This is a genomic window from Microvirga zambiensis WSM3693 (genome assembly GCF_016735695.1).
Classification (GTDB): Bacteria; Pseudomonadota; Alphaproteobacteria; order Rhizobiales; family Beijerinckiaceae; genus Microvirga; species Microvirga zambiensis.
Genome location: NZ_JAERQD010000025.1, coordinates 1 through 57671, shown reverse-complemented (window position 1 = coordinate 57671; position 57671 = coordinate 1). Strand labels below are relative to the sequence as shown.

At 62.4% G+C, this 57671-nt stretch carries 46 protein-coding genes; 33 read left to right on the top strand and 13 right to left on the bottom strand.

The window, feature by feature from the left end:
- Window positions 1-26 precede the first annotated feature (26 nt).
- Entirely contained in the window at window positions 27-746 is a 720-nt protein-coding gene (locus tag JKL46_RS19045) for an SDR family NAD(P)-dependent oxidoreductase (RefSeq protein ID WP_201835927.1), read from the top strand.
- A gap of 36 nt (window positions 747-782) precedes the next feature.
- Here JKL46_RS19045 and JKL46_RS19040 read toward each other — a convergent pair whose 3' ends face one another.
- From JKL46_RS19040 to JKL46_RS19025, 4 genes are all read right to left on the bottom strand, one after another.
- Complete coding sequence (locus JKL46_RS19040; protein ID WP_201835925.1) at window positions 783-1370, bottom strand: nucleotidyltransferase family protein; 588 nt, start codon at window positions 1368-1370, stop codon at window positions 783-785.
- The gene (locus JKL46_RS19035; RefSeq protein WP_201835923.1) at window positions 1367-2386 is read right to left on the bottom strand and encodes a molybdopterin-binding protein; all 1020 of its coding nucleotides are present in this window, start codon (window positions 2384-2386) and stop codon (window positions 1367-1369) included. The genes JKL46_RS19040 and JKL46_RS19035 overlap by 4 nt, the downstream gene beginning before the upstream one ends.
- The gene (locus JKL46_RS19030) at window positions 2383-3075 is read right to left on the bottom strand and encodes an XdhC family protein (protein ID WP_201835921.1); all 693 of its coding nucleotides are present in this window, start codon (window positions 3073-3075) and stop codon (window positions 2383-2385) included. Before JKL46_RS19030 ends, JKL46_RS19035 begins: the two co-directional genes overlap by 4 nt.
- A 63-nt stretch (window positions 3076-3138) precedes the next feature.
- A complete protein-coding gene (locus tag JKL46_RS19025) occupies window positions 3139-3462 on the bottom strand; it encodes an XdhC family protein (protein ID WP_201835919.1) in 324 nt (107 codons plus the stop codon).
- Between the two features lie 189 nt (window positions 3463-3651).
- Here JKL46_RS19025 and JKL46_RS19020 point away from each other — a divergent pair, with 189 nt between their 5' ends.
- The 10 genes from JKL46_RS19020 (at window position 3652) to JKL46_RS18975 (ending at window position 14378) form a co-directional block, all read left to right on the top strand.
- Window positions 3652-4107 (top strand): iron-sulfur cluster assembly scaffold protein, encoded by a 456-nt coding sequence (locus JKL46_RS19020; RefSeq protein WP_201835917.1) that lies wholly within the window; start codon window positions 3652-3654, stop codon window positions 4105-4107.
- Between the two features lie 89 nt (window positions 4108-4196).
- Window positions 4197-4658, top strand: coding sequence for an SRPBCC family protein (locus JKL46_RS19015; RefSeq protein ID WP_201835915.1), 462 nt, complete (start codon window positions 4197-4199; stop codon window positions 4656-4658).
- A 174-nt stretch (window positions 4659-4832) separates the two neighbouring features.
- A complete protein-coding gene (locus JKL46_RS19010; RefSeq protein ID WP_201835913.1) occupies window positions 4833-5327 on the top strand; it encodes a (2Fe-2S)-binding protein in 495 nt (164 codons plus the stop codon).
- 153 nt (window positions 5328-5480) lie between these two features.
- Window positions 5481-7841, top strand: a complete 2361-nt coding sequence (locus tag JKL46_RS19005) for a xanthine dehydrogenase family protein molybdopterin-binding subunit (RefSeq protein WP_201835911.1) — start codon at window positions 5481-5483, stop codon at window positions 7839-7841.
- 10 nt (window positions 7842-7851) lie between these two features.
- Window positions 7852-8661: an FAD binding domain-containing protein gene (locus JKL46_RS19000; protein ID WP_201835909.1), complete on the top strand. Its 810-nt coding sequence runs from the start codon at window positions 7852-7854 to the stop codon at window positions 8659-8661.
- Window positions 8662-8764: 103 nt separating this feature from the next.
- Entirely contained in the window at window positions 8765-9679 is a 915-nt protein-coding gene (locus JKL46_RS18995; protein ID WP_201835907.1) for an AAA family ATPase, read from the top strand.
- Window positions 9676-10857, top strand: coding sequence for a VWA domain-containing protein (locus tag JKL46_RS18990; RefSeq protein ID WP_201835905.1), 1182 nt, complete (start codon window positions 9676-9678; stop codon window positions 10855-10857). Before JKL46_RS18995 ends, JKL46_RS18990 begins: the two co-directional genes overlap by 4 nt.
- A 221-nt stretch (window positions 10858-11078) precedes the next feature.
- Window positions 11079-11558: a 2Fe-2S iron-sulfur cluster-binding protein gene (locus JKL46_RS18985; RefSeq protein ID WP_201835903.1), complete on the top strand. Its 480-nt coding sequence runs from the start codon at window positions 11079-11081 to the stop codon at window positions 11556-11558.
- A gap of 1 nt (window position 11559) precedes the next feature.
- Window positions 11560-13716, top strand: a complete 2157-nt coding sequence (locus tag JKL46_RS18980) for a xanthine dehydrogenase family protein molybdopterin-binding subunit (RefSeq protein WP_201835901.1) — start codon at window positions 11560-11562, stop codon at window positions 13714-13716.
- 2 nt (window positions 13717-13718) lie between these two features.
- The gene (locus JKL46_RS18975) at window positions 13719-14378 is read left to right on the top strand and encodes an Isoquinoline 1-oxidoreductase subunit (RefSeq protein WP_246529404.1); all 660 of its coding nucleotides are present in this window, start codon (window positions 13719-13721) and stop codon (window positions 14376-14378) included.
- A gap of 17 nt (window positions 14379-14395) precedes the next feature.
- Here JKL46_RS18975 and JKL46_RS18970 read toward each other — a convergent pair whose 3' ends face one another.
- The gene (locus tag JKL46_RS18970) at window positions 14396-16060 is read right to left on the bottom strand and encodes an FAD-dependent oxidoreductase (RefSeq protein ID WP_201835899.1); all 1665 of its coding nucleotides are present in this window, start codon (window positions 16058-16060) and stop codon (window positions 14396-14398) included.
- A 328-nt stretch (window positions 16061-16388) separates the two neighbouring features.
- Between JKL46_RS18970 and JKL46_RS18965 the strand changes: the two genes are divergently transcribed.
- Window positions 16389-19259: an ATP-binding protein gene (locus JKL46_RS18965; protein WP_201835897.1), complete on the top strand. Its 2871-nt coding sequence runs from the start codon at window positions 16389-16391 to the stop codon at window positions 19257-19259.
- Here JKL46_RS18965 and JKL46_RS18960 read toward each other — a convergent pair.
- Both JKL46_RS18960 and JKL46_RS18955 read right to left on the bottom strand, forming a co-directional pair.
- Complete coding sequence (locus JKL46_RS18960; RefSeq protein ID WP_246529403.1) at window positions 19256-20497, bottom strand: MFS transporter; 1242 nt, start codon at window positions 20495-20497, stop codon at window positions 19256-19258. The genes JKL46_RS18965 and JKL46_RS18960 overlap by 4 nt on opposite strands.
- A 260-nt stretch (window positions 20498-20757) precedes the next feature.
- On the bottom strand, window positions 20758-21864 hold the full coding sequence (locus tag JKL46_RS18955; RefSeq protein WP_201835890.1) for an oxidoreductase: 1107 nt from the start codon (window positions 21862-21864) through the stop codon (window positions 20758-20760).
- 281 nt (window positions 21865-22145) lie between these two features.
- Here JKL46_RS18955 and JKL46_RS18950 point away from each other — a divergent pair, with 281 nt between their 5' ends.
- The 7 genes from JKL46_RS18950 to JKL46_RS18920 all read left to right on the top strand — a co-directional run bounded on the left by JKL46_RS18950 (window position 22146) and on the right by JKL46_RS18920 (window position 29855).
- Window positions 22146-22418 (top strand): hypothetical protein, encoded by a 273-nt coding sequence (locus JKL46_RS18950; protein WP_201835888.1) that lies wholly within the window; start codon window positions 22146-22148, stop codon window positions 22416-22418.
- A gap of 192 nt (window positions 22419-22610) precedes the next feature.
- Complete coding sequence (locus JKL46_RS18945; protein WP_201835884.1) at window positions 22611-23489, top strand: DMT family transporter; 879 nt, start codon at window positions 22611-22613, stop codon at window positions 23487-23489.
- Window positions 23490-23750: 261 nt separating this feature from the next.
- Window positions 23751-24812, top strand: coding sequence for a LacI family DNA-binding transcriptional regulator (locus JKL46_RS18940; protein ID WP_201835883.1), 1062 nt, complete (start codon window positions 23751-23753; stop codon window positions 24810-24812).
- Entirely contained in the window at window positions 24809-26674 is a 1866-nt protein-coding gene (locus JKL46_RS18935) for a DUF2264 domain-containing protein (RefSeq protein ID WP_201835882.1), read from the top strand. Before JKL46_RS18940 ends, JKL46_RS18935 begins: the two co-directional genes overlap by 4 nt.
- Window positions 26671-27684 carry an NAD(P)-dependent oxidoreductase gene (locus JKL46_RS18930; protein WP_201835881.1) on the top strand — a complete coding sequence of 338 codons (1014 nt, stop codon included), beginning with the start codon at window positions 26671-26673 and terminating at the stop codon, window positions 27682-27684. Before JKL46_RS18935 ends, JKL46_RS18930 begins: the two co-directional genes overlap by 4 nt.
- Window positions 27681-28475 carry a sugar phosphate isomerase/epimerase family protein gene (locus JKL46_RS18925; protein WP_201835879.1) on the top strand — a complete coding sequence of 265 codons (795 nt, stop codon included), beginning with the start codon at window positions 27681-27683 and terminating at the stop codon, window positions 28473-28475. Before JKL46_RS18930 ends, JKL46_RS18925 begins: the two co-directional genes overlap by 4 nt.
- An 81-nt stretch (window positions 28476-28556) precedes the next feature.
- Window positions 28557-29855: an ABC transporter substrate-binding protein gene (locus tag JKL46_RS18920; RefSeq protein WP_201835877.1), complete on the top strand. Its 1299-nt coding sequence runs from the start codon at window positions 28557-28559 to the stop codon at window positions 29853-29855.
- 146 nt (window positions 29856-30001) lie between these two features.
- On the opposite strand, the gene JKL46_RS18915 is transcribed toward JKL46_RS18920, so the two are convergent.
- The 3 genes from JKL46_RS18915 to JKL46_RS18905 all read right to left on the bottom strand — a co-directional run bounded on the left by JKL46_RS18915 (window position 30002) and on the right by JKL46_RS18905 (window position 34580).
- On the bottom strand, window positions 30002-31354 hold the full coding sequence (locus JKL46_RS18915) for an HlyD family type I secretion periplasmic adaptor subunit (RefSeq protein WP_246529402.1): 1353 nt from the start codon (window positions 31352-31354) through the stop codon (window positions 30002-30004).
- Window positions 31351-33159, bottom strand: a complete 1809-nt coding sequence (locus tag JKL46_RS18910) for a type I secretion system permease/ATPase (protein WP_201835875.1) — start codon at window positions 33157-33159, stop codon at window positions 31351-31353. The genes JKL46_RS18915 and JKL46_RS18910 overlap by 4 nt, the downstream gene beginning before the upstream one ends.
- A 122-nt stretch (window positions 33160-33281) precedes the next feature.
- Complete coding sequence (locus tag JKL46_RS18905; RefSeq protein WP_201835873.1) at window positions 33282-34580, bottom strand: hypothetical protein; 1299 nt, start codon at window positions 34578-34580, stop codon at window positions 33282-33284.
- A 739-nt stretch (window positions 34581-35319) separates the two neighbouring features.
- On the opposite strand from JKL46_RS18905, the gene JKL46_RS18900 reads away from it, so the two are divergent.
- The 4 genes from JKL46_RS18900 (at window position 35320) to preA (ending at window position 40430) form a co-directional block, all read left to right on the top strand.
- Window positions 35320-36120, top strand: coding sequence for a response regulator transcription factor (locus JKL46_RS18900; protein ID WP_201835871.1), 801 nt, complete (start codon window positions 35320-35322; stop codon window positions 36118-36120).
- 729 nt (window positions 36121-36849) lie between these two features.
- Window positions 36850-37500: a hypothetical protein gene (locus JKL46_RS18895; RefSeq protein ID WP_210381401.1), complete on the top strand. Its 651-nt coding sequence runs from the start codon at window positions 36850-36852 to the stop codon at window positions 37498-37500.
- Window positions 37501-37717: 217 nt separating this feature from the next.
- Window positions 37718-39082, top strand: coding sequence for an NAD(P)-dependent oxidoreductase (locus JKL46_RS18890; protein ID WP_201835866.1), 1365 nt, complete (start codon window positions 37718-37720; stop codon window positions 39080-39082).
- 10 nt (window positions 39083-39092) lie between these two features.
- A complete protein-coding gene (gene preA, locus JKL46_RS18885) occupies window positions 39093-40430 on the top strand; it encodes an NAD-dependent dihydropyrimidine dehydrogenase subunit PreA (RefSeq protein ID WP_201835864.1) in 1338 nt (445 codons plus the stop codon).
- Between the two features lie 74 nt (window positions 40431-40504).
- Here the strand turns inward: preA and rutR are convergent, their stop codons facing one another.
- Window positions 40505-41155 carry an HTH-type transcriptional regulator RutR gene (gene rutR, locus JKL46_RS18880; RefSeq protein WP_246529401.1) on the bottom strand — a complete coding sequence of 217 codons (651 nt, stop codon included), beginning with the start codon at window positions 41153-41155 and terminating at the stop codon, window positions 40505-40507.
- Window positions 41156-41478: 323 nt separating this feature from the next.
- On the opposite strand from rutR, the gene JKL46_RS18875 reads away from it, so the two are divergent.
- From JKL46_RS18875 to JKL46_RS18825, 10 genes are all read left to right on the top strand, one after another.
- Window positions 41479-42279 (top strand): ABC transporter ATP-binding protein, encoded by an 801-nt coding sequence (locus JKL46_RS18875; RefSeq protein ID WP_201835991.1) that lies wholly within the window; start codon window positions 41479-41481, stop codon window positions 42277-42279.
- 16 nt (window positions 42280-42295) lie between these two features.
- On the top strand, window positions 42296-43201 hold the full coding sequence (locus JKL46_RS36870) for an ABC transporter permease (RefSeq protein ID WP_201835989.1): 906 nt from the start codon (window positions 42296-42298) through the stop codon (window positions 43199-43201).
- The gene (locus JKL46_RS36865; RefSeq protein WP_201835861.1) at window positions 43198-44157 is read left to right on the top strand and encodes an ABC transporter permease; all 960 of its coding nucleotides are present in this window, start codon (window positions 43198-43200) and stop codon (window positions 44155-44157) included. The genes JKL46_RS36870 and JKL46_RS36865 overlap by 4 nt, the downstream gene beginning before the upstream one ends.
- A 34-nt stretch (window positions 44158-44191) precedes the next feature.
- Window positions 44192-45181, top strand: coding sequence for an ABC transporter substrate-binding protein (locus JKL46_RS18860; RefSeq protein WP_201835859.1), 990 nt, complete (start codon window positions 44192-44194; stop codon window positions 45179-45181).
- 79 nt (window positions 45182-45260) lie between these two features.
- On the top strand, window positions 45261-46700 hold the full coding sequence (hydA, locus tag JKL46_RS18855; protein WP_201835849.1) for a dihydropyrimidinase: 1440 nt from the start codon (window positions 45261-45263) through the stop codon (window positions 46698-46700).
- Between the two features lie 79 nt (window positions 46701-46779).
- Entirely contained in the window at window positions 46780-48021 is a 1242-nt protein-coding gene (locus JKL46_RS18850; protein ID WP_201835987.1) for a Zn-dependent hydrolase, read from the top strand.
- Between the two features lie 521 nt (window positions 48022-48542).
- Complete coding sequence (locus tag JKL46_RS18845; protein ID WP_246529400.1) at window positions 48543-49193, top strand: 4'-phosphopantetheinyl transferase family protein; 651 nt, start codon at window positions 48543-48545, stop codon at window positions 49191-49193.
- Between the two features lie 165 nt (window positions 49194-49358).
- Window positions 49359-50378 carry a thioesterase domain-containing protein gene (locus tag JKL46_RS18840; protein ID WP_201835846.1) on the top strand — a complete coding sequence of 340 codons (1020 nt, stop codon included), beginning with the start codon at window positions 49359-49361 and terminating at the stop codon, window positions 50376-50378.
- Window positions 50379-50424: 46 nt separating this feature from the next.
- Window positions 50425-53397 (top strand): amino acid adenylation domain-containing protein, encoded by a 2973-nt coding sequence (locus JKL46_RS35660; RefSeq protein ID WP_246529399.1) that lies wholly within the window; start codon window positions 50425-50427, stop codon window positions 53395-53397.
- 42 nt (window positions 53398-53439) lie between these two features.
- Window positions 53440-54609 (top strand): acyl-CoA dehydrogenase family protein, encoded by a 1170-nt coding sequence (locus tag JKL46_RS18825; protein WP_201835844.1) that lies wholly within the window; start codon window positions 53440-53442, stop codon window positions 54607-54609.
- 56 nt (window positions 54610-54665) lie between these two features.
- Here the strand turns inward: JKL46_RS18825 and JKL46_RS18820 are convergent, their stop codons facing one another.
- Together JKL46_RS18820 and JKL46_RS18815 are read right to left on the bottom strand one after the other, a co-directional pair.
- A complete protein-coding gene (locus JKL46_RS18820) occupies window positions 54666-56129 on the bottom strand; it encodes a mannose-1-phosphate guanylyltransferase/mannose-6-phosphate isomerase (RefSeq protein ID WP_201835977.1) in 1464 nt (487 codons plus the stop codon).
- A 246-nt stretch (window positions 56130-56375) separates the two neighbouring features.
- Window positions 56376-57671 (bottom strand): Ig-like domain-containing protein (locus tag JKL46_RS18815; protein WP_201835835.1); only part of this gene is annotated, 1296 nt, incomplete at its 5' end.

The window sequence follows — 57671 nt, the reverse complement described above, 5'->3', positions numbered from 1 at the left end:
CCCGACGAAAGCGAAAGGAGCGCCCCATGAGACTTCAGGAAAAGATCGTGCTGATCACGGGAGCCGCAAGCGGAATCGGTCAAGCCACGGCGGAACTGTTCGCTGGAGAAGGTGCGACGGTCTTCGCTAGCGACGTTACGCCACCCAGGCAACCCCATGCCAACGGCATCGAGGCGATGACCCTCGATGTCACGAGCGAGGGAGATTGGAAGACGGCAGTCGATGGAATTGTCGACAAAACCGGACGCCTCGACGTGCTGATCAACAATGCAGGGATCATCGCCTATGAGCCGCTACATGAGCTCGGCCTCGATGCATGGCATAGGATGATCGCGATCGACCAGACCGGCGTTTTTCTTGGCATGCGCGAGGCGGTGCGGATCATGCGCAGGCAGAAGTCGGGTTCGATCGTCAACATTTCATCGATTTGGGGCAGCGCCGCGGTCGCCGGAGCGCATTCCTACCACGCCGTCAAAGGCGCGGTCCGCAACATGTCGAAGAATGCGGCAATGACCTATGTGGGCGACGGGATTCGAGTCAACTCTTTGCATCCTGGCTTCATTCACACGCCGCTCACCGACGCTCAGGCGCCGGACTTGAATGACGCTGTTATAGCCGCGACGCCGATGAAGCGGGGTGGGCGGCCGATCGAGATCGCCTATGGGTGCCTTTTCCTGGCATCCGATGAATCGAGCTTCATCACCGGTACCGAACTGGTGATCGATGGCGGCTACCTGGCACAATAGACGGCAGGTTCAAAGCCGACAGCTGCGCGTTGGCGGTTACCTCTGGTGCTTGGCAAATTGCTCAGTCGTGTCGATGTCTTGCGCGACGGCCGGATCGTTGGTCGCCCATTCGACAACGTGCGACCTTCCGCGCAAAAGCGGGCCTGCGCCGATGTCGCCGGACAGGCCTTCGATCTCGGCCTGGAGAGCGCGCGAGAGCACGACCGGGTTTCCGCGCCTGCCTTGGAAAGTGGGAACCAGCGCCGATGGCCCTCCCCTTTCTCGCCACTCGTCCACGAGGGCGTCGATGAGATCAGCTCTCACGAAGGGCATGTCTCCGAGGAGAACGACCACGGCCCGCGCCGTTGCCGGCAGTGCGGAAAACCCCGCCTGCAGCGATGTCGAAAGACCTTGTGCAAACAGGGCATTATTGATGATCTGAACGGAAAGCCCCTGTAGTGCTGCCTCGACCTCATCGGATCGATGGCCGGTGACGACGATCACCGGATCGGCCGAGGAGCCGACGGCAGCCTCGACTACATGCCGAACCAGGGGCTTGTCGCCAATCCGAGCCAGCAGCTTCGGCTCGTCGCCGAACCGCGTGCCGCGTCCGGCCGCCAGAACGATGGCCGCCACGTCGCTCATTCCTCGGCCTCGCTTTCGCCACCCTCGCGCGGCTGGGGCCGGGAAACGATCTCCATCAGAAGCCCGCCGACGCCGAGCGACATGATGTCGGCCCGGGTTACGGGAATGTCCGCAAGAAGCCTGTGAAGAATCCAGTCGAATCCGTTTTCCTTCGGAGATCGGGCGCAGCCGGGAGCGCCGATGACGGGCTTGCCGGCAATAGATCCGACGAGAAGCAGGTTCCCGGGATCCACGGGCATGCCGAAATGATCCACCCGTCCGCCTGCCATCTCGATGGCGGAGGGAACGATGTCGCGACGGTCGGCAATCGCTGATGCTCCGAACACGATGATGAGCTGCGCGTCGCCTCGTGCCAGTTCTGACAACTCCTGCGCCAGTACGACCGCATCGTGGGGCACGCGGGATTCTCGCATGATCTTGGCATTAGCGGGATCGAGCCGCCGGGCAAGCACGGCAACGGTCTTGTCGATGACGCTCGGCTTGAGCCCCGGAAGAAGCGTCGAAACCACGCCGACCGAGGAGCGGGAATATGGCACAACGCGCAGGGCGCCTCTGCCAAGCTCGGCCAAACCCTTCTGCAGCAATATCTCCGCAATGGCATAGGGTATGATTTTGACGGTTCCGACCATGTCGCCCGCGACCACCGGCTTGTAGGCCGGCAAGGTGGCCGCCGTCATGGTCTCGTCGATGGCGTTGAATCCATTGATCGCGTCGACATCGATCAGGAGCACGCCGGATTCCTCGGCGTACAGGTTGGAGCGCCCGGTAAAGGGTGCTTCAACGTGGACGTGTCCGCCGGCTAGAGATTGAGCAAGCCTAAGCGAGGCTTCGTCCTCAGCAATATCACCCGCTTCGAGGCGCGCCGCGACGATCGTCCCGACGCCCGCCTGCTTCAGCTGCAACGCGATCTCGGTCGAGACGAGCGTACCCTTCTTGATCGTCGTGCCGCTTGCCCGCACGCTGTGAGCCGCCAGGGCTCCGATCGCCTCCTCGACTGGAACAAGCCCGAACTTCACGCGGAACGTCTCCGCTCGCTGCGCAAGGTCGCGACGATCTCGGCCAGGATCGAGACAGCAATCTCCGCCGGCGAAACGGCCCCGATATCGAGCCCGATCGGGGCATGAATGCGGGCAATGTCCGTGCCGCTGAAGCCGGACGCCAGCAGACGCTGAACGCGCCGCTCATGGGTTTTCCGTGATCCTAGCGCACCGATATAGAAGCACTCCGATTGCAGCGCGGCGGTGAGCGCGGGATCGTCGATTTTTGGATCATGGGTAAGTGCGACGACAGCCGTATATCGATCGATGCCGATCTCCGGCAAAACGGCGTCCGGCCACTCGGCCCGCACGGGCACGTCGGGAAAGCGCTCGGGTGTTGCGAAGGCCGTGCGCGGATCGATGATGGTAACGTCGAGATCCACATTTCTGGCCATGGGAGCCAGTGCCTGGCTGATATGAACGGCGCCGATGGCGACCAATCTTACCGGCGGAATCTGCACGCTCAGGAAGAACTGACGACCGTTCTGCTCGACAAGTCCGCTCTTTCCCTGACGCAGCTTCTCCTGCAAATCCCCGGCGAGCGGATCGCTTTCGATCGCCGAATCTCGAACGAAACGCTGTTCGCCCGAGGCGACGTCAGTGACGAGAACGGCGGCACGCCGGGCCGCGCGTTCGGCGTTGAGATCGGATAGGAGGCTCAGTCGCATGCCATGGCCCTGTCTCCGGGTCGGGGAGCGGCACCTGGAAGGGACTGGGAGCGATCGGTCAATCTAGTCCACCCGTTCCACATAGACCCGGATCCGTCCGCCGCAGGAAAGCCCGACCTGCCAGGCCGTCTCATCGGCGACCCCGAATTCGAGCATTCGCGGCTTTCCCTCGGCAAGCACGTCCAGAGCCTCCGTGATGACCGCACCTTCGACGCAGCCGCCGGACACGGAGCCGAGGAAGTTCGTCTGGTCATCGATCACAAGGTGGCTCCCGACCGGGCGCGGAGCCGATCCCCAGGTCTCGATCACGGTCGCAATCGCAACGCCCCTGCCCTCACGCCTCCAGTCTTCCGCAGTCTTCAGGATATCCGTATCGGTCGAGAGCATGAGATTTCCCGGCGAAAGGAGCGGCTCCCTGGAGCGGCTCGGACAACAGATACTGCCACTGCCGGGCTGCGAACCGCAACCACTATCCCGAACCGTCGGGCTGGTTACAACCAATGCATTGACAGGCCAGGCCTTGCGGCGTCTCATCTGGCTGGAACAAGCACCTCCGTCACATGGCCTGCGGCCAGGATGCTGAACGATATCTACAGCCGGCGTATCTTGGAGTTTGCCGCTGACATCCCTCATCTCGGAAAGATGGCGGATGCGGATGGGAGCGCCACCGCACATTCCAAGCTCTGCGGGTCCACGGTCACCGTTTATCTGAAGGTCGATGGCAATACCGTCATCGATTTTGCCCATGTGGTGAAGGCCTGTGCCTTGGGACAGGCCTCCTCCTCGATCATGGGACGTCACGCGATCGGCTCGACGGTCGAGGAACTTCGGGTCGTTCGAGATGAAATGCACCGGATGTTGAGGTCCGGAGGCGCACCTCCGTCAGGCAAGTGGGTGGATCTTGCCCTGCTGGAACCGGCGCGGGAGCTGAAAGCCCGCCACGCCTCCATTCTTCTCACCTTCGATGCGGTCGTAGAGGCACTGTCCCAGGCCCAAACGGCCAAGGAGGGACACGGCGTCGATCGGGCATGAGTGCGGTGCAGCAACACCTGACAGGTGACGCGCCATCCAATTTGCACATACTCTTCTGTCAGGGCTGGTTGACCGAAGGAGAACTCATCATGGCGATGACGATGCAGGGCGAAGTCACACTTCCCGCCGATCGAGCGAAGGTTTGGGCCTCACTCAATGATCCGGAGGTCCTGAAATCTGCCATTCCCGGATGTCAGGACCTGGAGAAGATCAGCGATACGGAATTCAAGGCCACGGCCAAGGTTTCCGTCGGCCCTGTGAAGGCGACATTCAAGGGCGGCGTGACCCTTGCCGATCTCGACCCACCCAACGGATACACGATCAGCGGCGAGGGACAGGGCGGGGTCGCCGGCTGGGCCAAGGGAGGAGCGAAGGTTCGCCTCGAGGACATCGAGGGCGGGACCAAGCTGGTCTATGACGTCGAGGCCAATGTCGGCGGCAAGATCGCGCAACTCGGCGGCCGGCTGGTCAACGGCGTCGCCAAGAGATACGCCGACGAGTTCTTCGCCAATTTCGCCAGGATCCTCTCGCCTGCGGAAACGACTGCCTGAACGTCTTCCCTTCGGTCGTTCTTTGAATCATTCCAATGCTTGACCGCTCAATCGGGGCGGTTCACACTTGCCTTCGACCGATCGAATTCGTTCGATCGTCCAATAAGAATACCTGCCGGAGCCTGAGACCACCTCAAGTTGGCCAGGCGCCGGTGTCTGAGGAGGAAAGCACGCATGACCACCGTCTCCCTGACGGTGAACGGTCAACCCGTCACCGCAGACGTCGATCCCAGAACCCTGCTCATTCAATTCCTGCGCGAAAATCTTCGACTAACCGGCACCCATGTCGGTTGTGACACCAGCCAGTGCGGCGCCTGCGTCGTTCACCTGAACGATCAGGCCATCAAGGCCTGCACGATCCTCGCCGTCCAGGCGGATTCGGCCACCGTCACGACGATCGAGGGCATCGCCCAGGGCAGCGAGTTGCACCCGATGCAGGCGGCCTTTCGTGAGCACCACGGCCTGCAGTGCGGCTTCTGCACGCCGGGCATGGTCATGTCCGCCATCGATATTGTGAACCGGAAGGGGCAGGCGCTCGACGAGCAGACCATTCGCGACGAGCTGGAAGGCAATCTGTGCCGCTGCACAGGCTATCACAACATCGTCAAGGCCGTTGCCGCCGGTGCGCAGGCTATGGCGCAGAAGCCGCTGCCGCAGGCAGCCGAATAAGACCGGCTGGCGCGCCTGTAAAGGTGCGACGCCCATCATCGAGGTGCAGGCCGCCGGGGCGAGCTCGAAGTTGGCGTAGTCTCTCCAACGTCCGTGTCGACGCTCCCGCCTTCACCTCCTGATGAGGAGCCAACGAAGACAAGGGAGAACAAAATGTCCGCAACAGGGATCGGCGCACCCGTACGCCGGAAAGAAGATCAGCGTTTCGTCACCGGCCAGGGACGTTACGTGGACGACTTCAATCGGCCTGGCCAGGCCTATGCATACTTCCTGCGCTCGCCGCATGCGCATGCCACGATCCGGTCGATCGACACCGGGCCGGCCAGGACCATGCCCGGCGTCGTGGCCGTCTTCACGGGCGATGACCTCGCCGCCGACAAGATCGGCGGCCTCATCTGCGGATGGATGATCCATTCCAAGGACGGGTCCCCCATGAAGGCGGGGCCGCACCCTGCTCTGGCACAAGGAAAAGTGCGCTATGTGGGGGACCACGTGGCCGTTGTGATCGCCGAAACCCTGGCCCAAGCCAAAGATGCCGCCGAGGCCATCGAGGTCGATTACGATGTCCTTCCCGCTGTCGTGAACACCTCCGAGGCGACGAAGACGCCGGTCCAGGTGCATGAGGTCTCGCCCGACAATAGCGTCTTCAACTGGCATCTCGGCAACAAAGACGAGACGGAGGCTGCCTTCGCGCGGGCGAAACACGTGACGAAGATCGACCTAGTCAATAATCGGCTGGTGCCCAACGCTCTCGAACCGCGCGCGGCTTTGGGCGAATACGATTTCGGAACCGACAACTACACGCTTTATACGACGAGCCAGAATCCCCACGTGGCCCGCCTCGTGCTCTCGGCTTTCGTCGGGATCGCGCCGGAAAACAAGCTGCGCGTCATCGCTCCGGATGTCGGCGGTGGATTCGGCTCCAAGATCTTCATCTATGCCGAGGAGACCGTCTGTGTCTGGGCGGCGAAGAAGGTCAAGCGCCCCGTGAAGTGGACGGCTGACCGCAGCGAGGCTTTTCTGTCCGACGCGCATGGCCGTGATCATGTTACGCACGCGGAGATGGCAACCGACGAGAACGGTAAGATCCTGGGCCTTCGGGTCCACACCATCGCCAATCTTGGTGCGTATCTGTCTACCTTCTCCTCTTCGGTGCCGACCTATCTCTATGCGCCTCTCCTGTCGGGCCAATACGACATTCCGGCTATCTACTGCGAAGTGGATGCGGTCTACACGAATACCGCCCCTGTCGATGCCTATCGCGGCGCCGGGAGGCCGGAGGCGACATTCGTGGTCGAGCGGCTCGTCGAAAGGGCCGCCCGTGAACTCGGTCAGGATCCGGCTGAATTCCGGAGAAAGAACTACATCACGCAGTTCCCCCATCAGACACCGGTCATCATGACCTATGACACGGGCGATTATGGCGCCTCCCTCGACAAGGCGCTGGAACTCGCCGATTACAAAAACTTCGGCGCGCGGAAGCAGGAGAGCGCCCGACGAGGCAAGCTGCGGGGCATCGGGTTCTCCAGCTACATCGAGGCCTGCGGCATCGCCCCCTCGCAGGCGGTCGGATCGCTTGGCGCCGGCGTCGGCCTTTGGGAATCCGCCGAGGTACGCGTCAACCCGACAGGTTCCGTCGAGGTGCTCACCGGCTCTCATAGCCACGGCCAGGGCCATGAGACCACCTTCGCCCAGCTCGTCTCCGACCGGCTCGGCATCCCCATCGATCAGGTCAGCATCGTCCATGGCGACACCGACAAGGTGCAGTTCGGCATGGGCACCTATGGGTCGCGCTCCGGCGCGGTCGGCATGTCGGCCATCGCCAAGGCCCTCGACAAGGTGATCGCCAAGGGCAAGAAGGTGGCGGCCCATGTTCTCGAGGCCTCCGAGGGCGATATCGAGTTCAAGGACGGCAAATTCGGGATCGCGGGCACCGACCGGACCTTGGGCTTCGGGGATGTGGCGCTCCAGGCCTACATCGCCCACAAGTTCTCGGGCCAGGATCTGGAACCCGGTCTGAAGGAGGGAGCGTTCTACGATCCCACCAACTTCACCTTCCCGGCCGGCGTCCACATCTGTGAAGTGGAGATCGACCCCGACACGGGCGTGACCAAGATCGAGCGCTGGACAGCGGTCGATGATTTCGGCGTGATCATCAATCCCATGATCGTCGAGGGCCAAGTCCATGGCGGCATCGCCCAGGGCGTCGGTCAGGCCCTGCTCGAAGGCGCCGTCTACGATCAGAGCGGTCAGCTCGTCACAGCCAGCTTCAACGATTACTGCATGCCGCGCGCCATGGATCTGCCTTCGTTCCAGATCGGCATGACTGTGACGCCCTGCACGTCAAACCCGCTTGGGATCAAGGGCTGCGGTGAGGCAGGCGCCATCGCCGCTCCGCCAGCCGTCATCAACGCGATCACGGATGCGCTCGGGCATGAGGACATCGCGATGCCCGCGACACCCCAAGCAGTCTGGCGAGCGGTGCAGAAGCGCATGCCCGTGGCGGCGGAGTAAGGAGGACAGCATGTACGCTTTCGAATACCACCGCCCGACGGACGTAAAGCAGGCGGCCGAGCTCGTCGCTCAGTTGGAAGAGACCAAGTTCCTTGCCGGCGGGCAGACGCTGCTGCCAACCATGAAAATGCGCCTCGCGGCGCCGGCCAATCTCATCGACCTCGGCCAGGTCGCCGAGCTCCGCGGGATCGAGCGCTCCGCCGACACGCTCAGCATCGGTGCCATGACGCTGCATGCAGAGGTCGCCAACTCCGCCGACGTACGGACGGCCATACCCGCCCTCACCGAGCTGGCCGAACTGATCGGCGATCCGCATGTGCGCAACCGCGGCACCATAGGCGGCTCGGTCGCCAACAACGATCCGGCCGCGGATTATCCGGCGGCATGCCTTGCCCTGAACGCGGCGATCGTCACCAACAAGCGGACGATTGCCGCCGACGACTTTTTCCAGGGCATCTTCGCAACAGCCCTGGACGAGGGCGAGATCATCACGAAGATCTCGTTCCGGGTGCCATCTCAGGCGGCCTATGTAAAGTTCCGGCATCCTGCCTCGCGCTATGCCCTCGTCGGCGTGTTCGTCGCCAAGCACGCGGATGGTGTACGGGTGGCCGTGACGGGATCGGGTGCCAACGGCGTGTTCCGCGTGCCGGAGATGGAGCAGGCCCTGAGCCGGAATTTCGCGGTCGCGGCCCTCGACGGCATCTCCGTTCCCGCGGAGGGGATGAGCAGCGACATCCATGCGGATGCCGTCTATCGGGCTCATCTTGTCGGCGTCATAGCCCGCCGGGCCGTACAGGCGGCGGCGTCCTCTCGCGCTTAAGCAGCCTTGTCCCGGCAAGCCGCGCCTGCAAGACTGGAAGAAGGTACGAAGCATTCATGCCCGGGGTTACCCGGGCATCTCTTCTTGTGGAGCATTGAATTCCTTGGCTGCGCAACCCGGTTCCATCGACGAAACGCTCACCCTTCTCAAGAGCACGGGCTATGTCGCCGACCGACCGCTCGCGACAGTGCTCTTCCTCGCACTGAAGCTTGGAAGGCCGCTTTTCCTTGAGGGAGAAGCCGGCGTCGGCAAGACCGAGATCGCGAAGGTTCTCTCAGTGGGGCTCGGCCGCCGGCTGATCCGCCTGCAATGCTACGAAGGCCTGGACGTCGCCTCGGCGGTCTACGAGTGGAACTATGCAGGGCAAATGATGGCCATCCGCCTTGCAGAAGCCGGCGGAGCGGTGGATCGGGAAACCCTTGAGAGCGATCTTTTCTCGGAACGCTATTTGGTGAAGCGGCCGCTCCTCCAGGCCCTTGAACCCGACACGTCCGGAGCTCCGGTTCTCCTGATCGACGAACTCGACCGCACGGACGAGGCGTTCGAGGCTTTTCTCCTGGAAGTGTTGTCCGACTTCCAGGTGACGATTCCGGAACTCGGAACAGTTCGAGCCGAACATCCGCCCATTGTCATCATCACTTCAAACCGAACCCGCGAGGTTCATGATGCACTCAAGCGTCGCTGTCTCTATCATTGGGTCGACTACCCGGATGCGGAACGCGAACTCGCAATATTAAGGAGCCGCCTGCCGCATGCGCCTGAACGGCTATCGCAAGAGATCGTCGGCTTCATCCAGGCAATTCGGAAGGAGGACCTGTTCAAGGCGCCTGGCGTCGCCGAAACCCTGGACTGGGCCTCTGCTCTCGTGGAACTCGATGCGGTGGCCCTCGACCCCGCGCTCGTTTCGGACACGCTCGGCGTTCTCTTGAAGTATCAGGACGACATCCAGAAGATGCAGGGCAGCAAAGCGAAGGAGATGCTCGATATTGCTCAGAGTGAGCTGAGAAGTTCCGAGTGAGTGACAACCCTCGCCGAAGCGATGATGGCCGCCTCGCCGACAACATCGCCTATTTCGCAAGGGCTTTGCGCAGTGCGGGCCTACCGGTTGGGCCTGGTGCCGTTCTCGACGCGATTGCGGCAGTCGAAGTGGCTCGGATTGGAACACGTGAGGATTTTTACTGGACGCTCCACACAGTTTTCGTCAAGCGCCACGAGCACAGCATTCTTTTCGACCAAGCCTTCAAGATCTTCTGGAAACGGCGCGCCCTGATCGAGAAGCTCATCGCACTGATGTCGCCGATGGCTCCCGGGCGCACCGAGGAGAGGAAGCCTCAGGCCGGTGCTTTGCGTGTGGCAGAGGCCTTGGCCACGCCGCGGCAGGAGAAACCCGACCCGGTCGAGAAAACCGAATTCTCCGCCCGCCTCACTGTCTCGGATCGAGAGATCCTGAAGACGAAGGACTTCGCGCAGATGTCGGCGTCCGAAATCGCGATGGCGAAGCGCCTGATTGCCGAGATGTCTCTTCCGGATGACGAGGTGATCATGCGCCGCTTCCTGCCTGTTCCAAGGGGCCGGCGTATCGACCCGCGCAGAACGTTCCGACGGTCGCTGCGCGGAGGTGGTGCCGTGATTGATCTGGCCTATCGCTCTCCTGCCCGCCGGCATGCGCCGGTGGTCGCCATCGTCGATATCTCTGGGTCGATGGCGGACTACTCCCGTCTCTTCCTGCATTTCCTTCATGCCCTGGGAGAGAAGCGGAGAAGGGTCTACTCATTCGTGTTTGCAACACGCCTGACCAATCTCAGCCGCGAATTGGCAAGCCGCGATCCGGATGAGGCCCTCGCTCGCGCCTCGAAGCGCGTGAAGGACTGGGAGGGCGGGACGCGGATCGCCCACGCCCTGCATGAGTTCAACCGTCACTGGTCCCGCCGAGTGCTTGGTCAGGGCGCCATCGTTCTTCTGTTCACCGACGGGCTCGAGCGGGAAGTGACGAGAGAGCTGACCTTCGAGATGGATCGGCTCAAGCGCTCCTGTCGCCGCCTGGTATGGCTGAACCCGCTCCTTCGCTTCGAAGCGTTCGAGGCACGGGCTTCCGGCATCAAGGCAATGTTGCCTCATGTTCACGAATTCCGATCGATTCACAGCCTGGTATCGATGGAAGAACTCTGCCGGGTTTTGTCAGGAAAGGGATCCTAGCCGGATCTGAAGTAATGCTCTCCGGCCTGAGCGGCGTCATGACAAGGCACGTGCCTGAGATAACGGAACGAATAGGAATAATTTGTAGCGATCGTGCCGGATGTCCCGAAATCCGGTCTTGACAGATTTTACCAAAATTAACCCCGGTCATCGTGACGAGCGGCTAACGTTCACACGCGATCGATGGTCGCCCGACAGAATCCGGAATAGGAGGCCTCCAGGTGGCCTATTCGCTCAATGTGAACGGCAGAATCCATTCGGTCGATGTGGACGCCGACACGCCGCTATTGTGGGTGTTGCGCGATGTCATAGGCCTCACCGGAACCAAGTTCGGATGCGGGGTCGCCCAATGTGGTGCCTGCACCATCCATCTTGACGGACATGCGGTGCGGTCCTGTGTCACGACAATCGAGAGCGCCGGTTCCTCAGCGATCATGACGATCGAAGCCATCGGCTCGACACCGAAGGGCAGTGTCGTTCAACGCGCCTGGCTCGAAGAGGAAGTGGTCCAATGCGGCTACTGCCAGTCGGGACAGATCATGTCCGCGGTGGCGCTGCTGAACGCAAACGCGATGCCCTCGGATGGCGACATCGATGATGCCATGTCGGGCAATATCTGCCGGTGCGGCACTTATCCACGCATCCGGGCTGCCATCAAGAAGGCTGCGCGCGGCGGTTCGAACACTGGCAATGGAGGCTGAGATGAGCCTTCTCAGCAGAGCGAACGACGTGCAGCTCTCCCGCCGCACTTTTGTAATGTCGGCGCTGCTCGCCGGCGGAAGTCTTGTGATCACCCCGCGGTTTGCAGCCCTCGCGCAGGCCAATGAGGCCAAGCCGCTCGGGGCGTTCATTCGCATCCCCGCTACGGGGAAGATCGAACTCGTCATCGCATCGGTCGAGATGGGACAGGGCGTTTACATGGGCCTCTCGACCCTGTTGGCCGAAGAGCTGGAGGTGGGCCTCGATCAGATCGTCGCCGTGCCCGCGCCGCCCGATCCTGCGCTCTATGCCCATCCGGCGCTCGGCGACCAGATTACCGGTGGTTCCGTGAGCATTCGGGGCTTCTGGGAGCCGATGCGCCATGCAGGCGCGACGGCCCGCACGATGCTGATCGCCGCCGCCGCCGATCAATGGGGCGTTCCGACGACGAGTTGCCGCGCCGAGTTAGGTGAAGTGATCCACGCTGCAAGCGGTCGCCGTATCGGCTACGGTGCCCTCGTGGAGCGGGCCGCCAGCATGCCGGTCCCGCGCGATGTGGCTCTGAAGCCGGCAAGTGCATTCAAGCTGATCGGAAAGCCCGCCCGACGAATCGATACCCCTGCAAAGGTGAACGGCTCCGCCGTATTCGGTCTGGATGCCCGGCCGGCAGGAGTGAAATTTGCGGCGATTGCCATCTGCCCCACCTTCGGCGGCACGCTTCAATCCGTGAATGACAGCGAGGCGCTGAAGGTCAAGGGCGTGCGCCAAGTGGTCAAACTGAGCGACGCCGTTGCCGTCGTGGCGGACCATACCGGTGCTGCCCGAAAGGGATTGGCTGCGCTCGAGGTGACGTGGGATCGCGGAGTCAACGCCACGGTCGACACGGCGGAACTCGAGCGTCGTGCAGATGCAGCGATGGCCGGCAACACGGTGGTAGCCCATAGCAGTGGCGACATCAACGCGGCTGAGGCCGCTAACGCAACGGGCATAGAGGGAGTCTATCGCCTGCCCATCCTACCCCACACGGCGATGGAGCCGATGAACTGCACCGTGCATGTGCGCCCTGATTCTTGCGAGGTTTGGGTCGGTACCCAGGTGGTAAGTCGCGCACGCACGGCAGCCGCCCAGGTGACCGGACTGCCGGTCGAGAAGGTGACGGTCCATAATCACTTCCTCGGAGGTGGTTTCGGACGTCGGCTCGACCATGACGGCGTGATCATGGCAGTACGGGTCGCCCAACAGGTCGATGGACCCGTACAGGTGGTGTGGAGCCGTGAAGAGGATGTCCGGCACGATTCCTATCGTTACCTGAATCTCAGCCGGATCAGCATTCGACTCGGGCCCGATGGAATGCCGATTTCGTGGCGTCATCGCGTTGTCGGGCCAGCGATCATGGCCCGCTTTCTGCCGATATTTTTCAAGGACGGCATCGACCTCGATATCGTCGATATTGCGGAAAGCCCGTACGAGATCGCCAATAAGCGGGTCGAATTCGCCCGCCATGAGGGACCGGAGGGCATGCTGACCGGCAACTGGCGTGGTGTCGGCCCGACGCGCAACGCACCTGCCGTCGAGGGCGGGATCGATGAAGCGGCGCACCTCGCGGGGATCGATCCGGTGGAATATCGCCGCCGACTGCTTCGGAACAACCCGCGGCTGAGAAGAGTACTCGATCTCGCCGCTGCCCGCGCTGGCTGGGGAAATGATCTGGGGCGTGATCGGGGCCGCGGCGTCGGGCTGCTGTCGGCGTTCGGCAGCTTCGCAGCGCTGATCGCTCAGGTCCATGTCGATCCGAGAGGTGCACTCAAGGTGGAACGACTCGTAGCCGCGGTGGATTGCGGACTGATCGTCAATCCCGAGGTTTTGCGTCAGCAGGTCGAGAGCGGCATAATCTACGGGCTCAGCGCAACTCTCTATGGGCGACTTACCATTGAACAGGGTGCTGTCGTCGAGAGCAATTTCGACGACCAGCCAGTCTTGCGTTTGAACGAATGTCCGCAAATCGATGTCCACATCGTCGAGAGTGCGGAAGCGCCGGGCGGCATCGGCGAGCTCGGAACTCCTGGTGTAGCCCCGGCGGTCATGAACGCGATCTTCGCCGCGACGGGCCAGCGCCTGCGAACGCTGCCCATTGATACCGCCGGACTGCGGAGGAGCTGAGGATGCAAATGACTCGTCAGTTTCCACGCACGAGCCTTCCGGTAATCGCAGGACTCGCGATCGTCGCAGTCTTCGCGATCGGTGACGGCAGGGCCATCAGCCCGACGACCGAGGCTCCTGCAGGCGGCGCATTGAAAGGCGTTGCGGAGTTTCAATCCATTGCAGACTCGGGCGCTCGGTCGGTTGCCCTTTTCACCGAGGCGGCCAAGGTCATAACCAGTCCACGCTGCATGAATTGCCATCCTGCGACGCGACATCCGAAACAGGGCGACACCATGCATCCGCATATGCCGCCGATTAACGCTGGCGAGAGTGGTACGGGAATTGCGGGACTCTCCTGCAACTCCTGTCATCGTTCAACGAATACGGCAGTTCCCGGAAGCCGGGTCGGTTCCGTGCCGGGAGCGGAGCATTGGCTTCTCGCGCCGGCAAGCATGGCCTGGGAAGGGCTGACGCTGGGCGGGATCTGCCGGCAAATCAAGGATCCGGCCCGCAATGGCGGTCGCTCGCTCGCGGACATTCACCGGCATATGGAGACGGATCACCTGGTGGGTTGGGCCTGGCATCCCGGTGCGGGACGTCGTCCGGCTCCAGGAACCCAGGATGTATTCGGCGCGCTCATCGGAGCCTGGATCGCAACCGGCGCGGAATGCCCCGCGTGAAAGCCTAAGGCCCGTCTTCACGCCGGTTTCAGGAACTGGTGAATGGCGTGGACGACGACCGATCCCTCGCCGACCGCCGACGCGACACGCTTGACCGAACCCGACCTGACGTCGCCTACCGCGAATACGCCGGTGCAGCTCGTGGCAAAGGGGGAAAAGGAGGCCCATTCAGCCACTTCGGCGCCGGTCGCGACGAAGCCCTGGGCATCGAGTTTGACGCATCCGTCCAGCCATTGAGTATTCGGCTCGGCGCCAATCATCAGGAACAGATTGGGGATGTCCCGCGTGACCACCTGGCCAGACTGAAGATGCGCCCAAGTCACGGTCCGGAGCCAGCGATCGCCGGCCAATGCGGTGATCTCACATCGCGGGTGAACAGTAATCTTGACCGAACGTTCGACCCGCTCGACGAGATAGTCGGACATGCTCTCCGAGAGCCCATCTCCGCGCACAAGCATATGGACATGCCGTGCGGAGGACGACAGGAAGAGCGCAGCCTGACCCGCAGAATTACCGCCCCCGACGATGACGATCTCCTCGCCGGCACAAAGCTGCGCCTCCATGGCCGTCGCGGCATAATGGATGCCCTGCCCCTCGAAACGCTCGCGCCATTCCAGGGGGAGCCTGCGATAACGGGCGCCCGTCGCGACGACAATGGCGCGCGCGCGAGCGGCGCCCTCGCCTTCCATCCGCACTTCAAAGAGCTTTTCGAGACATTCGAGCTTGACGGCAGCCCGGGCGATCGCCAGATGCGCGCCGAACTTCTGCGCTTGGGCTTGAGCCCTGCCCGCTAATGCCTCGCCGGATATGCCGGTCGGAAAACCCAGGTAGTTCTCGATCTTCGAGGAAGTCCCTGCCTGGCCGCCCGGCGCTGATGCTTCCACAACAAGAGTGGAAAGCCCCTCCGAAGCCGCGTAGACAGCCGCCGCCAGTCCCGCTGGCCCGGCCCCGACAACAATCACGTCGAAGATGTGATCGCTCGGGATCTCTTCTGTAAGCCCGAGTGCATCCGCTACTTCAAGGTTCGAGGGATTGGTCAGGAAGCGGCCATTGGCCAACGCGACGAGCGGCGAATCCCCCAAAGGTTGGCCGAATCTCTCCATGATCTGGCTGGGGATCTCCTCCCGCTCCGTATCGATCACCCTGATCGGATAGGCGTTGCGAACGAGGAATGTCTTAAGCCGCATCAGATCACCCGAATGCGACGGCCCGAACAATGTCACGGCCCCCTGCCCGTGGCGGATCAACCCGACGCGTCGAAGGATATAGGCACGCATTACGAGTTCGCTGATGTCAGGCTCGGACGCGATGAGGCGGCGAAAGTCGCACCAATGCAGGCGAACAACGCGGGTATCGGTAACGGCGCAGACGGAGACGAGCGAATGCCGCCCATTGAATAGGTTGACCTCTCCGGTGAATTCTCCTGCGCTGTAGGTATGAATGGGCGTCCCATCGTGGGTCGGATCGAACGACTGAAGTTCCCCATCCAGGACAACGAAGAAATCTACCCGTCTCTGTCCGCGCTCATACGCTACATCGTTCTGCACGATCACATCTTCGCGACCGTAGGCGCGTATCCGCTCAATCTGGTCTTTCGAAAGACGCGGAAATGTCTGACCCTCGCGCGCATAGGGATCGGTCGGATCCAGCGCCGCGCCGGCCGGAATGTCAGTATCGCGCATACGTCAAACTCCCTCTGTCGTTGCGACGGCGCCAAAAACCTCTTTCGAAGCGGACTGCGTCCATCAAGGTAAGCCTACGAGTGGAGCTAGCATCCTCGAAGTGCGCAGGTGTGACGATGTGGTTAATTGTTGTAAAATACTTGCCGCGTCGCAGTTCAGAATCAATATCCGACTTGCTCGTTGCTTCGCGTAGTCTCAGCTTGCTGCCACTAAATCGTCGCCCAAACCCCACCAGAGACCTGGAAAGCTCGAAAGCGACATGCGCCACGAACAACAGCGAACATCTGCGTTGGAAGCCCACGAGCGATTTGCCGTCGAGGGTCCAGACTTGCGCGCCTCAGATGGCACGACGAAGGCAGACAGCGCGGATCTGGCATCCACGACAGTTCCTGCTTCGATGTCACCGCGCGAATACCGCTTCGGAATCTTCCGCCTGATCCCTGAGCGCCAGGCACTCCTCGATGGAGACGAGCCGGTGCGGATCGGCACACGCGCCCTGGATATCTTGACGGCGCTCGTCGAGCGACCCGGTGAGATCATCTCCAAGCGCGAGCTCATGGCGCGGGCATGGCCGACAACCTACGTTGACGAAAGCAATCTGAAGGTCCAGGTGGCCGCGCTTCGGCGTGCGCTCGATTGTGGGCTCGCAACGTCGCGCTTCGTGGCGACAAGCCCGGGCCGCGGGTACCGCTTCGTAGTACCGGTGGAGGCAGTCGGATCGGGCCGGCGCCCCGATCCCAAAGCAAGCCACAATCTTCCACAGACCTGGACCCGGCCCCTCGGCCGCACCGCCTCGATGGAGGCAATCGCTGACGACCTTGAGGAACGTCGTTTCGTTACGGTCACAGGGCCCGGAGGAATTGGCAAGACGACTGTGGCCCTAGCCGTCGCACATGCCCTCATCGGCCAGTTTGAGCACGGCATATGGTTCGTCGATCTCACGCCGTTACGCGATCCGAGACTGACGCCACGGGCAGTTGCGTCGGCCCTCGGCCTGACTGTCCATTCGGAAGACGTCGCCGAGTCGCTCGCGAGATTTCTAAAGGAAAGACGGCTCCTCCTGGTGCTCGACTGCTGCGAACACGTGATCGACGCGGCCGCACCGATAGCGCAACTGGTCTTCGAGAATGCGCCACACGTTCAGATCCTGGCGACAAGCCGTGAGCCCCTGAGCGTGCGCGGCGAGATCGTTCATCGGCTGGAGCCGCTCGCGACCCCCCAAAATGCAGAGGAGCTCACCGCGCACGGTGCCCTGACGTTTCCTGCCGTGCAGCTCTTCGTCGAGCGGGCAAGTGCCGCACAGAGGGATTTCGTATTCAGTAACGCCGACGCACCTGTGGTTGCGGAAATCTGCCGCAAGCTTGACGGTATCGCCCTGGCGATAGAACTTGCTGCGACGCGAACTTCGGTTTTTGGGGTGCGCCAACTGCTCGCGCTATTGGATGATCGGTTCGGCTTACTGACACGCGGTCACCGCACGGATGAGCCTCGGCATCACACGCTTACTTCTGCCCTCGATTGGAGCTACAACCTCCTGCCGGAGCGCGAGCAGATCGTGCTGCGGAGGCTCGCATCGTTTGTGGGCGCATTTCCGTTGGAATCGGCAGTCGCGGTGGTGATTAGCCCGGGAATGACCGAGGCGGCCGTCGTTGAAAGTGTCGCAAATCTGGTCGACAAGTCCCTGGTCTCTGCCGACGTGAACGCCTACGCCACGCAGTATCGCCTTCTCGACACGACACGAGCCTATGCACGCCAGAAGCTCCTCGACAACGGGGAACTGGCGGAGGCAGGGCGACGTCACGCCGAGCATCAATGCGACCTCCTCGAGAGCGCCGAACGGGAATGGGAGTCGGGTACAACCGATGCCTGGCTCACCCGGTACAGTCATCGGCTCGACGACGCGCGCAATGCCTTGGCATGGGCCTTCGAGCCGAGCGGCAATGTCGAGCTAGGCGTTGCGCTCACGGCGGCGATGATTCCGCTCTGGATGGAGATGTCTCTCATCGACGAATGTCGCAATGCCATCGAGCGCGCTTTGAGTCGTTCCGCCGGCGATGCTCCCTGCGACGCACGCCGGAAGATAAAGCTTTGGATCGCGCTGGGTACCACGATCATGCATACGAAAGGTCCTTTGCCGCGCTCCGCGCAGGCTTGGTCCGAAGCATTGCGGATTGCGGAAGCGACCGGGGACGGCGCTCATCGGCTACGCGCACTTTGGGGCCTCTGCGACTTCCGGACTTGGGTCGGCGATCACACGACGGCGCTCGAGATCGCCCGGACGATCCGCGCTCAGGCGATCGAGCAGGGTGACCATGTCACCGAACGCAATGTGGGCCGCCAGATCGCGACGGCGCTGCGGCACCTCTGTGACCTTCCTGCCGCCCATCGTGAGCTGGAGGTTATGATAGCGGGCTACGTCGCGCCACCTCACAGGTCGCTTGTTGCTCGCTTCCAGCACGATCCGCGCGCCGCGGCCTGGGGCACGCTTGCCAACGTCCAGTGGCTGCAAGGTTACCCCGATCAGGCCGTCGCTGCCGGAGACCGGTCGCTCGCCCAAGCCCGGACGGCGCAGAGTGCACTGGCTCTCTGCAATGCGTTGGCCCACACCGCAATCCCCATTTCTCTCTATACCGGCGACTGGGCGCAGGCGGAGCGTCTCCTCAACGAATTGGACGAACAGGTCGCCAAACACGGGATGGCGATCTGGCGCGCCGTCGGCCGGTGCCTGCGCGGAGTCCTGGAGATCAATTGTGGCGGGTTGGACGGGGTCTCGACGATGCAGGAGGGGCTCGAGCACCTTCGCGCGTCCGGTTTTCGTTTGCGCTATCCCGCCTATGTCGGGGTCCTCGCCTGTGGCTTGGCGGCGGAGGGATGGCTTGAAGCAGCCCTGGAGACGGTCGATCATGCCATCACAGCGGCCGACAACAGTTCGGAGCGCTGGTGTGTGCCTGAATTGTTGCGGATGAAGGGTGAGATCCTTCTGCGTCAGGGCGCTCATTCGCACACATCCGCCGAGCAGCATTTCCTGCAGGCGCTCATGCTGTCTCGTCGATACGGAACCGTGGCGTGGGAGACGCGCGCGGCCGACAACCTGTCGCGCATTGGAAAAGGGGCTCGCCGCTCGAAACCTTCCGCTCGGCGAACCAACGCGCCGGTGGCTTCATCTCCGGGTAGTACATTCCCAGCAGTCCTGGCCTAACCTCCTTCAGGGACGACATCCCGGGCCGCTGGCATAGCGTTTCGCCACCAGAGTCCAACCAGTAGGATCGGCGCGACGCACCCGAGAACTGCGGCCGTCGCAAAGGCCGCACCATACTGCGCTCCGTCCGCCGCAATCCACACCAGCGTCGCAGGGCCGATTCCGGAGCCGAGGGCGAAGGCGAAATAATTCACGCCATAGAGTTTTCCAAAGCTGCGCAGCCCGAAACGCCGGGCCAGGAGATAGCCGATCGCGTCGCCTTCGGCGCCCGATGCAAGCCCAAAGAGAGTCGCGCTGACGAAGGCAACAGTTGCGGAATGAGTTGTGGCGAGAAGCAGATGGCCCAGAACGGGCGCGCAAAACGCAATGGCGGTGAGGAGCAGCGGTGAGAATCGGTCGATCATGGCCCCGAACCCGACGCGCGCCGCGACCAGCGCGGCACCCAGCAGGCTCATGACGGAGGCCGCCACTTCCGGCGAGGCGCCTCGGTCGGACAGGATAAGGGGCAATGTCACCGACCCGCCGGCGGCGGCCGCCGAGTTGAGCAGGAAGGCTGCGAGCATTACCCAGAAGGCAGGCGTCGCCAGCGCATCCTTGAAACTCGATCCCGTTAGCGCCTCTCCCGCTTCCGTCCCTCGCCGTGGCGGATCTCGAATGATGAACAATGCGAGGAACGACAGCACGACGATGGAAGCGGCACCCGCCAAGGCCAGAGCCATGCGCCAGCCGTAAGCTTCTATCAGGCCCGCGAGGATGGGAGGCACGGTCGCCACACCGACGCCTGCGAAGGCCAGCATGCTGCCCAGCGCCAGCCCGCGTCGGACCTGAAACCAGCCGACGACGACATGGGTGTAAGGCACCGCAGTCTGTGCGCCTCCGAGGAGGCTTGCTATGGTGAAAGCGAACAGGAACGTCGGAAGATCTTGGGAGGTAAACGCGATTCCGAAGAATCCCGCGCCCATGGTCACCGATGAAATCAGAAGGATGCGCCGTGGACCGAACCGATCTGCGAACGCGCCGACGATGGGCGACATGAGGCCGGTGAGGATCGCGACAGGCGCGACAGCCGACGCGACGGCGCTGCGATCCCAGCCTGTCTCTTCCGTGATCGGTCGGATGAATACACTAAAGCCGTAAATGAGAAAGATCCCGACGGTGAAGTACATGCCCACGCCGCAGGCGATCACGATCAAGACTTTCCCGGCTGGGGTCAGCTCTTCGCGGGATGCATTCAGCATGAAGAAACCTTGATTTGCTGCCCTCCAACGCCCCGACACCATTTCTGCCTTCCACGGCAGTCGAAACGATCGAAGTCAAAAGCGGCCAAGTTGTGATGACCTCGCACCAACCGGTGTCGCCGATCTTACCGAAAGCACCGCGCGGCTGGGCGGCAGCGAACGATGCCCCGGTCATCCTGTATGGACGCTTGGCAGATCACGAGCCTTCACCGCTGATAGACGTCACCCGTTTGGAGTTCTGCAATGGAGGTCGCGATATTCTACCCGGCTCCGAATAGGCCCCGGAAACGTCGCGGCTCGCACCGCAGGTACTGCTCGGGAGCGCGGACCTTCGCGCCCAGTTCGGCTGCCGCGCGCCACGGCCATCGTGGGTCGAAAAGCAATCCGCGAGCCAGGGCGACAAGGTCAGCGTCCCCGGTTGCCACAATCGCCTCGGCCTGCTCCGGATCGGTGATCAGGCCGACGGCGACGACAGGAATTTTCACGGCCGACTTTACGGCCCGGGCGAACGGAACTTGGTAGCTTGGACCCATAGGAATGGCTTGATGTGGATCCAGCCCACCGGTGGAGATGTGGATCGCATTGCAGCCCCGTTCTTCGAGCGCCTTGGCGAATTCCAGCGTTTGTGGAAGATCCCATCCTCCGTAAACCCAGTCAGTCGCGGAAACGCGGGCCGTCACGGCGCGATCGGCTGGGAAGGCGCTTCTCACCTTGTCGAAAACCTCCAGGGGGAAGCGCATCCGGTTCTCAAGGCTCCCGCCATACGCATCATCGCGACGATTGGAGAGTGGCGAAAGGAACTGGTGCAGGAGATATCCATGGGCGGCGTGGACTTGAATCCCATCCAGACCGAGCCGACCTGCCCGGACGGCCGCTGCGGCGAAGGCGTCGCCGATGCGCCGTAAGCCCTGATGATCCAGAGCCATCGGAGCAATCTTGGAGGCGGTGGCGGCAAGGGCTGTCGGCGCCTCCGCAAGCCATCCGTGCGGATCGCCTACCGGCAGCTGAGCGCCTCCTTTCCAGGGAACCTCCGTGGAAGCCTTGCGCCCAGCATGTGAGAGCTGAATCATGATTGGGATATCCGACCAGCGTCGAACGCTATCGAGCGTTCGGCCGAGGCTCGCTTCGGTCGTTTCGTTCCAGAGGCCGACATCCGCATAGGTGATGCGGCCTTCCGGAAGGACGGCAGTGGCCTCAATCGTGAGCAAGGCCGCGCCGGAAAGTGCAAGATGACCGAGATGGATGACGTGCCAATCGGTCATACAACCGTCCTCGGCCGAGTACTGGCACATGGGCGCGATGACGATCCGATTCCGAAGCTCGAGATTTCTTATCTTCAAGGGCTGAAACAACGCGGGGCTGGGCACGGTCGTTCTCCTGCCGACCGGTGAGTCCTAGATCCGAACCGTTTGGGCCGCCAGTAAAGTAAAGTGAATCTCAGCAAACCCTCCCTTCCCTGGTGGTTGGACTGGGCTATTGGGCTACGGGGAGGACGTTTGCCCTGGCAGACTTGCACTTCTCCCCTCGCCCACCCACATTAGCGTGGCCTTAGGGTCCGGGTCCCTCTGGCGGGCGGGGCGCCGCTCGCGATGTCGGACGTCTCTTTTGGACTGCGCCCACGGGCGCCTACGCAACTGAAGGAACGACCATGGACTACGCGGCTTTTCGGATCGGCGCTGCAAAAGCCCGCTCAAGGGGCCTGCTTCCGACCGTCGCGCGGGTCGCGATCGCCCTTGCGGCCGGAATCGCGCTGCTGGCCATGACCCTTGTCGGGCTTTTCATCGTGCTCCCGCTGCTGCTGTTGGGCGCGGCCGCCTCTTATTTCTATCTCCGCCGCCGGATGCGCCAGATGCGCCCTGCCCCGCGCCGCGCACCCGACGATGTGATCGACGCCGAGTATACGGTCATCGATCATCGCTAGATCCGCGCGAAGCGGGCTCATGACAGACGGTTGACTTCTCGGCCGCCAAAGTGATGCTTGGCGTTGCGGGGCGAATGGGTTTCCTATCCTGAGGCCCCTTCCCGCCTTCCTGGCCATCCACGAGCTGACATTGCCGGCATCCGACAGACCTCATGCGCATGCCCATAGGGGCGGACGAGGTCGCCCTCTGCCATGATCCCCTACGGTGAACCGAAGGACCGGCACGTCGCCAACCGACAAGGGGCTGCCTTTGCCTTTGTCGACATGGTGCTCGTCGTCACGTCGATGGGTGTCATCAAGCAGGCCGGCGCAACATTCCCAGCGATCCAGCTCGTCTTCTTCCGCGCTGTCGTCGGCCTCCTGCTCATCGCGCCGCTTTTATGGCGTTACCGGTCCGAGGTATTCAACAGCCAGCAGGTGAAAGGCCACGTCGGGCGGGTTCTTTGCGGCACCGTGGCCCTGTGCTGCAATTATGCCGCTACGGCCGCCCTGCCCTTGACGCTGGTGACCGTGATCGGATTCACCCGTCCATTCGTCATCCTGGGGTTTGCCGCCGTCATGTTGGGAGAGCGCATTCTGCGACGGCACTGGATATCGTCCATAATCTGCTTCATCAGCGTGCTGTTCATCGTCAAGCCCGGTTCCATGAGCTGGGACTGGGGACTGCTGGCGGCTCTGGGAATGGTCTTGTTCGGCTCCCTCAGCGTCATCCAGACCCGTCGTCTCACCGGCGAGCACGCCGTCGTCCTGATGATGTTCCATGCCATCGGGCTCGCCGTCCTGACGGCCATCCCGGCGGCCTTCGTCTGGGTCTCCCCGGGCTTGAGCGATCTGCCCGCCTTCCTCATCATCGGCGTCCTGGCCCAGGTCGGTCAGTTCTGCTTCCTCCGCTCGCATCAGCTGGCCGAGGCGAGTATCCTTGCCCCTCTCAGCTACGCCGTGATCGTCTTCTCCTCGATCGCCGACTATCTCTACTTCGGCATCGTCCCCACCCTCTCTCTCGTTGTAGGGTGCCTCGCGATCGTCTCGGCCGCGTTACTCGGAACTCAGCTCGGCCGATTGCGGCGCTAAAGCATCGGCCCCAAAAGTGGACCCACTTTTGGGGCCGATTCTCCACTCTAAAGAGAGCGCATCGTTGAACGCAGAAAACCGGGTCCACTTTTCTGCACGATGCGCTAGCGGCTCGTTGCCTCCCTTCGGCGACCCGCTCAATGGAAGCACAGCTCGGGACAATATAGGTCCGATTCACGCAAAAATTTGCATTTGCATGAGACTTGCAACGCAAAGCCCTTTGCGCAACAAATTTGTGCAATGAACAAAAGTGGGGAGGATATGACGAGAGTTAGCCTCAGCCGTCGTCCACGACAGACGGATATCGCCCGCTTCGCGGGCGTTTCGGTGAGCACCGTATCGCGTGTTCTCGCGAACGAGCCGGGTATCAGTTCGAATGTCCGCGATGAAGTCATTCGGATCGCGTCAGAGCTCGGCTATAACATCCGCCCGGTGCCGAGTGCACACCCGCAGAACCAGCGATCGGTTGCACTCATTCCCGTCGATCAGGCGACGGGCGCGCTCGGTGTCTTCTACGAGGGTATCCTGAGCGGTCTGCGGGGAGCCGCAACCCGTTCGGGCGGAACCCTTCTGCCGCGACTGGTCCGATCGTCATCCCTGAAGGTGTCGGAACTGCAGCAGACACTGTCGGAGACCGAAGCGACAGGCATCTTCCTGGTCGGCATCGACCCGCCGGAAGATCTTTGCAGCTACCTTCTTGAATCCAAGATCCCGACCGTCTGGGTCAACGGCAATGACCCGGACCTTCAATTCGACTGCGTGTCGCCGGCAAACTTTTACGGCGCACGGCTTGCGACCCAGCATCTCATCGATGCCGGTCACCGGCGCATTCTCCATTTCACGATGTCGCACCGGCATACCATCCGGGAGCGCATCCGTGGGTTCGAGGCAGCGGCCATGAAGGGCGGCGCGACGACGCGCATCGTCCAACTGCCTTCGACCTCCTCCCGCACCAGCACCGCAGCCTGCGAAGCGATGGAGGCTATCCTCGTCGAGGACCAGGGTTTCACTGCGGCCTTCTGCATGAACGACATGATGGCCGTCGGCGTTATGGAAGCTGTTACCAATCATCACCTGTCGATCCCTCAAGATTTCGCGGTGATGGGGTTCGACGACCTGCCCTGCGCCTCCATGACCATGCCGCGCCTGACCACCATGCGGGTCGACCGGGAGGCTATCGGGCAGGAGGCCTATTACCTCATGCAGCGGCGCATTGCCGATGCCGGTGCCGAGCCGCGGAAGGTCGAATTGGCCGTGCGCCTCGTGGAAGGTGCAACGGTCCAACCGGCCACGAAGGCCGAAAGCGCGGAGCGCTCCGTATGACCTACACTCCTCATCGGACAAATCCGCTTGCCGGCAATCCTCTCAAGACCAAAGACGATGTCGAAAAGGCATTGCTCGATCTCTTCGATCCGCTCCTCCCTGCCTTTTCGGAAGGTGGTGCACGCGTCAGTCTCGGCGCAACCGCGGCGCATTTCGATTTTGCCGCGGCGGATCTCGAGGGATTTGCCCGTCCTCTCTGGGGCCTTGCCCCCTATGCCGCCGGCGGCGGAAACTTTCGCCACTGGCCGCTCTATGCGAAAGGCCTCGCGAACGGGACGGATCCGGAGCATCCGGAATATTGGGGCAAGGTCACCGACCGCGATCAGCGAATGGTCGAGCTCGCTGCCCTCGGCTTTGCCCTGCGGCTCGTGCCGCAGCATCTCTGGGATCCGCTCGACGAGCGCGCGCGACGGAACGTTGCCAATTACCTGCTCGAAGCACGTCCGCACCAATTCGCCGACAACAACTGGAAATTCTTCCGGGTGATGATCGATCTCGGTCTCGAGCGGATAGGCGTCGAATTCGACCGAAGCCTCACCGAACAATATCTTCAGGAGCTGGAGGCGTTCCACCTCGGCGACGGCTGGTATCGCGACGGCAATGTCCCGCGTGTCGACCACTATATCCCCTTCGCCATGCACTTCTATGGCCTGATCTATGCAGTCCTGGCGCCGAGCGACGGGGAGCGGAAGCAGCGTTTCCGGGAGTGGGCGCGCCTGTTTGCGCCGAACATCCGGCATTGGTTCGCCGACGATGGCGGAACTCTGGTCTTCGGCCGCAGCATGACCTACCGCTTTGCCTGCGCCGGATTCTGGGCGGCCCTCGCCTTCGCGGACGAAGAGGCGCTGCCCTGGAGCGAGGTGAAGGGATATTATCTCCGCCATCTGCGTTGGTGGGCGAAGCATCCCATCACCGACCGCGACGGCGTGCTCAGCATCGGCTTCGGCTACGCCAACCTGCTGATGTCGGAAAACTACAATTCTCCGGGTTCGCCATATTGGGCATTCAAGGCCTTTCTGCCGCTGGCGCTCGAAGCGTCGCATCCTTTCTGGACAGCGGAGGAAGCGCCGAGCCCCAGCTTCCCTGAGCCGAGCCCACAGGCACAGCCGGGCATGGTGATGATGCATACCCCCGAGAATGTGGTCGCGCTCTCGTCCGGCCAGGAAAATCTCCAGATGCGGTTCGGCAGCGAGAAATACGCCAAGTTCGTCTATTCCTCCCGCTATGCCTTCAGCGTGGAAAGCGACGAGCGCGGCTTCGAGGGCGCCGCCGTGGACGGGATGCTGGCCTTCAGCGACGATGACCGGCATTTCCGCGTCCGCGAGACGAACGAAGAGGCGCGGATCGCCGGGAATATCCTGTATGCCCGCTGGCGCCCCTGGATCGATGTCGAGGTGGAGACATGGCTCCTGCCGGCCTCCCCCTGGCATATTCGCGTCCATCGGGTCCGGACGCCGCGCCCGCTGAGCACCGCTGAGGGCGGCTTCGCCATCCCGCGGGCGGATGCCTATCGCAAGCTGGAGCAGATCGAGGAGCGGAACGGATCCGCGCTGGTCATCGGCACCAGCGATTTCAGCGGCATCGCAGATCTGGGTTCCACAACCGAGCGTCGTGGCATCGCCTTGAAAGCTCATCCCAACACCAATCTTCTCTATCCCAAGACATTGGTGCCTCAGCTGCGCGGCGAAATCCCCGACGGAGAAACGGTTTTGCTGACGGCGGCGGTCGCATTGACCGATCGGTTCGATTCAGCGGCGATCTGGAAGGAGATACCAGTCGCGCCGACCATCGCGGAACTCGAAGCTGCCATTTCGCGGGACAGCCGGCGCGTCGGCGCTCTTGCCTGGAGGATGGGCTCGTGACCCGCACGCATCGCGTCGCTCTCGCCATGGACCCGGTCAGGACGGGCGGGGTCATCACACCAGCCTTGCTGGATCGGCTCGCGACATCCTGCATCGTCCTGGATCCGCAACCGCTTCAGTCGTTTCATGACGAACGCGCTCGCGATGTCTTGAAGCAGACAGACATCCTGCTCACTGGCTGGGGCTGCCCTCTCATCAATCGGGAGGTTCTGGCCCTTGCGCCGCAGCTGAAGCTGATCGCTCATTCAGCCGGCACCGTGAAGGGTTTCCTCTCGCCGGAGGTTCTCGATGCCGGCGTTACCGTCACCCACGCGGCGGAAGCGAATGCGGTTCCGGTCGCCGAGTTCACGCTCGCCGCCATCCTCTTCGCCAACAAGCAGGTTTTCCGCTTCCGCGACCTCTACCGGGCCGACCGGAGCCGCCAGAGAACATTTCCCCTCACGGGGCAGCCCGTCGGCAACTACAGGCGGACGATCGGAATCGTCGGAGCCTCGCGGATCGGGCGGCGGGTGATCGAGCTCCTGGAGCCATTCGATTTCAAGGTGCTTCTCCACGATCCCTATATCGGAGAGCATGAGGCTGCGGTTCTCGGCGTGGAAAGCGTTTCGCTCGATGAGCTGATGCGCCGCTCCGACGTGGTCTCCATTCATGCCCCCGCTCTGCCATCGACTCAGAAGATGATCGATCGCCGGCGACTGGCTCTCATGCGGGATGGGACAACGCTCATCAATACGGCAAGAGGCGTCATCGTCGACCAGGACGGTCTGATCGACGAACTGCGGACCGGGCGCATCGATGCGATCATCGACGTCACGCATCCGGAGGTCCCGGGCGCCGATTCCGCTCTCTACGACCTGCCGAACGTTTTCCTGACCCCCCATATCGCCGGTGCCCTCGGCAACGAGCGCGAGAGGCTTGGCGAATTCATCGTCGAGGAGATCGAACGCTATGTCGGTGGGCGGCCGCTGCTGTCCGCCATCACGCCGTCCGTGCTGGAGACGATGGCATGACACGCTTCCGGCCCGGCCTGTGCACCGTCACTTTCCGGCAGCTCGGCCCGGAGGACGTGATTGCGCTTGCAGTGGAATGCGGAATCGAGGGCATCGAATGGGCGGGAGATGTGCATGTCCCCCCCGGACAACTCGCCGTCGCGCGTCGCGTTCAGGCTCTGACCGAGGGAGTAGGCCTTTCGGTCATCTCGTACGGGTCGTACATTGCGCCGCCGAGCGATGACGAGCGCGCCTTCGCGACGGTTTTGGAGACTGCGCAGGCCCTCGGCGCTCCCAACATCCGCATCTGGCCGGGCACCCGCAACCGGGATTCGGCGACTTACGACACCGACGAGAGGTATCAGGTCGCCCAGGCGATCCGGCGCATGGCCAGGATGGCGGACGATGCCTCCATCACCGTCTCCCTCGAATATCATCCGGGCTCGCTGACCGACGATCTCGGGTCGGCCCGACGCCTCGTGGACGAGATCGACGACCCGAACGCATTTCTCTACTGGCAGCCATCGCCAGGCCTGCCTCTCGGAGCCGCGATCGAGGAGATCGGCACCGTCGGCCCGGAGGTATCCCATGTCCATGTTTTCGCCTGGGATCGGGAGAAGAATCGCTATCCGCTGGCGGACCAGATGGATCAGTGGCGCACGATCCTCAATGCGATGCCGGAAACACGCTGGCGCGGTGAGCGCTTCGCCATGATCGAGTTCGTCAAGGGCGACTCTCCCGATCAGTTCAGGGCTGATGCCGCCACGTTTCGTCAATTGTTGGAAGAGGTGCAGCCGTCTGGAACGGCCTGACCTCTATAACAACGCCCGCCGAGGGGGATGCTTCTCGCGCCCTCGCCGCAGGTAAGTCTGGGAAGCCCAAGGGAGGAAGTTATGAAGACTTACGTTGATCGTCGAACTTTACTGAAATCCGCATTGGCGCTCGGCGGCGCCGCTGCTGTCGGCGGCCCAAGCATGAGCTGGGCACAGGGAGAAACGGCCAGGCTTCGCGCCACCTGGTGGGGCTCGCCCGACAGGGCCCGACGCACGACCGAAGTGGGCAACCTGTTCACCAAGCAGACCGGTATCGAGATCGCCGGCGAGCCTGTCGGCGCCGATTACTGGGCGAAGATCGGAACCCAGATGGCCGGCCGCAACATCGCGGACATCTTCCAGCTCGAGCCGAGCAGCCTCGCCGATTATGCCGGGCGCGGCGCGGCGAAGGCCATGGACGAGTTCGTCGGCAAGCAGCTCGACATCTCCAGCTTCGGCGACAAGATGGTCGATCTGTGCCGGGCCGGCGGCAAGATCTGGGGCGTTGCCCTGGGCCTGAATTCGTTCTCCCTCTTCTACGACCAGACGGTCTTCGAAAAGGCCGGCATCAAGCCGCCGACGCACGAGACCACCTGGAAGCAGTTCGCCGACATGGCGGTCGATCTCACCAAGGCGGTAGGACGTCCCGATTATTGGGGCGCCCCCTACGGCGCCCGATACCACTACGTATTCGACGTATGGCTGCGTCAGCGCGGCAAGCGCCTCTATACCGAAGATGCGAAGCTCGGCTTCACGGCGGAGGATGCAAAGGAGTGGTTCGCCTATTGGGAAGACCTGCGCAAGCGCAACGGCTGCGTTCCGGCCGACGTGCAGACCCTGGACCAGAACCAGATCGAGCGGAATTCGCTGGCTCTCGGCAAATCGGCCATGGGCCTGACCTATTCGAACCAGCTCATCGGCTACCAGCTTCTCACCAAGAACAAGCTGGGTATCACGATGGTGCCGCAGTCCGGTCCCGGTACGAAGTCCGGTCACTATTATCGTCCGGCGCTCATCTGGAGCATCGGCTCGACCACAAAGAATCCGGACAAGGCGGCAGCCTTCATCAGCTTCTTCGTCAACGACGTCGAAGCCGGCAAGATTCTCGGTGTCGAGCGCGGCGTGCCGATGTCACCGAAGGTGCGCGAGGCCATCCTGCCCAACTTGAACGAGGTCGAGCGTGCGACCGTCGACTACGTCAATCTCCTGGCGGACAAGGTGAGCGACTATCCGCCGCCGGTGCCGGTCGGAGCCGTCGAGTTCGACAACAACGTCATGCGGAAAGTGGCCGATCAGGTCGCCTTCGGGCAGATCTCGATCGACGAGGCCGGCAAGCGCATGATCGAGGACGGCAATGCCGTCCTGAGGAAAGTGAACTAGACTAACAATACGGAACCGGCACATTCCATGTGCCGGTTCCGTACAGCATGATGCTAGAGCTGTTTCCACTCGCGTGGACTCATCTCTCTTCTTTGCTTTGCCGCATTTTTTGACGGCGAACCGGATCCACTTCGCCGAAAAATGCTCTAATCCTCGCGGAAGGCGCGGTTGAAGCTGTCCATTACCGGCCGCAGCATATAGCCTGCTGCCGTGAACTTGCCCGTCTTGATCAGAACCTCGACCGGCATGCCCGCCATCACCTCGACCCCTGGCAGAGAGGACAGCGAGTTCTCATCCAGCCGGATGCGCGCGGTGTAGTAGGATCGCTCCGTGGCCTTGTCGACCAACCGATCGGCTGAGACATAGGTCAGCGTTCCCTGCACCGGCGGAACGCGACGGTGTTTGTACGGCATCAGCCGGACCTGCGCCGGCAATCCCGGATGGACCACGTCGATATCGTCCGGCCGCACCTGCGCGGTGACGATGAGGCGATCATGCTTCGGCACGAGATCCAGGAGCGGCTGGCCTTCCGCCACAACGCCGCCGGGCGTCCGGATCCGCAGATCGGTGACGACGCCATCTTCCGGCGCTCGCACTTCGGTGCGGGCCAGAACATCGTCGGCGGCTTCGGAGCGTTCGGCGAGCTGGAAGACGAGCGCCTGGACGTCGCGCAGGCTCTGGGCGATCTCTGTCTCGCGATCGCTGCGCAGCTTCAGGATCTGCGCATGGGCTTCGCCGACGCCCTGCTCTGCCCGGGCCATTTCCTCCTGCGCCTGCCCTCGCCGTCCCTCGATCTCGGCCTGCTCGCGTTCGAGGGAGAGCTTCCGCGGCTGGGCGATGATGCCCTTCGCGACAAGCGGCGCGATGGATTCCATCTCCTTCTTGATGATGTCCGAGCGCTTCTCGGCCGCCGTGACTTGGAATCGAAGTCCCAGCATCTGGCGGGAAATCTGCTGCTGGCGCTGCGCCAGAACGGCAAGCTGCGACTGATAGAGCTGACGCCTGCTGACGAAGATGCGCTGCTGTCCTGCCATCACGTCGGTCAGCGCCGAATCTCGCTCGGCCGCATGCCTCAGCGGCAGCGGGAACTGGATGCCGTCGCGGCCGTCCCGCTCGGCCAGGAGCCGCGCCTCGCGGGCCTGTGCCTCGCGCAGCTGACCCTGGAGAGCCTGCGCTGCGGCACGGGCCTTGGTGTCGTCGAGCCGGATCAGGGGCTGGCCCGCCGAGACGGCATCGCCATCCTTCACAAGGATCTTGGCGACGATGCCGCCTTCCAGGTGCTGCACCGTCTTACGGCTGGTCTCGGCCTCGACTGACCCGGCAGCGATCGCCGCGCTTTCCAATGGCGCCGTGACCGACCATGCTCCAAATCCGCAGATGAACACGGCCACGAGCCCGAAGGCCGTGCCGGCAAGCCAGGCGATCCGCATGAACGGTGTCGGCGGTGGGGGCGGCAACACATCGGACAGGTCGATGACGGGGGATGTCTTGGCCATCATGAGGCTCCCCTGCTGGCCTGAACGCTCGGGGCCGCGATCATCGGGCCTTCGCTGGTCTTCGGCATGCGCGGCTCCGGCTTCGTCTTAGGCTGCGGCACGACTTTGATTGCGGTATGCCCTTGTGCAATCCTCTCCGCGATCTCGCGGCGCTCGCCATAGGCATTGACCATACCGTTGTCGAGAACGAGCACGCTGTCGGCGATGGACAGGATCCCGAGCCGCTGCGCGATCACGATGATGGTCGCACCGCGGGTTTTCATCTCGGTGATGGCCTGGCGCAAGGCTTCCTCGCCCTCCGGGTCGAGGCTGGCATTGGGCTCGTCGAGGACGATGAGGCGCGGATCGCCGAAGAAGGCGCGAGCGAGCCCGAGCTTCTGACGCTGGCCGCCGGAGAGGCGCGCTCCTCCTTCGCCGATATTGGTGTCGTAGCCGCGCGGCAGCCGCATAACGGTCTCATGGAGATCGATAAGGCGGGCGGCAGCGATCACGTCTTTGGAGCTTGCTTCCGAGAGGCGTGAGATGTTCTCGGCCACGGTGCCGGCGAAGAGCTCTACATCCTGCGGCAGGTAGCCGAAATAGCGGTGTCCACCGGATGCCATCCACACGCCGATATCGGCTCCGTCGAGACGCACATGTCCGGTCGTTGGGGGAACGGTGCCCGCAATCAGGCGGCCGAGCGTCGATTTTCCTGCACCCGAAGGCCCGACGACGCCGAGCACCTTGCCGGCACAGACCATCATCGACAACCGCCGCACGATGGGCTCCGCCGAGCCGGGCGGTACATAGGTGAGTTGTTCTACCTCGAGAAGACCGCTCGGCGGCGGCAATTCCATGCCTTTCACCGGCGGAGGCGCAGCCTGCATCACGCGCCGGATACGATCATAGGCGAGCCGCACATTGGTCACGGCCTTCCAGGTGCCGATCGCACCCTCGACCGGCCCGAGCGAACGCCCGAGCAGGATCGAGGCGGCGAAGATCGCGGCCGGGCTGACGTCGTGCCGGATCACCAGGTATGAGGCGACCGCCATCACGAGGACCTGGGCGAGAAACCGGATGAAACGGGCGAGCGCTTGAATGGCTGACGCGCGTGCGCCGGCCGACAGCTGAGCAGACTTCGCATGGGACTGCTCATCCGACAGCAATCGCGCGACACCGGGCAGCATGCCCATGGCAGTGATCGCCTCGACATTGCGCATGAGGGATTCAAACCGATGCTGGCTCTCCGACGAAGCCGCGGCGGCCCTCGCGAAGGGCGCTCGCGTGACCGTCTCATTGAGCCAGGCAAGGCTGAACAGAATGAGCGAGGCCACGATGCCGATGAAGCCGAGCATCGGGTGAACGAGCGCCATCGCGAGCAGAAAAATAGGTGTCCACGGCAGGTCGAACAAAGCCGTGCAGGCGGAGCCGCCGAAGAACTGTCGCAGGGTGCCGAGGTCGCGCCATGCCTGGGCTGCGCCCGCGGGATCGGCGCGCAAGGCTGCCTGAACGGCGGCGGTGAGCACGGGGGCCTGCAGACGCTCCTCGAGCCAGCCTCCGACGCGGGCCAGCATCTCGCGCCGCAACGCCTCGATGACCGCGTGAAGCGCAAGAGCGAAGACGACGATCAGGGTCAGCATATAGAGCGTGTCGAGACTCTGGCTCGACAGAACGTGATCGTAGACCTGCAGCAGATAGAGCGGCATGGTCAGGGCGAGCAGATTGACGAAGAAGCTCAAGCCCGCAACGAGAACGAGCGAGTAACGGCAAAGCCGGAAGGCGTGCTCCATCTCGGTCTGATGGCGAGCCTTCATCCAGTTCGTGGCCATGCGGCGAACTCCGGGCGCGTCGGTCGAAACTATGGCTGGCGCTCGCACAGCTGGAGGGCGCCTGCGCGAGCGCCGATCCGGGGCCGCTTTCGGTTCAGCGGTCCCGGATTGCCTTTCTTGCGTCAGGCTCCGAAGCTCCAGTCGAAGTCGCCGAAGTCGAACGTGAGCGACAGGCTGGCGTCCTGCACGGCGTCCATGATCTGGTCGACGTCGACCGTGACGGCCTGGTCCTGTTTGGACGTGGCGTCGGAGTCGTTGTCCTGCGCGAAGTCGAAGTCGCCGATGTCCTGGCTCGAGGCAGCCGTTCCGCCGCCGCCCTGCTCGATACCGGCCATGGCATTGCCGCCGGCAGTGGAGCTGATATCGGACACGGCATCGTTGTCGGTCTGCGACCCGGCGTCGCCGCTCGTGTCGCCGCCATCCGCACTGGCGTTTCCGCCGGCTGCGTTACCACCCTGCGAGCTGCCACCCTTTGCATCGCCGCCAGTGGCTGCGCCGCTGGTTGCAGTGCCGCCCGTGGCATCGCCGACCGTCCCGGTGCCGTAGCCACCGGCGCCGCCGGTGCCTTCGCCGCCCGTGGCATCGCCGCTCGACGCGTCGCCCGAGCTCCCCGCGCCGCCCGTGCCGGCACCGGAGGTGCCCGCGCCGGAGCTTGCGGTGCCGTCGCCGCCATAGCCGCCGTCGCCGCCATTGGCATCGCCGCCAGTACCCGAGCCGCCGGTCCCAGCCCCGCCGGTGCCTTCGCCACCGGTGGCGTCGCCGCTGTAGACCTTGCTGCTGGCGTTGCCGCCCTCGCCGTCGCCACCCTTGGCCCAGCCGCCATCGCCGTAGCCGCCCTTGGCCCAGCCACCATCACCGCCGTCGCCACCGTCCGCATCGGCCCAGCCGGTCTTCACATTGCCGGAATCGCCTTCGCCGCCGGTGGCGTCGCCGGAATAGGCCTTGCCGCTGTCGGCGTCGCCGCCGTCGCCTTCGCCGCCATCACCGCCCTTACCGATGGCGATGCCACCAAAGACCGGTCCGACCTTGGCATCGCCGCTGTCGGTATCGCCGCCATTGGTATCGCCGCTCTTCGACCAGCCGCCGGACGGGTCGCCTGCCTCAGCGATTCCGCCGGAAGAGTCGTTGTCCGCGATCGCCTTCGAGTCGCCGTTGGAGGTGTTGGTATTGCTCACGGTCGAATCGTTGTCGGTATCGACATCGGTCCAGGCCTTGTTATTGGCGCTGGCGTCGTTATGGGCGAGCTGGACGGGGTTGTAATCGACCTTGCCGATATTGTCGTTGTCCTGATCGATGTCGGAACTTTGCTTGGCCTTGGTATCGATGTCCTGATCCTGCCATTGATCGAGGCTGTTCTTCAACTCGACATCGAGGTCGAAATCAAACCCGAATTTGCTGAGAAGTTCTGATAGATCTCCCATTCTGGAACCTCCGCAATTGGTGCTTCCGCCCAGCAGAAAGTCGTCAGGCGGTTAAGAAGACTTTCCCGCATGCAATCCAGAAGCGAAAGTTGCCGATTTGCATGTCTCAGAATGGGTGGTGACCTCTTCACGATCGCCCGTTCAGGCGATTGCACCGGGTTCGAGAGAAGCCGATCTCGACATGGGCTCATCGACCAACTGAGTAAGTGGTACTCCGCAATCGCTATTCAGCCCGTTTTTAAGACCAGCGAGGCACAATGGGCATCGTCTGCGCAGATTTTCTCACAGCGTAACCAATCAATTTTCGCGAGCAGGTCGGAGACTTTCAGTTCTCCCTGCGGCCGCTCCAGCGCAAATTCCGCTTCAGAATCAATATGTGAAGCAAAAGCAGAAAATCGTATCAGCCAAACCGGATTTGACGTCGACAATGCTGCTACAGGGCCAGTAGTCGTGTCTTATTGCGGCATGATCGGCGATGAAAAGTGAAACTTGACCATTCGAGAAGTTCTCTTAATCGCTCGCGGCGGCAGTTATATCGAGTACTAATTTGTATTATGATGATTGGATTATTTAATGCGTACCTAAGCGTTAACGTCCAGGTCCCGTATTGTCGGCGAGTTGGCTGAGGCAGCTCCGGTCGGCTGAGGTCGGTAACCCGTATTTTCAGAACGCCGATCACATGCGCACGTAAACACGTTGAGAGCCCTTGCAAGTTTCCCTAAACGCTAGGGAGGATATGATGCAATTTCCGAACGCACATTCGGTTTGTGATCAGGAAGGCATCAGCAAAGGGGTAATCGTCGTCATCGATGACGAAGTCTTCACGCGAGAATGTCTTATCGAGGCGATGCGCAGCGCCTTTCTGGAAACCCCCATCATGGGGTTGTCGTCGACGGACGACGTGAACCGGATCGACAGGGCCAATTTCGCGCTCGCGCTATTGAGAGCCGATACATATCCGATGTCGGGCCGCCATTTGGCCACCGAAGCGAATACTCTCGTTCAGCTATGCCCGAACGTTCCTGTCGTCATCCTATCCCGCTGCCCGAACGCTCGCGCCATCGGCGAAGCGATCGCGATTGGCGTGCGCGGCATCATTCCCGTGACGACCTCGTTCAGAGTCGCGGTCGCGGCCCTGAAACTGGTGATGGTCGGAGGAACCTATTATCCCTGCATGCTCCCAAACGATGTGCAATCGATCACCGAGGCCGACTGCATGGGGCACTCGATGGTAACCGCATTGGAACCGCGCCATCCAATCGAGGCAGCATCGAGGTCTCTCCTGGCTTTGATGGAACCGGGCGACGATATGCTCGACGGAAACGCTTGCGACGCGAATGTGATCTTTACCGCACGGGAGCTCGAGGTTCTGGATGCTCTCCAAAAGGGGTGGTCCAACAAATGGATCGCCCATTCTCTTCATATCTCCGAGAATACGATCAAAGTTCATATACAACGCATCATGCGCAAGCTGCACGCCACGAACCGGACGGAAGCAGTCGTTCGACATCGCCAACTTATTGGGGCGCCCAAAGGATAATTCTTCCGCCCTATGCAATCATTTCAGGTGTCACCCATCGGCATTAAACCGTCGCATTTCAATCGCCGGTATTGGGCATGCTCCAGTCTTCACTTGGATACAACCAACGCAATCGCTGATCGAACCCGCACCGGTGCCGCCCGAATAGGTGACTGGCACACGGGCCGGTGTCGGCTCAAGATCCTCGCGAATGGATATCCTGCAAGGTAGAGGACCATGCTGTCGCCGGACAGGGGAATACGTAACCTGCTCCCGATCCTTGAAGACGACCCCGACGAGGTCGTTTTGCCGGCCGACCGCGATGGAACTCATGTGCGCCCGACCGCGGGTGCGGACCTGTCAAACTCGCAGGTCCTGCATCACGACATCGACCCCGCAATACCGGAAGTTGGTTTGAAACCTCAGCCGACGGGTGCTGCACGTCAGTCGGATATCCCATCGACATACAATTCCACTGAGGCTGGTCATTCAACGCACGCGAGCAAGCCTTTCGGGTCCGGCGAAGACCTCGGAGAGATCGACGTTCATTGGCGTGGTGATCTTGGCTTCTCCGGCTCGAACTTCACACACGCGACGCCCTCCATGTCGGGCATGGCGGCTTCCCGTCCGGTGGGGGGCAGCAGTGGAACAAGCGAAGACGGGCACGAAGCTTCTTTGCCGCATGAACAGCCCAAGGGCGAGGCGAGCGACAGCAATGGCCCGGAAGGCGGGTCGGCTTTGGGAGGGGTATTGCCACCTGGTGCAGGAGTTTCAGCTCCGGCACCCGGACAGATGCCGATCCCGCTCGCGGTGCCAGACGGCGACGACCTGCACGTCGTTCAGACCGCCTTCGTCGATCAGGATGCTGATGTCCTGCTCAATGGCTGGGTCGGCGACAGCAAGATCCGCGTCTTCATGGAGAACGACGCCGATATCGATCAGGATGTCGATATCGACCTCGACTACGACAGCAATGGACGCATGTTCCTTCGCCTCAACCAGTTCATGACGATTGACCAGGAGACCGAAATCGACCTCGACATCTACGAGGTGAAGGGCGTCCTCTATGTCGATCTTCACCTCCGAAATGAGGTCGACATCGAGCAGGACACCGAGCTCGACCTGATGATGGGCGGCTGGAATGGCAGCAGCCTCGTCCATGCCAACAACGATCTCGACGTCAGGCAGCATACCGATGTCGATGTCGACATCGACGACGACCTGGAAGAGCAGTTCAAGATCAAGGTCGCCGTAGGCATCAAGCAGGCCATCCATGCGGATCAGGACGCCGACATCGACCTCACCTACTCCAACGGAGCCTTCGGCGTCGACCTCGATGCGATACAAACCGCCACGATCGAGCAGGACACGACCCTCAAGATCGACTTCTCCGTCATCTGAGACATATCGGTCGCCCTGCCCCGCCGCTGCAACTTACCGTGGAAAACAACTGTGGTATTCCAACATGTTGCGAGCGACCGCTGGCTCCGCATGCCCTGTTTGACAGTTTAGAAAAGCTTTGATCAGATGGTCAAATCAAGAGCCCGCTCCTTGAGAAGCGGGCCGAGGTGAACGGATCAACGGCCTGAAAACTCGCCTTGAGCGGGCAGGAGGACCTATGACTTCTGCATCCGATATCTGTGCAGGGCGGCTTGCCCCCGGCGCGTATCATGAAGCTTTTTCCGATCTCCATGCTGCGCTCGACAGGCATGAAGCCCGGGTCGCGGCGGAACGCTGCCTGTTCTGCTACGACGCACCCTGCGTCAATGCCTGCCCTACGGGCATCGACATCCCCCTCTTCATCCGGCAGATCGCCACCGGCAACGACCAGGGAGCCGGCAAGACGATCCTGGACTCGAATATCTTCGGCGGTATGTGCGCCCGGGTCTGCCCGACGGAAACCCTCTGCGAGGAGGCCTGCGTCCGTAACGCTGCCGAGGGAAAACCGGTGATCATCGGCGAGCTCCAGCGCCACGCAACCGATGCCGTCATGGCATCGGGACGGCAGCTCTATCGACAGGGCGCTCGAACCGGAAAACGCATCGCGGTCGTCGGTGCCGGTCCTGCCGGCTTGTCCTGCGCCCATAGGCTGGCGACGCTCGGTCACGACGTGGTGGTGTTCGACGGACGAGCGAAGCCGGGCGGCCTCAACGAGCACGGGATCGCCTCCTACAAATCGACGAATAACTTTGCCCAGGCGGAGGTCGACTGGATCCTCAGCGTTGGCGGCATCGAGCTGCGTTGCGGGCAGATGCTTGGGCACGATTTCACGCTGGCCGACCTGCGCCGGGATTTCGACGCGGTGTTTCTCGGGCTCGGGCTTCAGGCCGTGAATGCTCTGGGTGCCGAGGGCGACGATCTGAATGGCGTCGAAGATGCCGTTGCGTTCATCGAAGCGCTGCGGCAGTCGACGGACCTCTCGACACTGCCCATCGGCCGTCGCGTTGTCGTGATCGGCGGTGGCATGACGGCCATCGATGCGGCGGTGCAGGCGAAAAAACTCGGCGCCGAAGAAGTCACCATCGTCTATCGCCGCGGTGCCGAGCAGATGGGGGCAAGCGGCTACGAGCAGGAGCTGGCTCTGGTTAACGGCGTCGTGATCCGCCACTGGGCCCGCCCGGTTGCCGTCTACGCAGCGGACGGCGCGCTCAGGGCGGTCAGCTTCGCGGCAACCACGGTGGAGAACGGCAGGCTCGTCGATACGGGGGAAACCTTCGAACTGCCGGCGGACCAGCTCTTCCGTGCGATCGGCCAGGTGTTCGTTCCGCAGGTTCTCGAAGGCTCTCATGACGTTCTCGAACTCGAAGGCGGTCGCATTGCGGTCGATTTCGAGCGCCGCACATCCCTTCCCGATGTCTGGGCAGGGGGTGATTGCGCCGCGGGTGGACGGGACCTGACGGTGGTCGCCGTCGAGGATGGCAAGCAGGCTGCTTTGTCGATCAACCGGATGCTCCAGGGCTTCGTGCCCCTGGCGGCGGAGTGAGGGGAAGGACATGGCCGATCTCAGCGTCAACTTCTGCGGCATCAAATCGCCGAACCCCTTCTGGCTCGCCTCCGCCCCCCCAACGGACAAGGCGTACAATATCGAGCGTGCCTTCCGCGCCGGCTGGGGCGGAGCCGTCTGGAAAACCCTCGGCGAGGACGGGCCGCCGATCGTCAACGTCTCCGGCCCGCGCTATGGCGTCGTTCACGGGCCGGACCGGCGCGTCACCGCCTTCAACAACATTGAGCTCATCACCGACAGAATCCTGGAGATCAATCTGCAGGAGATCGCCGAGATGAAGCGGCGATGGCCCGACCGGGCCATCGTCGTATCCCTCATGGTGCCCTGCGAGGAGGAAGCCTGGAAGCGGATTCTCCCGCGCGTCGAGGCCACGGGGGCCGATGGGATAGAGCTGAATTTCGGGTGTCCGCACGGAATGTCCGAGCGCGGCATGGGTGCCGCCGTCGGCCAGGTGCCGGAATATGTCGAGATGGTCACCCGGTGGTGCAAGACACATTCCCGCATGCCGGTCATCGTGAAGCTCACGCCCAACATCACCGACGTCCGAAAACCCGCGGAGGCGGCAAAGCGCGGTGGTGCGGACGCGGTTTCCCTCATCAACACGATCAACTCCATCGTCGGCGTCGATCTCGACCGCATGGTTCCCAATCCGCATACGGATGGGAAGGCGACTCATGGCGGCATGTGCGGCCCGGCGGTGAAGCCCATCGCCCTCAACATGGTGGCGGAAATCGCCCGATCCCCCGCAACGCGGGGCCTGCCGATATCGGGAATCGGCGGCATCGAAACCTGGCGGGATGCGGCGGAGTTCATCGCGCTCGGCTGCGGCACCGTGCAGGTCTGTACGGCGGCAATGGTCTATGGCTTCAAGATCGTCCAGGAGATGATCACCGGCCTCGAGGAGTTCATGGACCAGCACGGCTACGCAAGCGTCTCCGACTTCGTCGGGGCGGCCGTTCCGAACGTGACCGACTGGCAGTATCTGAACCTCAACTATGCCGTGAAGGCGAGGATCGACCAGAATCTCTGCATCAAATGCGGCCGCTGCCATGTTGCGTGCGAGGACACTTCGCATCAGGCGATCACTCATCTCGTCGATGGGGTTCGGCACTTCGAGGTCATCGACGAGGAATGCGTCGGCTGCAATCTCTGCGCCAGCGTCTGCCCCATCGAAAACTGCATCACCATGGAGCCGCTGGTGAACGAGATAGACCGCAGAACCGGCCGATTGGTCGACGGCTCCTATCTCAACTGGACCCAGCATCCCAACAATCCGCTATCGGCGGCTGCCAAGAAACCTCTGGAACCGCTTGAGCCGGCGGAATGAAGGACGGGGCATAACACGATCGAAAGCACTATTCCTTTGGACGGTTTTAGGAGAACATCGCCGGCATGGCCATCTCAGACGTCACGGCATTTTTCCTTCGACGGCAGCACGCCGTCGAGAAGAATGCTCGTGAGCGTCGTACGGGTGGCCTCATAGAAATCGATGTTTTCGATGCTTTTGCCCGTCAGCGAGCGGATCTGGGTTCCGAAATCCGCATAATGCTGCGTGGTCGCCCAGATCGCGAAGATGAGATGCTTGGGATCGATCGGCCGCAGCCGGCCTTCCCGGATCCAGGTTTCGATGATGCTCGATTTCGCTTCCACCATGTCACGCAAATGACCCGTCAGCGCCGATCCCAGATGCGGAGCACCCTGCAACATTTCCATGGCGAACAGGCGCGACGCCGTCGGGTGACTGCGCGAGTAATCGAGCTTGCGGGCGATATAGGCGCCAAGCGCCACGCGCGGATCGCTCGAGGCGTCCAGTTCTCGCAGGGGTTCGAGCCACATGTCCAACGTGCGCCGAAGCACGGCCGTGTAAAGGTCTTCCTTGGTCCGGAAGTAGTAAAGCAGGTTTGGCTTCGACAATCCTGCCGCAACGGCAATCTGGTCGATGCGCGCGCCCTGGAAGCCATAGGCCGCGAAGACCTCGAGGGCGGCATCCAGGATGCGCTGCGTGTTCGCCTCTCCCGCTCTGGTCTTTCTTGGAGATGCGCGAACGCTCATCCCGACTTCATCAGCCACCATGTCGCCCTTTCGCGTTTCTCCCGCAGGAGAGCTTATGGCTCAACGACGGCTTCAGGCAAGGCCGGCGCTCAGCAGCAAGGCAGGTGTCGCTATCGCGACCATGCCGAAACCAGCGGCGGCTTGCTCATGAAACGTGCAGGCAAGAGTGCCTCGGGAACGGATATCTCGACCATTCGGAGACGGCATAATTCTTGCTTAGATGCAACAAGACACCTGAGGAATAGCAAGCAGTGTTGAAGCGCGTGACAAGCGAATTCGGTGAAAAGGGGGATGGACCCGCTCATGCTGCCTCTGACCATCGGCTGGTCGCAGGCCATGCCGGAACCTCCGTCGTCGACATTCGCGGGCTGTCGCTGACCTATGAGGCGGCAGACGGCCCGGTCTACGCTCTCTCCGATGTGGACCTGCAGATCGACGAGGGCGAATTCGTTTCCTTCATCGGCCCGTCGGGCTGCGGCAAGACCACGCTTTTGCGGGTCATTGCGGATCTCGAACAGCCGAATGCGGGCCATATCCACGTGAACGGCGTGAGCCCGAGCGAGGCCAGGCTGAGGCGCGACTATGGCTTCGTGTTCCAGACCCCTGCCCTCTATCCCTGGCGGAGCATCCGCAAGAATGTGGAGCTGCCGCTGGAAATCTTCGGCCTTTCGAAAGCCGAACGCCGCGAGCGCTCCGACAAGCAGCTCGACCTCGTGAACCTGAAGGGGTTCGAGAACAAGTTCCCCTGGCAGCTCTCCGGCGGCATGCAGCAGCGCGCCTCCATCGCCCGTGCCCTCTCGTTCGATCCGAAGCTGCTGCTCATGGACGAGCCCTTCGGCGCCCTCGACGAGATCGTCCGCGATCATCTCAACGAGCAGCTTCTCCAGTTGTGGAGAAAGACCGGAAAGACCGTTCTCTTCGTCACCCATTCCATCCCGGAGGCCGTGTTTCTTTCCACGAAGATCGTGGTGATGTCGCCACGTCCGGGACGCATCATCGATATCATCGATGCCGGCGTCCTGGGCCGCGAACGAAGGCTGGAGGTTCGCGAGACGCCGGAATTTCTGAAGATCGCCCATCGGGTTCGCGAGGGCCTGAGATCGGGACACTCCTATGACGATTGACACCCTGTCCCTCGGCATGCGTCCTGCGCCCTCGCGCAAGGCCGCTCGCCTATGGCAGGGCAGCGCAGTTCCCGTTCTCACGGTCATATTGGTGATCGTGGCACTCTGGTATGCGGCAGCGGTTGCGATGAACTGGCAGGGCGTGTCCGATGCCTTCGCGCGTGCCGGAGAGCAGCGCAGCACGAGCGAGATTTTCCTTGCGACGCTGGAGCAGGAGCGGCCCATGCTGCCGGCGCCGCACCAGATCCTGGTCGAATTGAAGAAGACCGTCATCGACACGCCGATCACGTCCCGCCGCAGCCTGCTCTTTCACGCCTGGGTGACCCTGTCCTCCACATTGCTCGGGTTCGCCTTGGGCTCGCTTCTCGGCATCGTGCTCGCCGTTCTCATCGTTCACGTGAAAACGCTCGAGCGCAGCCTGATGCCCTGGATCATCTCCTCGCAGACGATCCCGATCCTCGCCATCGCACCGATCATCATCGTCGTTCTCGGCTCGATCGGCATCACGGGTCTTTTCCCAAAAGCGATCATATCCGCCTATCTCTGCTTCTTTCCCATCACGATCAGCATGGTGAAGGGGCTGACATCGCCCGATCTCCTGCAGCGCGATCTCATGCGCACCTATTCGGCCTCGTCGGCGCAGGTTTTCTGGAAGCTGCGCCTCCCCGCTTCGCTGAGCTATCTCTTCGCCGGCCTGAAGGTGGCCATCGCCATCAGCCTCGTCGGAGCCATCGTCGGCGAGCTGCCCACAGGCGCCCAGGCCGGTCTCGGGGCGCGGCTCCTGGCCGGCTCCTATTATGGCCAGACGATCCAGATCTGGGCGGCTCTCTTCGCGGCGGCGGCCCTTGCATCCATCCTCGTCGCCGCCGTCGGCTTGGCCGAGCGCCTCGTGAACAGGCGCATGGGAGTGCGCTCCGCATGAGCACCGCGCTGCGCGCCACGATCCTTATTCCCCTCGCCGCGCTTGGCTGTCTTGCAGCCCTGATCATGGTCCATCGACCGACGATGGCAGGGCAAGCCGGTCTGGGTTTCTGGACCCTTGTCGGTGTCCTGTGGCTGCTTGCGGGGATCGGCTTGAGCGCCCTGTCCCATCTTCGTGCCAGGAGCCCGGCGGCACGCCGCGCCGTCGGACTATCGGTCCCGATCCTGTTCGGGGCCTTCCTGTTCTTCCTTTGGGAAGTCATCGTCGTCGGCGCCGGCGTACCCTCGGTGCTGATGCCCGCGCCGTCGGCAATCGCAGGCCGCTTCATGGCCTCGCTTCCCACCCTGAGGGAAGACTTCATCCAGACTTTCGTGAAGTCGGTTCTGTCCGGCTACGTCATGGGCTGCCTTTCGGGATTTCTCGTCGCGATCATTGCGGATCGGATACCATTCCTGCGCAGGGGCCTCCTGCCGCTCGGCAATTTCGTGTCCGCGCTTCCGGTGATCGGGATCGCGCCGATCATGGTGATGTGGTTCGGCTTCGACTGGCACTCGAAGGCCGCCGTCGTCGTCGTGATGACCTTCTTCCCCATGCTCGTGAATACGGTTGCCGGCCTTGCCGCAGCCGGCAGGCAGGAGCGCGATCTCATGCATTCCTACGCCGCCGGGTACTGGACCACTCTGGTGAAGCTCCGGCTGCCCGTCGCCCTGCCCTTCATCTTCAATGCGCTGAAGATCAACTCGACGCTGGCGCTCATCGGTGCGATCGTCGCGGAGTTCTTCGGCACACCGATCGTCGGCATGGGATTCCGCATCTCGATCGAGGTCGCCCGCATGGCCCTCGATATGGTGTGGGCGGAAATCGCATTGGCGGCCATCGCCGGCTCGGCCTTCTACGGTCTCATCGCGCTCATCGAGCGCGCCGCAACCTTTTGGCATCCGTCGTACCGCACATAAGGGGATCGCGGACGGCGTTTTGGAGGAGTGAAGAATGATCAGGACCACACTACTCGCGGGCGCCGTCGCTCTGGGCTTTTCGAGCGCCGCCTTCGCGCAGGCCGACAAGGTGACGATCCAGCTCAAATGGGTCACGCAGGCGCAGTTCGCCGGCTACTACGTCGCGAAGGACAAGGGCTTCTACAAGGAGGCCGGGCTCGACGTGACGATCAAGCCGGGCGGGCCCGATATCGCACCGCCGCAGGTGATCGCCGGCGGCGGGGCCGACGTGATCGTCGACTGGATGCCCTCGGCGCTTGCCGCCCGGGAGAAAGGCGTTCCGCTCGTCAACATCGCGCAGCCGTTCAAGAAATCCGGCATGATGCTTACCTGCCGTGCGGAAACCGGCATCAAGACGCCTCAGGACCTCAAGGGCCGCACCCTCGGCGTGTGGTTCTCCGGCAATGAATATCCCTTCCTCGCCTGGATGGCGAAGCTCGGTTACAAGACCGATGGGTCTGCCGGCGGCGTGAAAGTGCTGAAGCAGGGCTTCAACGTCGACCCGCTGATCCAGAAGCAGGCCGACTGCATCTCGACCATGACCTACAACGAATACTGGCAGGTCATCGATGCCGGCTTCAAGCCGGAGCAGCTCGTGGTGTTCAAATACGAGGACCAAGGCGTCGCGACGCTGGAGGATGGCCTCTATGTGATGCAGGACAAGCTGAAGGATCCGGCCTTCGTCACCAAGATGGCGAAGTTCGTCGCGGCCTCCCAGAAGGGCTGGGACTACATGCGCCAGAACCCCGATGACGCCGCCAAGATCGTTCTCGACAACGATGCCTCGGGCGCACAGACCGAGAAGCATCAGAAGCGCATGGCCGGCGAGATCGCGAAGCTCCTCGATACCGCCAAGGGCAAGCTCGATCCGGCGGATTTCGACCGTACGGTCTCGACACTGCTCTCCTCCGGCGGCGATGCTCCCGTGATCACCAAGAAGCCGGAAGGCGCCTGGTCGCACGCGGTCGTCGACGCGAAGATGTAAGCAGCAAGGACGCTCCCCTCGCCGTCCGGGGGGAGCGTCCAAGCCTTCACCAATCAAAAACAATCAAGGGAGATTCATCATGGCCCTTCTCATCCGCGGCGGAACCGTTGTGAATGCCGATTTCAGCCGACGCGCCGACGTGCTCGTGGAGGGAGAGCGGATCGTCGCCGTCGGCGAAAATCTCGAGGCGCCGGCCGGGGCCGAGATCGTCGATGCCAGCGGCGCCTATGTCATGCCGGGCGGGATCGACCCGCATACCCATATGGAGCTCATGTTCATGGGCACCGTGTCGGCGGACGATTTCGAGTGGGGCACCAAGGCGGCGCTTTCCGGCGGCACGACCATGATCGTCGACTTCTGCATCCCCGGTGCCGGTCAGTCCCTGGTCGAGGCCTATCACGACTGGCGGCGCAAGTCCGAGAAGGCAGCCGGCGACTATTCCTACCATCTGGCGGTCACATCCTGGTCGGATGAGGTCTCGCGCGAGATGGGCGAGATCGTGAACACCCATGGCGTGAACACCTTCAAGCACTTCATGGCCTATAAAGGCGCGCTGATGGTGGATGACGACGTGCTTTTCCGCTCCTTCAAGCGCTGCGCCGAACTTGGTGCCACCGCCCTCGTCCATGCCGAGAACGGCGATGTCGTGGCGCAGATGCAGAACATGTACATCTCGCAGGGCAAGACCGGCCCCGAGTTCCACGCCTATTCGCGGCCACCCGAGGTTGAAGGCGAGGCGGCGAACCGGGCCATCATGATCGCTGACATGGCGGGCTGCCCGCTCTACATCGTCCACACCTCCTGCAAGCCGGCGCACGAAGCGATTGCGCGCGCGAGAGCGGAGGGCAAGCGGGTTTTCGGCGAGCCGTTGATCCAGCACCTCGTGCTCGACGAGACCGATTATCTCAACCGGAGCTGGGATCACGCCGCCCAGCGGGTCATGTCGCCGCCCTTCCGGCCGAAGCACCACCAGGACAGCCTGTGGGCCGGCCTGCAGGCTGGATCGCTCCAGGTCGTCGCGACCGATCACTGCTCCTTCACCATGGAGCAGAAGCGGATCGGCCTGAACGACTTCCGCAGCATTCCGAACGGCACCGGAGGGCTCGAGGATCGCATGCCGGTGCTCTGGACCACGGGCGTGAACTCCGGGCGGCTGACGCCGAACGAGTTCGTGGCCGTGACCTCCGCCAATTCCGCACGCATCCTCAACATCTATCCCCAGAAGGGCGTGATCATGCCGGGGGCCGACGCGGATATCGTGATCTGGGATCCGAAGGCAACCAAGACCATCTCGGCGAAAAACCAGGTCAGCCGGATCGAATACAATGTGTTCGAGGGCTACGCGCTCACCGGTCTGCCGGCAAAAGTCTATCTCCGCGGTCGACTGGCGGCCGAGAACGGCAAGGTTCGCGCCGAGCGTGGCGAGGGTCGCTTCGTACCGAGGCGCCCACTCCCGGCCTTCGCCGAGGCCCAGCGGCTCTGGAAGGCGAACACTGCGCCGAAGGCAGTCGTGCGCTGAGCCGGCATCCATCCTATCCATCCTCTCCGGCTCCGCATTGCCGAAGAGGATTTTTCTCTTCGCGGGTGTTGAAATGAGTATGCAGAACCTGACGATCGACCCAAAGCGCCTCTGGGACAGCCTGATGGACACAGCGCAGATCGGTGGCACCGAGAAAGGCGGGATCTGCCGTCTCACGCTGACGGACCTCGATCGGCAGGTTCGGGACTGGTTCAAGAACCAGTGCGAGGCTCTGGGATGCACCGTGACAGTCGACCAGGTCGGCAACATGTTCGCCCTCAAGCCTGGGAAAAGACGCGACATTGCCCCTATCGCAATCGGCAGCCATCTCGACACGCAGCCGACGGGGGGCAAGTTCGACGGCGTTCTCGGCGTTCTCGGAGGTCTCGAGGTGATGCGCACCCTCAGCGACCTGGGCTATGAGACCAACGCGCCGCTGATGCTCGTGAACTGGACCAACGAAGAGGGCTCGCGCTTCGCGCCGGCCATGCTCGGATCGGGAGTGTATGCCGGCGTCTTCGACCGGGCCTTTGCCGACAGCCGGCAGGACCGGCAGGGAATCTCCTTCGCCGCGTCCATCGAGAGCATCGGCTATCGCGGCGAGGCGCCTCCCGGCTCGGTCAAATTCGGCGCCATGTTCGAGCTCCATATCGAGCAGGGACCGATCCTCGAGGCCGAGCAGAAGGTGGTCGGCATCGTCACCGGCGTCCAGGGAATGCGGTGGTACGAGATCGAGCTGACCGGGCGGGAGGCCCATACGGGGTCGACCCCGATGAACCTGCGCAAGAATGCATTGCTCGGAGCGGCGCGGATCGTCGAGCAGGTCGACCGGATCGCCCTTGAACACAGCCCCTCCGCCGTCGGCACCGTCGGCCTCGTCGAGGTCAAACCCAACTCCCGCAATGTGATCCCAGGCCACGTCTTCTTCACGGTGGATTTTCGCCACCCGGACGACGCCGTACTCGACATCATGGAGCGCGAGTTGTTCGAGGCGGTCCCGGCCGTTGCCACGGAGATCGGCCTCGAACATGAGGTGAAGAAGGTTTGGGACTCGCCTGCAGTCCGATTCGATCCGGATTGCATCGCTGCCGTGCGAACCGGCATCGAGAAGGAGGGCCTTCCCGCCCGCGAGATGGTTTCCGGCGCCGGTCATGACGCTGCCTATATTGCGCGGGTCGCTCCTACGACGATGATCTTCGTCCCCTGCGCCGGCGGGCTCAGCCACAATGAGGCCGAGAGCACCACATTCGAGGAGTGCTCGGCAGGAGCCCAGGTTCTGTTGAATGCCGTCCTGGAATACGACCAACGCCACAGCGCATGAACGCCCGCGCCACCGCATTGCCATAATGTCGGACGCTCGAGCTATCCAATTTGGGGTAATCCAGATTCAGCGACGCTTTGATCAACAGTGTCGGCGCGCCTTCCGATGAAAATCATTCAAGAACACGCGACCCCGCGGGTGTGCGGGATTTTCGTCGCTCGTCAGCAGAACTGAAAAGCCAGCGGCAGCTTTGGTCTTCCAGAGCGGCATCCTGCTAGGTTGCCGGCATTTTAACGGGGCGCACGGACAGTCATCGCTCGACGATAAGCCCAGTCTTATCCAAAGTTTCTAAAGAATTCGGCACATGAGTTTTGCCATCTGGTCGCCCCGCCGAACCGACCCTGAGCAACGCGGTCCCGGGCTTTCGGTGTGGGAACTCCCTACATCAAAATATCCACCATGCGCTACTTGCGTCGGCAGTAGCTTGAATGTCTCATCAATGGAAACCTCTGAATGGCATCGCCGTTCATGGGAACAATTGGCACTTGTGCGCACTGACGCCCAGTGATCGGGATCCACGTATGACTCTGGCGACTGACCTGAGGCCCGGGATCATGATGATACCGGTTCTCGAGAGCGATGATTTGGAAGTCGTGGCGTTCACGCTCGATGCGGAGCCGGAGGTCATTCACGCGCTCGGCGATTGCTTGAACGAGGCGGAATGGCAGCGCGCCGCCGAGCTGAGGTTGGAGCGCGACCGCCGGCGGTTCATCGCCACCCGGGGTCAGCTGCGCCATGTCCTCGCCTCCCGGATCGGCATCCCGCCGTCAAAAATCGATTTGGAATACGGGCGCCTCGGCAAACCCTTTCTCTCGCCCAGAACGCCCGGTCGAGCCTTGCACTTCAGCGTCTCCCGGTCGGAAGACGTCGCCGTCATCGCTCTCTCTGCCACCCGCGAGGTTGGAGTTGATATCGAGGCGTTGCGTCCCCTGCCCGAGGCGGACGATATCGCGGCGCTTTGCTTCTCTGCTCCCGAGCAGGAGCTGTATCGCAACCTTGTTCCGGAGGAGCGGCTGTTAGCCTTCTTTCGGAGCTGGACCCGGCTGGAGGCAGTTTCCAAGGCCTTGGGATGCGGCTTGGGGAGTGAGATCAATCCAGATGAGCGTGATTTCACCATCACCGCCATCGCGCCGAAACCCGGTTACGTCGGGACCGTGGTAGTCCGAAATTGATATGCCCCTCATGCCGCCCTTCGCTTACGATGCACTGCAGAAAGAACAGGAGTTCAGGCTCTTCCTTTTGGCGCACGAACTGCAGCGGAGCATAGACGAAAATACGGAGTTCGGAGGCAGCTTCGGCTCTTTCGCCAATCATCAAGAAACTGAACGGAGGGCGCCATGACGACGGAGGTTATGCAGATCCCGGAGCTTCTCGCTGGCCTGGCACTCAAGGACATCAAGGTCTGGGTTGAGGGCGACCGACTCCGGTGCAACGCACCAGCGGGAGCGCTGACGCCGGAGTTCCGCGACCAGCTGCGAGATCGGAAGACCGAGATTATCGGCTTCCTCAACATGGCCGCAGCAGCGACCCACCAACAGCCCGCGATCGTTCCGCTCCAGCTGCACGGGAAGCGCACGCCGATTTATGCCGTTCCGGGACATATCGGAGTTCCTTTCTCGTTCTCCGCCCTCTCAAAGCGCCTGGGTGACGATCAGCCGTTCTTCGCGCTCCAGCCCTCGGGCTTCGATGGCAAGAGCGAGCCGATGGATCGCGTCGAAGACATCGCCGGCTACTTCGCCGACCAGATCACCGAATACCAGCCCACGGGTCCTTACATCATTGCCGGGTATTGTTCCGGGGGAGCGACTGCTTTCGAGCTGGCGCGAATCCTGAAACAGCGCGGGGCGGAAGTTTCCTGCCTGGCACTCTTCGGCCCGCTCGACCCCGGTACATATCGGGAAATCCCCCGCCTGCTTTACTTCTTCGCGCGGCGCCGGGCCGATCCGTTACTGCGGGAGCTGGCGAAGCTACCGACATTCGGTGCGCGCGTTCGATATTTCTTCAGCCGCTTCCGAAACCCCGGCAAGCGGGTCGAAGCGCTTATGACTCGCATTCGCGACAGCAAAGGGCCTGCCACGGCCGATCCGGTGCTTGCGAGCAGAGCTCGCCTCAAAGCCACGGCGATAACGGCTTTGAAGCGTTACAAGCCTGTTTCGTATTCAGGCCGCGTCTGCATCTTCCTTCCGAACAAGGCTTGGCTGCGTTCGGGAGCCGCGCCGCATCGGTGGCTTCAGGTCGCGCCTCAGGCCGAGTTCTACTACGGCCCTGAGGATTGTAACGGCCCGCTCATGCTCGAGGAGCCGGACGCGCCTGCCATCGCTGAACTGTATCGCCAGTCAACTCAAAAGGTTGAGTGATTGACGTAACCTAATTTTGAGTTTCCGCAACGGGGAGCGCACTCTCATGAATGAAGTCCTGCCTATCGCGGCGGAGAGCATGTCTCTTCCTCTGCTCAACGGTGACGGTCACCGGACACTGGTCGTCGACTTCAACGATACCGCAGCGTCCTATCCATCGGACAGCACGATCATCGATCTCTTTCGCGACCAAGCAAGGCTCACGCCCGACGCCGAGGCGATCCGGTTCGGCGACGAGATATCGAGCTATCGTCAGCTCAACGAGCGCTCCAATCAAATGGCCGCGCAGCTGATCTCCACCGGCATCGGACCTGGCGGGATCGTAGTCGTCTTCATGGAACACTCCATCGAAGTCGTCGTCGCAATCCTGGGCATTCTGAAATCCGGGGCAGCTTATGTGCCGATCGATGCGGCGACGCCGAAGGGCCGCCTCGCGACGATTCTGAAGGACATCACCAAAGGGAGCGGCGGCCGGATACCGTTGGCAGTCACTCAGGCGCATCTGCAGGCGGCAATTGCTCCCGATCTCGCCGGCATATTCGTCCTCGACGCCGACTTCCGGTCGATTGCGGGACAACCGCAACTGGATCATCCCTCCGCCGCCACTCCGGGGAGTATCGCTTACATCATTTTCACGTCCGGCTCGACCGGCACGCCCAAGGGCGTCATGATCGAGCACCGGAACCTGGTGAACTACATCTGGTGGGCTGCAAAGGTCTACAGTTCAGGTGAAAGTCTCACGTGGCCTCTGTTCTCGTCCCTGGCCTTCGATCTGACGGTTACGACGCTCTTCACTCCCCTCATCACGGGCGGCCGCATCGTGGTCTATCGCGGCGATCCCGGCGCGCAGAGCATGGTCGCGCTCAAGGTCGTCGACGACAACGCCGCCGACATCATGAAGCTGACACCTGCGCACCTCGCGATGATCCGTGACCGCGACTTGCGTGCAACGCGGCTGCGCAAGTTCATCGTCGGTGGCGAAGACTTCAAAACGGAATTGGCCCGCGACCTCACGAAGGCCATTTCCCATCCGATCGAGATCTACAACGAATACGGACCCACCGAAGCCACGGTGGGCTGCATGATCCACCAATTCGACATCAACCGGGATCAGGCGCCCTCCGTGCCGATCGGCACTCCGGCGGCCAATGCCGGAATCTACGTCCTCAACGAAGCATTCCAGCCCACCCCTCCCGGTATCATCGGCGAGATGTTCATTGCCGGAGACGGTCTCGCAAGGGGCTATTTCAATCGCCCGGATCTCACCGACGAACGGTTTCTCACGGCCACCGATCCCCGCAACGGCGTTTCAAGGCTGCGGTTGTACAAAACCGGCGACCTTGCCCGCTGGAACTCGGAGGGACGCCTGGATTTCCTCGGCCGCGCCGACCATCAGGTAAAGGTCGGCGGCGCCCGGGTGGAACTCGGCGAGATCGAAGCCCGGCTTCTCAAGCATCCGGACATCCACGATTGCGCGGTCGCGGCCGTCGCCGTCCCGGTCGGAAAGCCGACGCAGTTGCGCTATTGCGAGCGCTGCGGTGTCTCGTCCGACCTGCCCGGAACGACGTTCGATTCAGCCGGTGTCTGCAACCTCTGCCGGGCATTCGACACCTATGTCGACAAGGCGCAGACCTATTTCAAGACGCCGGACGACCTGCAGGTCCTGATCGCAGAGATGCAGGCGAACCGGAAAGGCCCCTATGATTGCATCGTGCTGCTGAGCGGCGGCAAGGACAGCAGCTTCATGCTCTGCAAGCTCGTGGCGATGGGTGTGAAGCCGCTCACCTTCACCCTCGACAACGGCTTCATCTCCGAAGGAGCAAAAGCCAATATCAGGCGGCTCGTGACCTCGCTCGGCGTGGACCATCACTGGGGAAGCACGCCATACATGAACGAGATCTTCGTCGACAGCTTGAAACGGTTCGCGAATGTCTGCAACGGCTGCTTCAAGACGATCTACACGCTGGCGACGAACTTCGCCCGTGAGAAGGAAATCGGGTACATCGTGACAGGATTGTCCCGTGGCCAGTTCTTCGAAACACGGTTGACCGAGGAAGTCTTCAAGCGCGATGACTACGACCCAGCCCGCCTGGATGCGCTCGTCGCCGAGGCGCGCAAAGAGTATCACCGGCGAGAAGATGCCGTGTCCCGCTACCTCGATGTCGACGTCTTCCGAAACGACGCCGTCTTCGAGGAGGTGAAGTTCATCGACTTCTATCGCTACTGGAGCGTGCCGCTGGAAGACATGCTCGCGTTCCTGAAAACGCAGGCCGGGTGGGACCGGCCCGCGGATACCGGGCGCTCCACGAACTGCCTCATCAACGATGTCGGTATCTACGTCCACAAGCGACAACGCGGGCACCACAACTACGCCCTGCCCTATAGCTGGGACGTGCGCCTCGGCCAGAAAACCCGAGACGAGGCCATCGATGAACTGAATGACGAGTTGGACGTACCCCGCATCAAGGAGATCATGGCCAAGATCGGCTATGTCGAGCCCGCTGCCGCCGAAGATGGCATCGCGCGGCTCGTGGCTTACTACGCCTCCTCGAAACCCATATCCGTGGCGGAGCTACGCGCCCACCTCGCCGAAGAGTTGCTGGAGTCCATGATGCCTACGCACTTTGTTCGACTCGAGCGGATGCCGCTCACGACCAATGGCAAGATCGATCGCGCTGCGCTTCCTGAGCCGACGGCGGAAAATATCCAACAGGCAGAGGAATTCGTCGCCCCCTCCACGGCAACGGAAAAGGCGCTGGCAGAGCTGTGGTGCGATCTCCTGAAGGTCGAATCGATCGGCCGCAACGACAACTTCTTCGGCCTCGGAGGACATTCCCTCCTGGTGATGCGGGCAGTATCGCGCATGCGGGAAACCTTCGGAGTGGACGTACAGCTCCGCAATCTCTTCGAGCGTCCCACGGTGGCCGGGCTGGCGGAGGTGATCGACGGCATGCTCTGGATGGCAGAGTCGCGGGCACCTTCAACCTCCGAGGGACCGAGAGAAGAGATCGAGATCTAGCTGAATGTGATCTCGGGCCGAACAGCAGAGCGAGTAAGAGTCATGGACAAAGGTTGGGCAGAGACACGCAGGTCGGGGCTGCCCTGGGCTGCCGGCGAATATGAGCTCCTGCGCGATCAGGTTCGCCGGTTCGTCAAGGAAGAGATCAAGCCCCATGCAGACCGTTGGGAGGAGGATGGGTTCATCCCCCGCCCAACCCTGCGTCGCATGGGGGAACTCGGTTTCTTTGGCATCCGCTACCCAGCCGAATACGGCGGCTCCGAGATGGATGCGGTCGCATCCACGATCTTTGCCGAGGAACTCGGGCGCTCGACCTATGGGGGCGTCGGCATCGCAACTCTCGTGCATACCGACATGGCCTCGCCGCATGTCTTCAACGACGGAACGAAGGCGCAGCGCGCGCGCTGGATGCCCGGCATCATCAGCGGCGAGGTGATCACCGCGGTTGCCATAACGGAGCCGGATGCGGGCTCGGACGTGAAAGCGATCCGCACTCGTGCCCGCCGTGACGGCGACTCCTACGTCCTCGATGGTGAGAAGCTCTACATCACGAACGGCGTTCACGCGGATCTCATCTGCGTCGCCGCCAAGACCGACCCGTCGGCCGGAGCCAATGGGATCTCCATGTTCCTCGTCGAGAAGGGCACGCCCGGCTTCAGCGTCGCCCGTCAACTCGACAAGCATGGCTGGCGTTGTTCCGATACGGCGGAGCTCGTCTTCGAGAATTGCCGCATCCCCGCTGCCAACATACTCGGCGCGGAGGGACAAGGCTTCTACTCGATCATGGGCAATTTCCAGAACGAGCGTCTCGTCCTCGCGGCCATGGCGATAGGCGCGGCCGAGGCGGCTATCGAGATGACGCTCCAATGGTTACGAGCGCGGAAGGCATTCGGCGGCGTCCTTTGGGATATGCAGGCGATCCGCGAGCGCCTCGCGATGCTCGCCACGAAAGTGGAGGCAGGCCGCCAGTTTCTCTATGCCACCGCCTGGCGCATGGCGGCGGATGAGGACTGCATGCGCGAGGTCTCGATGGTGAAGGCCTTCTGCGGTGAGCTCGTCAATGAGGTCATGTATTCGTGCGTGCAGTTCCATGGCGCCATGGGGTTCATGCGCGAGAGCCCGATCGAGCGCATGGCCCGTGATGCCCGCGTCCTGTCGATCGGAGGCGGTGCGACCGAGGTGATGCTGGAGGTGGTCGCGTCAATGTCGTGAATGCATCGAGGGCATGGCCTCGATGCATTCAGCGACGCGCAGCCGGTGGATCGAGGCTATTCCGCCGGCAACCGCCGAGGCTCCCGCTTGAAGCCGTCGTTGCTGTCGCGGGCGTAAATATCTTCGATCCGCACGATATCGTCTTCCCCGAGATAGGCGCCGGACTGCACCTCGATCAGGTTCAGCGGCACGCGACCCGGGTTTTCGAGCCGGTGTACGCAACCGAGCGGCAAATAGATCGATTCGTTCTCGCGCAGAAGAATCTGCTCGTTGTCGCGTGTGACCATGGCCGTGCCATTGACCACGACCCAGTGCTCGGCTCGGTGATAATGCATCTGCAGGGACAGCTTCTCGCCGGGAGCGACCGTAATCCGCTTCACCTGGAACCGTTCGCCCGTGTGAAGGGACTGATAGAAACCCCAGGGTCGGTGAACTCGCTGCGTCTGGACGGCGCTGTCATGCCCCCTCGCCTTCAACTGATCGACGAGCTTCTTGACATCCTGGTCACGGCCCTTGGGCGCCACGAGGATGGCATCCTGCGTTGCCACGATGACGAGATCCTCGACTCCGATGGTCGCCACGAGCGGGCCATCGGAGCGGATATAGCAATCCTTGCTTTCAAGGGCGACGACGTCTCCCAGGGTGGCCGTACCGTTCTCGTCTTTTTGAGCCAACGACCACAGGGCCGACCAGGCGCCGATATCCGACCACGCGCAATCGACGGGGACCACTGCCGCATGCGGCGTCTTCTCCATCACCGCATAGTCGATCGAAATGTTCGGCGCACTCTGGAACGACATCGGATCCAGGCGCAGGAAATCCAGATCGGTGGCCGCCTTGTCGACCGCCTGCGTGCAGGCCTGCAGGAGTTTCGGGTCCAGACGCTCCAACTCGTCCAGAAAACGGCGGGCCGGCAACAGGAAGATGCCGCTGTTCCAGGCATAGGTCCCGGACGCTACATATGTCGCGGCCGCGCCGATGTCGGGCTTTTCCTTGAAACCCTGCACCCGGCGGATGCTCGGATCGTCGAGCGTTTCTCCGCAATGAATATAGCCATATCCCGTCGCCGGAGAATCGGGTGTGATGCCGAAGAGCACGAAGTAGCCCTGCTCGGCCGCCTTGGTCCCAGTCTCGACGGCGGCCTGAAATGCCGCAGCGTCACCAATGCTATGGTCGGCCGGCATCAGCAGAATAAGGCTGTCAGGATCCTGCCGGACGGCAAGGATCGCCGCCACCGCCGCCGCCGGACAGGTGTTGCGCCCGAGCGGCTCGAGCACGATCGTGGCATCGTCGCAACCCATTTCACGCAGCTGTTCCGCAATCAGGAAACGATGCTCCGCATTGGCGATCACGAGAGGCGCTCCGAAACGGGGCGATCCGGAAACCCTCCGCAACGTCTCCTGCAGAAGGCTCCTCTGCCCCAGAAGGGGGAGAAGCTGCTTCGGATAAGCCTCTCGGGACAGAGGCCACAGGCGGCTTCCGGAGCCGCCCGACAGGATAACCGGAGTAATGTGGCTCATCATCTCTGACATATCCGCTGAAATGGGATGGTCGATCGAATGAAACGCCTAATATCCTAAGCGCGCTCAAGAACTTAAACCTGATCGGTGGTAATGACAAAGCACCCACAGGTCGGTTGTCGCGACTATTTTGGGGTTGAGCGAAATGGCCAGTTTCGACGGATCGCGCCGTTTGCGCGGCGCCACAAAACAAAACGGCCCCGGTATGACCGGGGCCGCTTCGCACTGATAGAGATCAGACGATCGTTAGATGATGAAGAAGTCGGCAGCCGTGAGAGCGGCCTTGTTCTCGATCACGGCGAACTTCACCGCAGCCGCCGAGCCCGTGCCATCCGCATCGTAGGACAGCTCGCCCGTCTGCTTGTTGTAGATGATGCGATCGCTGGAATCCAACGCCTTGGTGCCCGTGACGAAGGCGCTCGAGGCGAGGTTGCCGGCCTTGAGCTTGCTGAACACCGAGTCGCCAAGCTGGATCGTGTCGTCAGCGGGGTTGAAGTCGACGATCACGTCGACGTTGTTGCTACCCAGCTTGAGGGCGTTGGATCCAGCCGAAGCGAACACGAAGGTGTCCTTGCCCGAACCGCCGATCAGAACGTCGTTGCCGTTCATGCCCCAGAGCGTATCGTTGCCGCCCTTGCCGTCGATCAGGTCATTGCCCGACGAGCCCCACAGCTCATTCGAGCTGGTCGTGCCATTGAACGTCTTCGTGGTGGTCGGCCGCGAAGGCGTGGGAGTCGGGGTCGGGGTCGGAGTGGGGGTCGGGTCGGCCACGTCCGAAACCTTGAAGGTAACGGTGCCGGTATCGGTGTCGCCGTCGGCGTCCTTCGCAGTGTAGTTGAAGGTGTCCGTGCCGGTGAAGCTGGCCTTCGCCGTATAGACGAACGAGCCATCGGCATTGAGCTTCACGCTGCCGCCCTGAGAGGTCGCGAAAGTGCCTGCAACCGCAGCCTTGCCACCGTCGGCAGCCGTGTCGTTGGCGAGGACACCCTTGGTCGCGTCGACCGTAAGAACCTTGTCCTTCGTGCCGGTGTAGCTGTCGTCAGAAGCCACGACCGGGTTGTCGCCCGGGGTCGGCGTGGGAGTCGGCGTCGGGGTCGGCGTGGGCGTCGGAGCCGGGATCGGGCTGCTCTGGACCGTGTTCGGCGCGATCGTCGAGTTGATCAGGCCCGTGTTGGCGCCGTAGGTGCTGTAGTGCACGTTGCCGACGCCGGCGAGCACGTTGTTGGTGATCACGAGGCCCGAGGACGGCAGCATGCGGTCGCCGTTCTCGTTGCAGATCTCGATGCCGGTCGCCGGCTTGCCGCTGCGGTAGAAGTTGGTGTCGTTGGTATGCGACACGGTGTTGTACTGCACCACCGCATCCTGCGCGTTGTCGAGATAGATGCCGACGCTGTAGCTGTCATAGACCACATTGCCGGTGAGCTTGGCGCCCTTGGTGAACATGGCACCGACGCCTTCGCCCCAGTTGTCGTAGACGTTGTTGTTGCTGATCGTGCTGTTGTCGGACTTGTCGAGGCTGATGCCCTGAGCCCAGCCGCCGGA

What these genes read in the sequence shown, in the direction of transcription:
- JKL46_RS18935 (WP_201835882.1), top strand. Translation starts at nt 24,809, where the DNA reads ATGACCTACACTCCTCATCGGACAAATCCGCTTGCCGGCAATCCTCTC.
- JKL46_RS36870 (WP_201835989.1), top strand. Translation starts at nt 42,296, where the DNA reads ATGCGTCCTGCGCCCTCGCGCAAGGCCGCTCGCCTATGGCAGGGCAGC.
- JKL46_RS18820 (WP_201835977.1), bottom strand. Translation starts at nt 56,129, where the DNA reads ATGAGCCACATTACTCCGGTTATCCTGTCGGGCGGCTCCGGAAGCCGC.
- JKL46_RS19005 (WP_201835911.1), top strand. Translation starts at nt 5,481, where the DNA reads ATGTCCGCAACAGGGATCGGCGCACCCGTACGCCGGAAAGAAGATCAG.
- preA (WP_201835864.1), top strand. Translation starts at nt 39,093, where the DNA reads ATGGCCGATCTCAGCGTCAACTTCTGCGGCATCAAATCGCCGAACCCC.
- JKL46_RS18890 (WP_201835866.1), top strand. Translation starts at nt 37,718, where the DNA reads ATGACTTCTGCATCCGATATCTGTGCAGGGCGGCTTGCCCCCGGCGCG.
- JKL46_RS18925 (WP_201835879.1), top strand. Translation starts at nt 27,681, where the DNA reads ATGACACGCTTCCGGCCCGGCCTGTGCACCGTCACTTTCCGGCAGCTC.
- JKL46_RS18860 (WP_201835859.1), top strand. Translation starts at nt 44,192, where the DNA reads ATGATCAGGACCACACTACTCGCGGGCGCCGTCGCTCTGGGCTTTTCG.
- JKL46_RS18900 (WP_201835871.1), top strand. Translation starts at nt 35,320, where the DNA reads ATGCAATTTCCGAACGCACATTCGGTTTGTGATCAGGAAGGCATCAGC.
- JKL46_RS18975 (WP_246529404.1), top strand. Translation starts at nt 13,719, where the DNA reads ATGCAAATGACTCGTCAGTTTCCACGCACGAGCCTTCCGGTAATCGCA.
- JKL46_RS18945 (WP_201835884.1), top strand. Translation starts at nt 22,611, where the DNA reads ATGATCCCCTACGGTGAACCGAAGGACCGGCACGTCGCCAACCGACAA.
- JKL46_RS18950 (WP_201835888.1), top strand. Translation starts at nt 22,146, where the DNA reads ATGGACTACGCGGCTTTTCGGATCGGCGCTGCAAAAGCCCGCTCAAGG.
- JKL46_RS18910 (WP_201835875.1), bottom strand. Translation starts at nt 33,159, where the DNA reads ATGGCCACGAACTGGATGAAGGCTCGCCATCAGACCGAGATGGAGCAC.
- JKL46_RS19000 (WP_201835909.1), top strand. Translation starts at nt 7,852, where the DNA reads ATGTACGCTTTCGAATACCACCGCCCGACGGACGTAAAGCAGGCGGCC.
- rutR (WP_246529401.1), bottom strand. Translation starts at nt 41,155, where the DNA reads ATGAGCGTTCGCGCATCTCCAAGAAAGACCAGAGCGGGAGAGGCGAAC.
- JKL46_RS19020 (WP_201835917.1), top strand. Translation starts at nt 3,652, where the DNA reads ATGCTGAACGATATCTACAGCCGGCGTATCTTGGAGTTTGCCGCTGAC.
- JKL46_RS18920 (WP_201835877.1), top strand. Translation starts at nt 28,557, where the DNA reads ATGAAGACTTACGTTGATCGTCGAACTTTACTGAAATCCGCATTGGCG.
- JKL46_RS19025 (WP_201835919.1), bottom strand. Translation starts at nt 3,462, where the DNA reads ATGCTCTCGACCGATACGGATATCCTGAAGACTGCGGAAGACTGGAGG.
- JKL46_RS18940 (WP_201835883.1), top strand. Translation starts at nt 23,751, where the DNA reads ATGACGAGAGTTAGCCTCAGCCGTCGTCCACGACAGACGGATATCGCC.
- hydA (WP_201835849.1), top strand. Translation starts at nt 45,261, where the DNA reads ATGGCCCTTCTCATCCGCGGCGGAACCGTTGTGAATGCCGATTTCAGC.
- JKL46_RS19040 (WP_201835925.1), bottom strand. Translation starts at nt 1,370, where the DNA reads ATGAGCGACGTGGCGGCCATCGTTCTGGCGGCCGGACGCGGCACGCGG.
- JKL46_RS19015 (WP_201835915.1), top strand. Translation starts at nt 4,197, where the DNA reads ATGGCGATGACGATGCAGGGCGAAGTCACACTTCCCGCCGATCGAGCG.
- JKL46_RS19010 (WP_201835913.1), top strand. Translation starts at nt 4,833, where the DNA reads ATGACCACCGTCTCCCTGACGGTGAACGGTCAACCCGTCACCGCAGAC.
- JKL46_RS18905 (WP_201835873.1), bottom strand. Translation starts at nt 34,580, where the DNA reads ATGGGAGATCTATCAGAACTTCTCAGCAAATTCGGGTTTGATTTCGAC.
- JKL46_RS18915 (WP_246529402.1), bottom strand. Translation starts at nt 31,354, where the DNA reads ATGATGGCCAAGACATCCCCCGTCATCGACCTGTCCGATGTGTTGCCG.
- JKL46_RS36865 (WP_201835861.1), top strand. Translation starts at nt 43,198, where the DNA reads ATGAGCACCGCGCTGCGCGCCACGATCCTTATTCCCCTCGCCGCGCTT.
- JKL46_RS18845 (WP_246529400.1), top strand. Translation starts at nt 48,543, where the DNA reads ATGACTCTGGCGACTGACCTGAGGCCCGGGATCATGATGATACCGGTT.
- JKL46_RS18960 (WP_246529403.1), bottom strand. Translation starts at nt 20,497, where the DNA reads ATGCTGAATGCATCCCGCGAAGAGCTGACCCCAGCCGGGAAAGTCTTG.
- JKL46_RS18850 (WP_201835987.1), top strand. Translation starts at nt 46,780, where the DNA reads ATGCAGAACCTGACGATCGACCCAAAGCGCCTCTGGGACAGCCTGATG.
- JKL46_RS18970 (WP_201835899.1), bottom strand. Translation starts at nt 16,060, where the DNA reads ATGCGCGATACTGACATTCCGGCCGGCGCGGCGCTGGATCCGACCGAT.
- JKL46_RS18840 (WP_201835846.1), top strand. Translation starts at nt 49,359, where the DNA reads ATGACGACGGAGGTTATGCAGATCCCGGAGCTTCTCGCTGGCCTGGCA.
- JKL46_RS35660 (WP_246529399.1), top strand. Translation starts at nt 50,425, where the DNA reads ATGAATGAAGTCCTGCCTATCGCGGCGGAGAGCATGTCTCTTCCTCTG.
- JKL46_RS19030 (WP_201835921.1), bottom strand. Translation starts at nt 3,075, where the DNA reads ATGCGACTGAGCCTCCTATCCGATCTCAACGCCGAACGCGCGGCCCGG.
- JKL46_RS19045 (WP_201835927.1), top strand. Translation starts at nt 27, where the DNA reads ATGAGACTTCAGGAAAAGATCGTGCTGATCACGGGAGCCGCAAGCGGA.
- JKL46_RS18825 (WP_201835844.1), top strand. Translation starts at nt 53,440, where the DNA reads ATGGACAAAGGTTGGGCAGAGACACGCAGGTCGGGGCTGCCCTGGGCT.
- JKL46_RS18980 (WP_201835901.1), top strand. Translation starts at nt 11,560, where the DNA reads ATGAGCCTTCTCAGCAGAGCGAACGACGTGCAGCTCTCCCGCCGCACT.